This is a genomic window from Rhodobacter lacus (genome assembly GCF_042683065.1).
Lineage (GTDB): Bacteria > Pseudomonadota > Alphaproteobacteria > Rhodobacterales > Rhodobacteraceae > Rhodobacter > Rhodobacter lacus.
Genome location: NZ_JBHUIX010000014.1, coordinates 1 through 55,625, shown reverse-complemented (window position 1 = coordinate 55,625; position 55,625 = coordinate 1). Strand labels below are relative to the sequence as shown.

50 protein-coding genes and 1 tRNA gene (1 of these 51 running past the window's edge) are annotated in these 55,625 nt (G+C 66.1%); 29 read left to right on the top strand and 22 right to left on the bottom strand.

The annotated features are described in order from the left end of the window. On the top strand, nucleotides 1-542 hold the 3' portion of the coding sequence (locus tag ACFSM0_RS15900) for a GNAT family N-acetyltransferase (protein WP_377392676.1). It extends 169 nt beyond the left edge of the window; only the last 542 of its 711 coding nucleotides appear in the window; its start codon lies off the left edge, out of view; the stop codon is at nucleotides 540-542. Beyond that, the gene (locus ACFSM0_RS15895; protein WP_377392674.1) at nucleotides 539-1,480 is read left to right on the top strand and encodes an OmpA family protein; all 942 of its coding nucleotides are present in this window, start codon (nucleotides 539-541) and stop codon (nucleotides 1,478-1,480) included. Before ACFSM0_RS15900 ends, ACFSM0_RS15895 begins: the two co-directional genes overlap by 4 nt. Nucleotides 1,481-1,547: 67 nt before the next feature. Here ACFSM0_RS15895 and ACFSM0_RS15890 read toward each other — a convergent pair whose 3' ends face one another. Further along, nucleotides 1,548-2,453 carry a LysR family transcriptional regulator gene (locus tag ACFSM0_RS15890; protein WP_377392672.1) on the bottom strand — a complete coding sequence of 302 codons (906 nt, stop codon included), beginning with the start codon at nucleotides 2,451-2,453 and terminating at the stop codon, nucleotides 1,548-1,550. A 210-nt stretch (nucleotides 2,454-2,663) separates the two neighbouring features. Between ACFSM0_RS15890 and ACFSM0_RS15885 the strand changes: the two genes are divergently transcribed. The 6 genes from ACFSM0_RS15885 to ACFSM0_RS15860 all read left to right on the top strand — a co-directional run bounded on the left by ACFSM0_RS15885 (nucleotide 2,664) and on the right by ACFSM0_RS15860 (nucleotide 9,408). After that, nucleotides 2,664-4,676 (top strand): oxidoreductase, encoded by a 2,013-nt coding sequence (locus tag ACFSM0_RS15885; protein ID WP_377392670.1) that lies wholly within the window; start codon nucleotides 2,664-2,666, stop codon nucleotides 4,674-4,676. A 66-nt stretch (nucleotides 4,677-4,742) separates the two neighbouring features. After that, on the top strand, nucleotides 4,743-5,165 hold the full coding sequence (gene arfB, locus ACFSM0_RS15880; protein WP_377392667.1) for an alternative ribosome rescue aminoacyl-tRNA hydrolase ArfB: 423 nt from the start codon (nucleotides 4,743-4,745) through the stop codon (nucleotides 5,163-5,165). After that, entirely contained in the window at nucleotides 5,158-6,420 is a 1,263-nt protein-coding gene (locus tag ACFSM0_RS15875; protein ID WP_377392665.1) for an aspartate aminotransferase family protein, read from the top strand. Before arfB ends, ACFSM0_RS15875 begins: the two co-directional genes overlap by 8 nt. Next, entirely contained in the window at nucleotides 6,417-7,391 is a 975-nt protein-coding gene (locus ACFSM0_RS15870) for a phosphotransferase enzyme family protein (RefSeq protein ID WP_377392662.1), read from the top strand. The genes ACFSM0_RS15875 and ACFSM0_RS15870 overlap by 4 nt, the downstream gene beginning before the upstream one ends. Continuing rightward, nucleotides 7,388-7,834, top strand: a complete 447-nt coding sequence (locus ACFSM0_RS15865; RefSeq protein WP_377392660.1) for an NUDIX hydrolase — start codon at nucleotides 7,388-7,390, stop codon at nucleotides 7,832-7,834. Before ACFSM0_RS15870 ends, ACFSM0_RS15865 begins: the two co-directional genes overlap by 4 nt. Before the next feature lie 101 nt (nucleotides 7,835-7,935). Beyond that, nucleotides 7,936-9,408, top strand: a complete 1,473-nt coding sequence (locus ACFSM0_RS15860; protein ID WP_377392657.1) for an inorganic phosphate transporter — start codon at nucleotides 7,936-7,938, stop codon at nucleotides 9,406-9,408. A gap of 35 nt (nucleotides 9,409-9,443) precedes the next feature. Here the strand turns inward: ACFSM0_RS15860 and pncB are convergent, their stop codons facing one another. The 3 genes from pncB to ACFSM0_RS15845 form a co-directional block, all read right to left on the bottom strand. Next, a complete protein-coding gene (pncB, locus tag ACFSM0_RS15855; RefSeq protein ID WP_377392654.1) occupies nucleotides 9,444-10,736 on the bottom strand; it encodes a nicotinate phosphoribosyltransferase in 1,293 nt (430 codons plus the stop codon). A 1-nt stretch (nucleotide 10,737) separates the two neighbouring features. Then, nucleotides 10,738-11,346: a bifunctional nicotinamidase/pyrazinamidase gene (gene pncA / locus ACFSM0_RS15850; protein ID WP_377392651.1), complete on the bottom strand. Its 609-nt coding sequence runs from the start codon at nucleotides 11,344-11,346 to the stop codon at nucleotides 10,738-10,740. Nucleotides 11,347-11,449: 103 nt separating this feature from the next. Then, nucleotides 11,450-11,608, bottom strand: coding sequence for a hypothetical protein (locus ACFSM0_RS15845; protein ID WP_377392648.1), 159 nt, complete (start codon nucleotides 11,606-11,608; stop codon nucleotides 11,450-11,452). Between the two features lie 155 nt (nucleotides 11,609-11,763). On the opposite strand from ACFSM0_RS15845, the gene mbfA reads away from it, so the two are divergent. From mbfA to ACFSM0_RS15830, 3 genes are read left to right on the top strand one after another with little or no spacing between them, the layout of a single operon-like run. Further along, nucleotides 11,764-12,741, top strand: coding sequence for an iron exporter MbfA (gene mbfA / locus ACFSM0_RS15840; protein ID WP_377392645.1), 978 nt, complete (start codon nucleotides 11,764-11,766; stop codon nucleotides 12,739-12,741). Nucleotides 12,742-12,780: 39 nt separating this feature from the next. Next, on the top strand, nucleotides 12,781-13,698 hold the full coding sequence (locus tag ACFSM0_RS15835) for an AEC family transporter (protein WP_377392642.1): 918 nt from the start codon (nucleotides 12,781-12,783) through the stop codon (nucleotides 13,696-13,698). Continuing rightward, nucleotides 13,695-14,312 carry an HAD family hydrolase gene (locus ACFSM0_RS15830; RefSeq protein WP_377392640.1) on the top strand — a complete coding sequence of 206 codons (618 nt, stop codon included), beginning with the start codon at nucleotides 13,695-13,697 and terminating at the stop codon, nucleotides 14,310-14,312. The genes ACFSM0_RS15835 and ACFSM0_RS15830 overlap by 4 nt, the downstream gene beginning before the upstream one ends. An 18-nt stretch (nucleotides 14,313-14,330) precedes the next feature. On the opposite strand, the gene dxs is transcribed toward ACFSM0_RS15830, so the two are convergent. The 8 genes from dxs to ACFSM0_RS15790 form a co-directional block, all read right to left on the bottom strand. Beyond that, entirely contained in the window at nucleotides 14,331-16,241 is a 1,911-nt protein-coding gene (gene dxs / locus ACFSM0_RS15825) for a 1-deoxy-D-xylulose-5-phosphate synthase (protein WP_377392638.1), read from the bottom strand. A gap of 7 nt (nucleotides 16,242-16,248) precedes the next feature. Next, on the bottom strand, nucleotides 16,249-17,115 hold the full coding sequence (locus ACFSM0_RS15820) for a polyprenyl synthetase family protein (protein ID WP_377392636.1): 867 nt from the start codon (nucleotides 17,113-17,115) through the stop codon (nucleotides 16,249-16,251). Then, nucleotides 17,115-17,357: an exodeoxyribonuclease VII small subunit gene (locus ACFSM0_RS15815; RefSeq protein ID WP_097070726.1), complete on the bottom strand. Its 243-nt coding sequence runs from the start codon at nucleotides 17,355-17,357 to the stop codon at nucleotides 17,115-17,117. The genes ACFSM0_RS15820 and ACFSM0_RS15815 overlap by 1 nt, the downstream gene beginning before the upstream one ends. Before the next feature lie 344 nt (nucleotides 17,358-17,701). Beyond that, nucleotides 17,702-18,322: a queuosine precursor transporter gene (locus ACFSM0_RS15810; RefSeq protein ID WP_377392632.1), complete on the bottom strand. Its 621-nt coding sequence runs from the start codon at nucleotides 18,320-18,322 to the stop codon at nucleotides 17,702-17,704. A 93-nt stretch (nucleotides 18,323-18,415) separates the two neighbouring features. Next, complete coding sequence (locus tag ACFSM0_RS15805) at nucleotides 18,416-19,318, bottom strand: esterase-like activity of phytase family protein (protein WP_377392629.1); 903 nt, start codon at nucleotides 19,316-19,318, stop codon at nucleotides 18,416-18,418. Continuing rightward, nucleotides 19,291-20,193, bottom strand: coding sequence for a penicillin-insensitive murein endopeptidase (mepA, locus tag ACFSM0_RS15800; protein ID WP_377392626.1), 903 nt, complete (start codon nucleotides 20,191-20,193; stop codon nucleotides 19,291-19,293). Before mepA ends, ACFSM0_RS15805 begins: the two co-directional genes overlap by 28 nt. A 25-nt stretch (nucleotides 20,194-20,218) precedes the next feature. Then, on the bottom strand, nucleotides 20,219-21,553 hold the full coding sequence (locus tag ACFSM0_RS15795; protein WP_377392623.1) for an MFS transporter: 1,335 nt from the start codon (nucleotides 21,551-21,553) through the stop codon (nucleotides 20,219-20,221). Between the two features lie 102 nt (nucleotides 21,554-21,655). Further along, nucleotides 21,656-22,192: an acyl-CoA thioesterase gene (locus ACFSM0_RS15790; RefSeq protein WP_377392620.1), complete on the bottom strand. Its 537-nt coding sequence runs from the start codon at nucleotides 22,190-22,192 to the stop codon at nucleotides 21,656-21,658. A gap of 140 nt (nucleotides 22,193-22,332) precedes the next feature. Between ACFSM0_RS15790 and ACFSM0_RS15785 the strand changes: the two genes are divergently transcribed. Together ACFSM0_RS15785 and recQ are read left to right on the top strand one after the other, a co-directional pair. Then, on the top strand, nucleotides 22,333-22,620 hold the full coding sequence (locus ACFSM0_RS15785) for a YggT family protein (protein WP_377392617.1): 288 nt from the start codon (nucleotides 22,333-22,335) through the stop codon (nucleotides 22,618-22,620). Further along, entirely contained in the window at nucleotides 22,621-24,687 is a 2,067-nt protein-coding gene (recQ, locus tag ACFSM0_RS15780; RefSeq protein ID WP_377392614.1) for a DNA helicase RecQ, read from the top strand. Here recQ and ACFSM0_RS15775 read toward each other — a convergent pair whose 3' ends face one another. Further along, complete coding sequence (locus ACFSM0_RS15775; protein ID WP_377392611.1) at nucleotides 24,688-26,742, bottom strand: response regulator; 2,055 nt, start codon at nucleotides 26,740-26,742, stop codon at nucleotides 24,688-24,690. A 9-nt stretch (nucleotides 26,743-26,751) separates the two neighbouring features. On the opposite strand from ACFSM0_RS15775, the gene ACFSM0_RS15770 reads away from it, so the two are divergent. From ACFSM0_RS15770 to pbpC, 3 genes are read left to right on the top strand one after another with little or no spacing between them, the layout of a single operon-like run. Then, complete coding sequence (locus ACFSM0_RS15770; RefSeq protein ID WP_377392608.1) at nucleotides 26,752-27,018, top strand: hypothetical protein; 267 nt, start codon at nucleotides 26,752-26,754, stop codon at nucleotides 27,016-27,018. 31 nt (nucleotides 27,019-27,049) lie between these two features. Next, nucleotides 27,050-32,494, top strand: a complete 5,445-nt coding sequence (locus tag ACFSM0_RS15765; protein ID WP_377392605.1) for an alpha-2-macroglobulin family protein — start codon at nucleotides 27,050-27,052, stop codon at nucleotides 32,492-32,494. After that, entirely contained in the window at nucleotides 32,491-34,533 is a 2,043-nt protein-coding gene (gene pbpC, locus ACFSM0_RS15760) for a penicillin-binding protein 1C (protein WP_377392602.1), read from the top strand. The genes ACFSM0_RS15765 and pbpC overlap by 4 nt, the downstream gene beginning before the upstream one ends. Here pbpC and bktB read toward each other — a convergent pair whose 3' ends face one another. From bktB to ACFSM0_RS15740, 4 genes are all read right to left on the bottom strand, one after another. Beyond that, nucleotides 34,534-35,709 carry a beta-ketothiolase BktB gene (bktB, locus tag ACFSM0_RS15755; RefSeq protein ID WP_377392599.1) on the bottom strand — a complete coding sequence of 392 codons (1,176 nt, stop codon included), beginning with the start codon at nucleotides 35,707-35,709 and terminating at the stop codon, nucleotides 34,534-34,536. It abuts the gene before it with no gap. A 238-nt stretch (nucleotides 35,710-35,947) separates the two neighbouring features. Then, nucleotides 35,948-36,706, bottom strand: a complete 759-nt coding sequence (locus ACFSM0_RS15750; RefSeq protein WP_377392596.1) for a metallophosphoesterase family protein — start codon at nucleotides 36,704-36,706, stop codon at nucleotides 35,948-35,950. Nucleotides 36,707-36,771: 65 nt separating this feature from the next. After that, nucleotides 36,772-38,367 carry a phosphoglycerate dehydrogenase gene (gene serA, locus ACFSM0_RS15745; protein ID WP_377392593.1) on the bottom strand — a complete coding sequence of 532 codons (1,596 nt, stop codon included), beginning with the start codon at nucleotides 38,365-38,367 and terminating at the stop codon, nucleotides 36,772-36,774. A 70-nt stretch (nucleotides 38,368-38,437) separates the two neighbouring features. Further along, a complete protein-coding gene (locus ACFSM0_RS15740) occupies nucleotides 38,438-39,583 on the bottom strand; it encodes a phosphoserine transaminase (protein WP_377392590.1) in 1,146 nt (381 codons plus the stop codon). 166 nt (nucleotides 39,584-39,749) lie between these two features. Here ACFSM0_RS15740 and serB point away from each other — a divergent pair, with 166 nt between their 5' ends. After that, nucleotides 39,750-40,622 (top strand): phosphoserine phosphatase SerB, encoded by an 873-nt coding sequence (gene serB, locus ACFSM0_RS15735; protein WP_377392586.1) that lies wholly within the window; start codon nucleotides 39,750-39,752, stop codon nucleotides 40,620-40,622. Here serB and nagA read toward each other — a convergent pair. Both nagA and ACFSM0_RS15725 read right to left on the bottom strand, forming a co-directional pair. Beyond that, nucleotides 40,598-41,746, bottom strand: a complete 1,149-nt coding sequence (gene nagA, locus ACFSM0_RS15730; protein WP_377392583.1) for an N-acetylglucosamine-6-phosphate deacetylase — start codon at nucleotides 41,744-41,746, stop codon at nucleotides 40,598-40,600. The two genes, serB and nagA, sit on opposite strands and share 25 nt — an antisense overlap. After that, a complete protein-coding gene (locus tag ACFSM0_RS15725; RefSeq protein ID WP_377392579.1) occupies nucleotides 41,734-42,558 on the bottom strand; it encodes a glucosamine kinase nucleotide-binding domain-containing protein in 825 nt (274 codons plus the stop codon). Before ACFSM0_RS15725 ends, nagA begins: the two co-directional genes overlap by 13 nt. 164 nt (nucleotides 42,559-42,722) lie before the next feature. Here ACFSM0_RS15725 and ACFSM0_RS15720 point away from each other — a divergent pair, with 164 nt between their 5' ends. The 3 genes from ACFSM0_RS15720 (at nucleotide 42,723) to ACFSM0_RS15710 (ending at nucleotide 44,614) form a co-directional block, all read left to right on the top strand. Next, complete coding sequence (locus ACFSM0_RS15720) at nucleotides 42,723-43,343, top strand: hypothetical protein (protein WP_377392576.1); 621 nt, start codon at nucleotides 42,723-42,725, stop codon at nucleotides 43,341-43,343. Between the two features lie 140 nt (nucleotides 43,344-43,483). Beyond that, a complete protein-coding gene (locus tag ACFSM0_RS15715) occupies nucleotides 43,484-44,257 on the top strand; it encodes a DUF6478 family protein (protein WP_377392572.1) in 774 nt (257 codons plus the stop codon). Nucleotides 44,258-44,266: 9 nt separating this feature from the next. Continuing rightward, nucleotides 44,267-44,614, top strand: a complete 348-nt coding sequence (locus tag ACFSM0_RS15710; RefSeq protein ID WP_377392569.1) for a hypothetical protein — start codon at nucleotides 44,267-44,269, stop codon at nucleotides 44,612-44,614. Here the strand turns inward: ACFSM0_RS15710 and mtaB are convergent. Both mtaB and dapF read right to left on the bottom strand, forming a co-directional pair. Next, the gene (gene mtaB / locus ACFSM0_RS15705; RefSeq protein ID WP_377392566.1) at nucleotides 44,611-45,870 is read right to left on the bottom strand and encodes a tRNA (N(6)-L-threonylcarbamoyladenosine(37)-C(2))-methylthiotransferase MtaB; all 1,260 of its coding nucleotides are present in this window, start codon (nucleotides 45,868-45,870) and stop codon (nucleotides 44,611-44,613) included. The two genes, ACFSM0_RS15710 and mtaB, sit on opposite strands and share 4 nt — an antisense overlap. Continuing rightward, complete coding sequence (dapF, locus tag ACFSM0_RS15700) at nucleotides 45,867-46,700, bottom strand: diaminopimelate epimerase (protein WP_377392563.1); 834 nt, start codon at nucleotides 46,698-46,700, stop codon at nucleotides 45,867-45,869. The genes mtaB and dapF overlap by 4 nt, the downstream gene beginning before the upstream one ends. 105 nt (nucleotides 46,701-46,805) lie before the next feature. On the opposite strand from dapF, the gene ACFSM0_RS15695 reads away from it, so the two are divergent. The 5 genes from ACFSM0_RS15695 to ACFSM0_RS15675 all read left to right on the top strand — a co-directional run bounded on the left by ACFSM0_RS15695 (nucleotide 46,806) and on the right by ACFSM0_RS15675 (nucleotide 51,480). After that, nucleotides 46,806-46,881: transfer RNA gene (locus ACFSM0_RS15695), tRNA-Lys, on the top strand. A 177-nt stretch (nucleotides 46,882-47,058) separates the two neighbouring features. Further along, entirely contained in the window at nucleotides 47,059-48,021 is a 963-nt protein-coding gene (locus ACFSM0_RS15690) for a hypothetical protein (RefSeq protein ID WP_377392560.1), read from the top strand. 53 nt (nucleotides 48,022-48,074) lie between these two features. Then, nucleotides 48,075-49,415: a glycosyltransferase family 2 protein gene (locus tag ACFSM0_RS15685; RefSeq protein WP_377392557.1), complete on the top strand. Its 1,341-nt coding sequence runs from the start codon at nucleotides 48,075-48,077 to the stop codon at nucleotides 49,413-49,415. Next, a complete protein-coding gene (locus ACFSM0_RS15680) occupies nucleotides 49,412-49,582 on the top strand; it encodes a hypothetical protein (RefSeq protein ID WP_377392554.1) in 171 nt (56 codons plus the stop codon). The genes ACFSM0_RS15685 and ACFSM0_RS15680 overlap by 4 nt, the downstream gene beginning before the upstream one ends. Further along, a complete protein-coding gene (locus ACFSM0_RS15675; RefSeq protein WP_377392551.1) occupies nucleotides 49,579-51,480 on the top strand; it encodes a glycosyltransferase family 2 protein in 1,902 nt (633 codons plus the stop codon). Before ACFSM0_RS15680 ends, ACFSM0_RS15675 begins: the two co-directional genes overlap by 4 nt. Here the strand turns inward: ACFSM0_RS15675 and ACFSM0_RS15670 are convergent. After that, a complete protein-coding gene (locus ACFSM0_RS15670; protein ID WP_377392548.1) occupies nucleotides 51,477-51,743 on the bottom strand; it encodes a hypothetical protein in 267 nt (88 codons plus the stop codon). The genes ACFSM0_RS15675 and ACFSM0_RS15670 overlap by 4 nt on opposite strands. Before the next feature lie 124 nt (nucleotides 51,744-51,867). Here ACFSM0_RS15670 and ACFSM0_RS15665 point away from each other — a divergent pair, with 124 nt between their 5' ends. The 4 genes from ACFSM0_RS15665 to ACFSM0_RS15650 form a co-directional block, all read left to right on the top strand. After that, entirely contained in the window at nucleotides 51,868-52,893 is a 1,026-nt protein-coding gene (locus tag ACFSM0_RS15665) for a hypothetical protein (RefSeq protein ID WP_377392546.1), read from the top strand. Between the two features lie 102 nt (nucleotides 52,894-52,995). Continuing rightward, on the top strand, nucleotides 52,996-54,447 hold the full coding sequence (locus ACFSM0_RS15660) for an FkbM family methyltransferase (RefSeq protein WP_377392543.1): 1,452 nt from the start codon (nucleotides 52,996-52,998) through the stop codon (nucleotides 54,445-54,447). After that, nucleotides 54,444-55,397, top strand: coding sequence for a hypothetical protein (locus ACFSM0_RS15655; protein ID WP_377392540.1), 954 nt, complete (start codon nucleotides 54,444-54,446; stop codon nucleotides 55,395-55,397). The genes ACFSM0_RS15660 and ACFSM0_RS15655 overlap by 4 nt, the downstream gene beginning before the upstream one ends. 152 nt (nucleotides 55,398-55,549) lie before the next feature. Next, a partial coding sequence (locus ACFSM0_RS15650) for a GDP-mannose 4,6-dehydratase (protein ID WP_377392835.1) occupies nucleotides 55,550-55,625 on the top strand: 76 nt, incomplete at its 3' end.

Here is a 55,625-nt window from a genome sequence, read left to right as displayed (position 1 = left end):
ACGCCCTTGGGCAAATGCCAAAATTCATGGTCCGACCGGAAGACCGGATGCTCGACGCCGCGCTCGACGCCCGCGGTTACGAGATGTTCGACCCGGTGGTGATCTATGCCGCGCCGCTGCAGCGGCTCTCCACCAATGTGCCCCCCGTCACCGCTTTCGCGCATTGGCCGCCGCTGGCCATCGTGCGCGAGGTCTGGGCCGAAACCGGCATCGGGGCAGAGCGTCAGGCCATACTGGAGCGGGTGACGGGGCCGAAGATCGCGATCCTCGGCCGCACGAGCGACCGCGCCGCCGGGGCCGCCTTCCTTGCGCTCCATGAAGGCACGGCGATGCTGCATGCGCTCACGGTTCTGCCGGCCTATCGCCGCACCGGGCTTGGCCGCGCGATCATGGCCGAGGCCGCGCGTTGGGCGATCGAGGCCGGGGCGGAAGAGCTTGCGCTCGTCGTCACCCGCGCCAATGCGCCCGCCAATGCGCTTTATCGCAGCCTCGGGCTCGACGCGGTGAGCGCCTACCATTACCGCCGAAAGGCTTGCGCATGAGGGCGGCGCGCGCGCTTCTGGCTGCGGGGCTCATCGGCCTTGCCCTGCCCGCTCTGGCCGCCCCTTTCAGCTTTGAGCCGCCACCGGGTGCCACCGTCTCGGCCGAGCGCGGCGCCCCGGCCAGTTCTTACGAGATCCGCATCGGGCCATGGAAGAATGGCGCCGCGCCAAGCCAGCATCTGGAGGGCAACCGCTCTGACACCGCGTGGCGGCTGCGCGCCAATCAAGATACCAGCCTGCAGATCTTTGCGGCCTTGCGCGCGCAGATCGAGGAGGCAGGCTTCGCCGTGGTTTTTGAATGCGAGACCGATGCCTGCGGCGGCTTTGACTTTCGCTATGCGCTCGACCTGCTGCCCGAGCCGGAAATGCATGTCGATCTGGGCGATTTCCGCTATCTCACCGCCCGGCGCGGGGACATATGGCTCGCCCTCACCGTGTCGCGCTCTTCCGAGTCGGGCTTCGTGCATCTGACACGGGTGGCGGTGCAACAGGTCACGCCGCCGCCGGCGGAACCGGGCCTAGCCGCCCCGCAACCCGCCCCGGCGCCCGGCGCCACCGGCATCGGCGCGCGGCTTGAAGCCAGCGGGGCCGTGGCGCTCGACGATCTGGTGTTCGAGAGTGGCGCCTCGGCGCTCGGCGAAGGGAGCTACGCCTCGCTGGCGGGGCTTGCCGATTACCTCGCCACCCATCCCGAGGCGCAGGTGGCGCTTGTCGGCCATACCGACAACGACGGGGCGCTGGCGGCCAATATCGCGCTCTCGAAAGCGCGCGCCGCGGCGGTGCGCGAGCGCCTGATCAGCCGCCACGGCGTTGCCCCCGCGCAAATCAGCGCCGAGGGCGCCGGCTGGATGGCCCCGCGGGCGAGCAACCTTACACCCGAGGGGCGCGAGAAAAACAGAAGGGTCGAAGCCGTGTTACTGGCTCCGACCCCAAGGTGACGGCGCAGACGGAGGGCGCCGCCAGAGGGAAACTTCGGGCCCGACAGGCCCTGTTCAATCGCCGGGCTCACCAGTTGTCTGGGCCCTTGTCGGCAAAGGTCTGCGCCAGAAAGTCGATGAAGGCGCGCACTTTGGGCTGCGTGAAGCGGCCCGGCGGATAAACGGCATAGATGCCGAGCGTTTCCATCGGCAACTCCGGCATCGCTTCCTCGACCAGCCCTTTCTCCATCGCCTCGGCATAGAGGAACGAGGGCAGATAGGCGATGCCGAGCCCGGCAATCGCGGCATGCAGAAGCGACTGGCCATCATTCACCGTGAGCCAGCCCGCCGAGCGCACCTGCCGCCGCTCGCCCGAAGGCGCGGTGATCTTCCAGACATTGCCGTTTGACTGATTCGAGTAATGCAGAAGCTTGTGCTCATTGAGGTCATCAATCTTCGCGGGCCGCCCGTAGCGCTCAAAATATTTGGGCGAGGCGATCATCCGTTTCGCCGTATCGGTCAGCTTGCGCGCGCGCAGGGTGCTGTCTTCCAGCTCGCCCACCCGGATCGCCATGTCAAAGCCTTCGGAAATCAGCTCCACATAACGGTTGTTGAGCACCATGTTCACGGTGATATCGGGGTAGGCCTGCAAAAAGTCGCCCAGAACCGGCGAAAGCAGGTTCACCCCGAAATCGGTCGCAACCGAAATGCGCAAGAGCCCCGAGGGCGCGACCTGCATTGAGGTGACAAGCGCATCCGCCTCGCCCGCGTCATTGAGCACGCGGCGCGCACGGTCATAGTAAGCCAGCCCGATCTCGGTGGGCGAGACGCGGCGCGTGGTGCGGTTGAGCAGCCGCGCCCCAAGTCGGGCCTCCAGCGCGGAGACATGCTTGGAGACAGCCGATTTGGAAATGCCCATCTTTTTCGCGGCATCGGTAAAGCCGCCCTGATCCACCACGGTGGCAAAAGCTTCCATCTCGGTCAGGCGGTCCATCTTTTACCCTTCGGCAGTGTTTCGCGTTCCCACAAGGTTTGGCCGCGAATTCGGGCGCAAATTGGACGCTGCAGGGACAATACCGGGGAAATCCCACCGAGGCGTTAAGAGCCGGAAACGATTGTTGCGCGGCGTTCCGATATGACGCGGCGTTGAGCGTGACAGCGCCGGACGCGCAAGGCAGGTTGGGGCCAGCCGAGGGAGGAATTCATGAGCCAGTATCCGCATCTGCTGTCGCCGCTCGATCTGGGGCATGTGACGCTGCCCAACCGTGTTCTGATGGGCTCGATGCATACCAACCTTGAGGAAACGGGCGACTGGAACCGGGTGGCGGAATTTTACGCCGAGCGGGCGCGCGGCGGCGTGGGCCTGATGGTGACGGGGGGCATGGCCCCCAACCGGGAGGGCGGCGTGTTTCCCGGCGCCGCCGGTCTCTTCACGCCGAAAGACATTGAGAATCATCGCCTTGTCACCTCCCGCGTGCAGGAGGCGGGCGGGCGGATCGCGATGCAGATCCTGCATGCCGGGCGCTATGCCTACGGGCCGGAATGCGTTTCCGCCTCGGCCGTGAAATCGCCCATTTCCCCCTTTGCGCCGAAAGAACTTGATGACGCCGGGATCGAAAAGCAGATCGCCGACATTGCCACGGCAGCGGCGCGCGCGCGTGAGGCGGGCTATGATGGCGTCGAGGTGATGGGCTCGGAGGGCTATTTCCTCAACCAGTTTCTCGTGCGCCATGTGAACCGCCGGACCGACGCCTGGGGCGGCAGCTATGAGAACCGCATGCGCCTGCCCGTGGAGGTGATGAAACGCGTGCGCGCCGCGGTGGGGGATGATTTCATCGTCATCTTTCGCATTTCGCTCATCGACCTCGTCCCCGAGGGCTCGACCTGGGACGAGGTGGTGCTGCTCGCCAAGGCGATCGAGGCGGCGGGGGCCTCGATGCTCAACACCGGCATCGGCTGGCATGAGGCGCGGGTGCCCACCATTGCCACCTCGGTGCCACGCGCGGCCTTTGCCTGGCTCACCGCGCGGCTGCGCCCCGAGGTGACGATCCCGGTGATCACCTCAAACCGGATCAACACCCCCGAGGTGGCCGAGACCATCCTCGAAGCCGGTCAGGCCGATATGGTGAGCCTTGCCCGCCCCTTTCTTGCCGACCCGGATTTTGTCGCCAAGGCGGCCAGCGGGCGCGCGGCAGAAATCGCCCCCTGCATCGGCTGCAATCAAGCCTGCCTTGACCACACCTTTTCAGGCAAGATTTCGTCCTGCCTCGTCAACCCGCGCGCGGGCCATGAGACGGAGCTGGTGCTCGCACCGGTTACAGACCCCAAGCGCATCGCGGTTGTGGGCGCGGGCCCTGCGGGGCTTGCCTGTGCCATCACGGCCGCCCAGCGCGGCCATGCGGTGAAGCTTTTCGAGAAAGGGGCAGAAATTGGCGGCCAGCTCTGCCTTGCGCGCACCATCCCGGGCAAGGAAGAATTCGTCGGCCTGACCAATTGGTTCGCGACCATGCTCGAGCAATCCGGCGTCAGCCTGCGGCTCAACACCGAGGCAACGGTGAGATCGCTTGGCGAGTTTGACGAGGTGGTGATTGCCACCGGCGTCACCCCCCGCAGCCCCGGCATCCCCGGCGAAGAGCTTGCGGTGAGCTATGCCGATCTCCTCTCCGGGCGCACCACGGCGGGGCCACGGGTGGCGGTGGTGGGCGCGGGCGGCATTGGCTTTGATGTCGCCGAATTCCTCACTGTCGAGGAAAGCCCGACCCTTCACCCCGAGGACTGGAGGCGCGAATGGGGCGTGGGCGATCCGGCGCAAACGCCGGGCGGGCTGGAGAAGCCTGACCCGAGCCCGCCGGCCCGCGCGGTCACGCTTTTGCAGCGCAAACCCGAAAAACCGGGCCGCAAGCTTGGCAAGACGACGGGCTGGATTCACCGTGCCGCACTCGCCGCCAAGGGCGTAAAGATGATCGGCGGGGTGAATTACGAGCGCATCACGCCCGAGGGTCTGCACATCACCTTTGGCCCCGGGCGCGAGTCCCCCACCCTGATCGAGGCGGATACGGTCGTGCTCTGCGCCGGACAGGAGAGCCAGCGCAGCCTGGCCGAAGCACTGAAGGCGCAGGGCATCGCGGCCCATGTGATCGGCGGCGCCGATGTCGCGGGCGAGCTTGATGCCAAGCGCGCCATTGATCAGGGCACGCGCCTCGCCGCCGCGCTCTGAGGGCCGCTCAGCAGGTTTTGTGCCAGACCCCCTTTCGTTTTCCGTGCGGAAGGCTAGGCTCTGGCCATGCTGTGGATCGACGACAGAGTGGCGATTGCCGATTGGGAGCTCTCCGAGAGCTTCACCCGCGCGCAGGGGCCGGGCGGGCAGAATGTGAACAAGGTCTCGACCGCGGTGGAGCTGCGTTTTGAGGCCGAGCGCAGCCCGCATCTTACGCCAGCAGTGAAAGCGCGGCTCAAACGCATCGCGGGGCGCAAATGGACGCTCGACGGCGCGATCGTGATCCGCGCCGAAGAGACCCGGTCCCAGACCCGCAACCGCGAGCTTGCCCGCGAGCGGCTGGCCGAGATGATCCGCGCGGCGCTGGTGGCCCCAAAGCGCCGCATCGCCACAAAGCCGACGCTGGGCAGCCAGCGCCGCCGCCTCGCCGCAAAATCGGTGCGCGGTGAGGTGAAAAGCCTGCGGGGCAAGGTGGGTGAAGATGAGTGAGCTTATGGCACGGCGCGCGGCACTTCTGGGGCCGAATGTGCCCACCTTTTACGACGATCCCGTGCAGATCGTCCGCGGCGAGGGCGTCTGGCTTTATGATGCCGAGGGGCGGCGCTACCTCGATTGTTACAACAACGTCGCACATCTGGGGCATTGTCACCCGCGCGTGGTCGCGGCCATCGCGCAGCAATCCGCGCGCCTCAACACCCACAGCCGCTACCTGCATGAAGGCATTCTCGACTATGGCGAGCGGCTGGTGGCAAAATTCGCCCATGGCCTCAGCCAGATGCTGATGACCTGCACGGGCTCCGAAGCGAATGATGTGGCGCTTCGCATGGCGCAGGCGGTGACGGGGAAAACGGGCTTGATCGCCACCGACAACACCTATCACGGCAACACAACGGCGGTGGCGCAGCTTTCCACCCGCCGCCCGCCGATCGGCGGCTATCCGCCCCATGTGCGCCGCGTGCCCGCGCCCGACAGCCTCGCGCCCCTGGGCGGTGCGCAAAAGGCGCAGGCTGCCGCTTTTGCCGCCAATGTGGCGCGCGCGATCGAAGAGCTGGAAGAGGCCGGTCACGGCTTTGCCGGGCTGATGCTCTGCCCGATCTTTGCCAATGAGGGAATGCCGGGGCTCGATCCGGGCTTTCTCGATGCCACCGTCGCGGTGGTGCACCGCGCGGGCGGGCTTGTGCTTTGCGACGAGGTGCAGCCCGGCTTTGGCCGCCTTGGCAGCCATTGGTGGGGGCATGAGCGGCTCGGCTTTGCCCCCGATGTCGTCACGCTTGGCAAGCCCATGGGCAATGGCCATCCGGTCGCCGCCGTGATCGCCCGGCCCGACATCATGGCCGCCTTCCGCAATGCCTTTGGCTATTTCAACACATTCGCGGGCAACCCCGTCTCCTGCGCCGCGGCAAGCGCCGTGCTCGATGTGATCGAAGAGGAAGGGCTGGTGGAGAACGCCCGCGACGTGGGCGCCTATGCGCTCGATCTGCTGAGCGCCCTCCGCCACCCGCTGATTGCCGACATCCGCGGCCTTGGCTTTTTCTTCGCCATCGAATTTGCCCGCGAAGGTGTGCCCGACGGCGCCTTTTGCGGCCGCGTGGTCGAGGCCGCCAAGGCGCGGGGCATCCTTCTGGGCCGGGTCGGGCGCGCGCAGCACATTCTCAAGATGCGCCCGCCAATGCCGTTCTCGCGCGAAAATGCCGCGATGCTGGCGGAAACGCTCGACCAGATCCTGCGGGAGATGCCCGCATGATGGACGACGCCCGCGCCTATGAACTCGCCACGCGCGCCCAGCGCGCCTGGCTCTGCCAGGGCGCCCCCCTGCAGCTGGTCTGGCGCTCCGAAAACATCGTGTTCGCCACGCTGCACGGCTCGGGCGCAAAGCTCGCGCTGCGGCTTCACCGCCCCGGCTATCAAAGCCCCGCCGCCATCGCCTGCGAACTGGCCTTTTGCGCCCGCCTCGCCGATGCGGGCGTGTCCGTCGTCGAGCCGCTCCCCGCCGCCTCGGGCGCCTGGATCGCGCAGGTGGGCGGGCTCACCGTCTCTTGCCTGCGCTGGATCTCGGGCCGCCCGATGGGCGAGGCGGGCGCGCCGCTTGCGGGCTCTGCAGTCTTGGAGCGCGCCGAGGACCTGGGCACCTTGCTCGCGCAGTTGCATAATGCCGCCGATGCGGGCGCCTGCCCCGCCCCGTTTGCGCGCGCGCCCTGGGATGGCGAGGCGCTCTTGGGCCCCGCGCCGCGGCTCGGCCCGTTCTGGGAAAACCCGACGCTTGCGCCCGAAGAGTCCCTGCTCTTGCAGCAGGCACGCGAAAAGGCCGCCTTTCTGGTGCCGCAAGCCACCGATTACGGGCCGATCCACGCCGATGTGCTGCGCTCGAACGTGATGGTCGAAAACGACCGGCTGCGGCTTCTCGATTTCGACGATTGCGGCCCCGGGTTCCGGCTTTACGAACTCGCCTCGGTGCTCATTCAGAGCTGGGGCGACCCGAACCTGCCCGAACAGGCCCGCCGCCTCGTGCGCGGCTACCGCGCCGCCCGCGCACTGCCCGACGACCAGCTTGCCCTTTTGCCCCTGTTCCTCGCATTGCGCGGTTTTGCCTCGGCGGGCTGGGTGGTCAGCCGCGCGCCACAAGATCACGCGCGGCAACGCGGCTATGCAGAACGCGCGGTTGCGCTTGCGCGGATGGTGCTGGAGGATGCAGCCCCTTGGAAGGATCTGCAATGATGGACATGCCTCATTTTCTCGGTACGCTGATGGGCAAACGCCCCGATGCCTTGCAGGTCGCGGCGCTGTGCCGCCGAAAGATCGAAGACGAGCTGGAGGTGCTTTTGGTGACCTCGCTCGACACCGGGCGCTGGATCGTTCCGAAAGGCTGGCCGATGCGGGGCAAGACCCTGGCCGAAGCCGCCCTGCGCGAGGCTTGGGAAGAGGCGGGCATCACCGGCACCGTGCATGCGGAAGCGGTGGGCAATTACGTTTACACCAAACACCGCAAGACCGGGCTCGACCAGCGCTGCGAGGTTTTGTGTTTTCTTGTCGATGTCGAGACGATGGAAGACAAGTTCCCCGAGGCCGGGCGCCGCAAACGGGTTTGGGTCAGCCCGAAAACCGCGGCCAAACGCGTGCAGGAAAAGGATCTGAAACTTCTTTTGCGCACGCTTTCGTGAACCGCCGTTGAACTGTGGGCGCAAACAGGCTAGTCCCCCGGCCCGTATGTAACAGAATCCCACCTGTTTTATGACAGCCGGGATGGTTCAGGGGAACAGCCGTGGCCACACCGCCCGTCAACCAGTGGAAAACCCTCGACAAAGACCTCAAGCGCTTCGGCCTGATCGAAGAAGCGGCCGGGTTTGTGGCGCGCCCGCTGGTGGCGCCGGGCCTTTCGCTCGCTTTCATCGTGCTTGCCGGGCTCGGCGCGGCCGTGCTGATGGGTGCGCAACCGGGCGCGCTGATCGTTGTCGCGGCGGCCGCGATTGGCGCCTATATGGCGCTCAACATCGGCGCGAACGATGTCGCCAACAACATGGGGCCCGCGGTGGGGGCGAATGCGCTCACCCTCGGCGGGGCTCTGGCGATTGCCGCGGTATTCGAGACGGCAGGCGCGCTGCTCGCCGGCGGCGACGTGGTCAAGACCGTCTCGACCGGCATTCTGGCTCCCGATGCCGTGCCCGATGCGGCGCATTTCGTCTGGGCGATGATGTCGGCCCTGCTCGCCTCCGCGCTCTGGCTGCACCTTGCCACCTGGATGGGCGCGCCGGTCTCCACCACCCATTCCATCGTTGGCGGTGTCGTCGGCGCGGGCATCATGGCGGCGGGCTTCAGTGCGGTGAACTGGGGCGCGATTGGCGCGATTGTCACAAGCTGGGTGATCTCGCCGCTGATGGGCGGCATCATCGCCGCCGCCTTCCTCGCGCTGATCAAGGCCAAGGTGATCTATGTCGAAGACAAGATCGCCGCCGCGCAGCGCTGGGTGCCGGGCTTCATCGGCCTGATGACCGGCGCCTTTGCGACCTACCTTGCGATCAAGGGGCTGAAAAAGGTCATCGATCTTTCGATGGGGGCGTCGATCCTGCTTGGCATCCTGCTCGGCCTCGCCGCCTGGGCGCTCGCCGTGCCGCTGGTGCGCCGCCAGTCGCGCGGCATGGAAAACCGCAAGAAATCGCTCAAGAAGCTCTTCACCCTGCCGCTTGTCGTTTCTGCCGCGCTCCTCTCCTTTGCGCATGGCGCGAATGATGTCGCCAATGCGGTCGGCCCGCTCGCGGCCATCGTGCATGCCGTCGAGGCGGGGGAACTCGCCGATCAGGTCACCGTACCGCTTTGGGTGATGGTGGTCGGCGCGCTCGGCATCTCGGTCGGGCTGATGCTGTTCGGGCCGCGGCTGATCCGGCTGGTGGGCTCTGAGATTACCAAGCTCAATGCCATGCGCGCCTATTGCGTGGCGCTTTCCGCCGCGATCACAGTGATCGTCGCCTCGTGGCTCGGGCTGCCGGTCTCCTCCACCCATATCGCGGTGGGCGGTGTCTTTGGCGTTGGCTTTTACCGCGAATGGCATGCAGAGCGGCGCGCACGGATGCTCGGGCTGCAAAAGGGCAAGCCCGTCGCCCCCGAAGAGCGCTCGCGCCGGCTCTTGGTGCGCCGTGCGCATATCACCACGGTCATCGCCGCCTGGGTGATCACCGTGCCGGCGTCGGCGGCGCTTTCAGCGGGGCTCTTCTGGGTGCTCAACACGCTTGAAGGCTGAGCGAAGGCTAAGATGATGCCTGAGGGCGAAAGCCCTCAGACCACCACCGGCATCGCCGCCTGCGCGCCCACTTCGAACACGCGGCGATAGCGCGCGATCTCTTCGGCCGGGCCGGTTGCCTTTTCGGGATTGTCGGAGAGCTTCACCGTTGGCCGTCCGTTCGCCGCGACGGCCTTGCACACGAGGCTGAAGGGCGCGAGCGCATCTTCGGCCACCAGATTGCGGAAATCGTTGGTGAGCAGCGTGCCCCACCCAAAGCTCACCTTCACCTGGCCGCGGAAATGGGCATGCAGATCCTCGATCTGCGCCACGTCGAGCCCGTCGGAGAAGATGATCAGCTTTTTGCGCGGATCTTCGCCGCGCGCCCGCCACCAGTCGATCGCCCTTTGCGCGCCCTCGAACGGGTTGCCGGAATCGATCCGCACCCCGGTCCAGGCGGCGAGCCAGTCGGGCGCATGGGCCAGAAAGCCGTTCGTGCCATAGGTATCGGGCAGGATGATGCGCAGGTTGCCCTCATGTTCTTCATGCCAGGCCTCAAGCACCTTGTAGGGCGCCTGCCGCAATTCGTGCTCGGTTTCGGCAAGCGCGGCAAAGACCATCGGCATCTCATGGGCATTGGTGCCCACCGCCTCAAGGTCGCGCCGCATCGCGATCAGGCAGTTCGAGGTGCCGGTGAAGGCCTCGCCGAGCCCCTCGACCATCGCCTGCACGCACCAGTCCTGCCACAGAAAACCGTGCCGCCGCCGGGTGCCGAAATCGGCGATCTTCAGCCCCTCGATCTTGCGCAGCCGTTCGATCTTTTCCCAGACGCGGGTCATTGCGCGGGCGTAAAGCACCTGCAGCTCGAACCGCTTCATCGCGCCCAGAACCGCGCGCGAGCGCAGCTCCATCAAGATCGCGAGCGCCGGGATCTCCCACATCATCACCTCGGGCCAGGCGCCCTCGAAGGTCAGTTCATATTGCCCGTCGCGCTTTTCGAGGTGATAGGGCGGAAGCTGGAAGGTCTCGAACCATTCCATGAAATCAGAGCGGAACATCTGCCGCTTGCCGTAAAAGGTGTTGCCCCTGAGCCAGGTGCTTTCGCCGCGGGTGAGCCGCAGCCCGCGCGCGTAATCAAGCTGCGCGCGCAGCTCCCCCTCGTCGATCAGATCGGCCAGCGGGATCGTTTTGGTGCGGTTGATCAGCGAAAACGTCACCTGCGTGTCGCGCGCATTGCGAAACACCGACTGGCACATCAAGAGCTTGTAAAAGTCGGTATCAAGCAGCGAGCGCACGATCGGGTCGATCCGCCAGCGGTGATTGTAGACTCGGGTGGCAATATCGACCATGTCAGGCGCTCAGCTCCACGCCCGCAGCCCGCATCGCCGCGCGCGCCGCCTCCAGCGAGCCGTCAAGGTCGATGGCGCGGCAGGCGCTTTCGATCACCCGCACCTCAAAGCCGAGCCGCGCCGCATCCAGCGCCGACCAGCCAACGCAAAAATCGAGCGCAAGGCCGACAAAGGTCAGCCGGGTGATGCCGCGCTCGCGCAGATAGCCCGCGAGCCCGGTGGCGGTGCTGCGGTCATTTTCGAAAAACGCGGAATAGCTGTCTATGCCGGGGCGGAACCCCTTGCGCAGGATCAGCTCTGCCCGTTCGACATCCAGCCCGGGATGGAAATCCGCCCCCTCAGAGCCCTGCACGCAATGGCTGGGCCAAAGCGTCTGCATCCCGTAGGGCATCGGCACCTGAGAGAAGGGCGCCGCGCCGGGATGATTGGCGGCGAAGGAGGAGTGGTTTTCCGGGTGCCAGTCCTGCGTCAGCACGCTGACCGGAAACTGCGCCATCAGCGCATTCACCTGCGGCAGGATCTCGTCTCCCCCGGCCACGGCAAGCGCACCGCCGGGGCAGAAGTCGTTCTGGATATCGATGACGATCAAGGCGTCTTGCGGCTCGGCCATGCGCTCCCCCGGAGTCTTTCATTCCGACTCAATGGGTAGGGCGCTGGCCCGGCGGGGTCAATCGCCTGTGACACCGCAGCGGCACGCCGTGGCGCGGCTGCCCTCAGAGCTTGCAGGTCTGCGTCAAATGGCTGCAGCCCTGGCTCGAGACCGTCGCCGTGGTCGGGAAGTCAAGCCGCGGAATATCGAAGCTCCAGCCCCCCGCCGCCGCAGCGGTAGCGGTCACGGTCGCCAGAACAAGACCGGAAATGAGGCGTTTCATGTCATTCTCCTTTTCTGAACCATTTGGTTCACATGACCTCATATAAACTTATCGGTTCATTTTACAAGAGCAAAATGAACTGGCTGGTTCACATATTTCGATTGTATGTTCGGGCCATGTCAATATTTTAGAACCATTCTAAACACGGACGCCCCATGCTCCCCGGAATAGCTTCTCGCCGTCGCTTCAAAGACCTCTCCGAACAGGAGATTCTCGCCCTCGCCATCTCCTCCGAAGAGGATGACGCGCGCATCTATCGGAGCTACGCAGAGCGGCTGCGCGCCGAATATCCGGGAACGGCGGCGGTCTTCGACGGGATGGCGGAAGAGGAAGACGGCCATCGTCGGCTTTTGATCGAGCGGCACCGCGCACGCTTTGGCGAGGTGATTCCGCTCATCCGCCGGGAGCATGTCTCGGGCTTTTTCAATCGCAAGCCGGTCTGGCTCGCCACCAACCTCTCGCTCGAAACGATCCGGGGCGAGGCCGAAGAGATGGAACGCGCCGCGGGGCGGTTCTACACTTTCGCCGCACAACGCACCGAAGATGCCACAACGCGCAAGCTTCTGGGCGATCTGGCCGCGGCCGAACGCGGCCACGAGACCCGCGCCGAGGAGCTGATGGCAGAGCATCTCGACGGCGAGACGCGCTCCGAGGAGGATCAGGCCGCGCATCGGCAATTCGTGCTGACATGGGTGCAGCCGGGGCTTGCCGGGCTGATGGATGGCTCGGTCTCCACGCTGGCGCCGATCTTTGCCACCGCCTTTGCAACGCAGAACACCCACACCACGCTGCTTGTCGGCCTTGCCGCCGCCACCGGTGCGGGCATCTCGATGGGCTTCACCGAGGCCGCGCATGATGATGGTGTGATCTCCGGCCGCGGCAGCCCGCTCAAGCGCGGCCTCGCCTCGGGCATCATGACAGCGGTGGGCGGGCTCGGCCACGCGCTCCCCTATCTGATCCCGGATTTCTGGACCGCAACGGTGATCGCCATGATCATCGTTTTCGTCGAGCTTTGGGCGATTGCCTGGATCCAGAACAAATATATGGAAACGCCGATTCTGCGCGCGGTGACTCAGGTGGTGATCGGCGGCGCGCTGGTCTTTGCCGCGGGCGCGTTGATCGGCGCGGGCTGAGTGCTGGCGCGGCGGCGCAGCCCGTGCTAGCGCTGAGGCATGTGGGAGATCTTTCTCAAGACGCTGCCCTTCTTCGGGCTGATCGCGCTTGGCTGGGGGGCCGGGCGGGCGCTGTTCTTTCCGCCCGAAGCCACCGCCTGGCTGACGAAGTTCGTCTTTTACTTCGCGCTCTCGGCGATGCTGTTTCGCTTCACCGCGACGCTGCCGCTTGAAGAGCTGTTCGACCCCGCCTTCTTCGCCGCCTATCTCGCCGGCTCAATCTTTGTGTGGGTCATCGGCTTTGCCGGTGCCAAGGCGCGCGCGCGCCCCTTGGCCGAGGCGGCGATGGAGGCCCATACCGCGATGACCGGCAACACCGGCTTTCTCGGCGTGCCGATGCTTGTGGTGCTTTTGGGGCCCAAAGCGGCGGGGCCGGTGCTGATGGTGCTTGCCGCCGACATGATCGTGTTTTCCACGCTGATCACGCTTCTTGTCACCTATGCCCGCCATGGCCGGGTGGCGCTGGCCCCGCTTGCGCTCGGGCTCGCAAAAAACCCGATGATCGTTTCGATGCTGGCCGGTCTCGCCTGGGCGCTGCTCCATCTCCCGATGCCCGGCCCGCTCGACGAATTCATGAAGATCCTTGGCGGGGCCGCCACGCCGGGCGCTCTGTTTGCCATTGGCGCCTCGCTTGCGGGCCGCAGTGCGGAAAAGGTTGGCCCCGCGCTCTGGCTTTCGGGCGCCAAGCTCTTTTTGCATCCCGCCGCGGTGGCGGTGGCCGCGCTCTTTATCTTCCCGGTCGAGCCCTTCGCGGCAGGCGTGATGATCGCAGCCGCGGCACTCCCCGTCGCGGGCAATGTCTATATTCTCGCCGCGCATTTTGGCGTGGCCCCACAACGGGTGTCGTCGGCGATCCTGTTCTCGACCGCCGCGAGCATCCTCACCATTCCCGCCGTCATCGCATGGGTGCATACATGACCAAGGCAGTCGTCTTCGACATCGGCAAGGTGCTGATCGAATGGAACCCGGACACGTTTTATGAGGCCCGGCTCGGGGCAGAACGCGCCCGCGCCTTTTTTGCCGAAAGCGGGATCGAGGCCGCGAATGAAGAGGTTGACCTTGGTGCGCCGTTTCATGCGCGGATCGCGGCACAGGCCGCGGCCTGCCCGCACTGGGCGGCAGAGATCATGCTCTGGCATGATGAATGGCTCACCATGGCCTCGCCCGGCATCCCCCATTCCGCGCGGCTCCTTGGCGCGCTGAAAGCCCGTGGCGTGCCGGTTTTTGCGCTCTCGAACTTCGGTGCCGAAACCTTCGAGATCGCTTGCAAGGCCTATCCCTACCTCACCACCTTCGACCGGCTCTTTGTCTCGGCGCATCGGCGCATGATGAAACCCGACCCGCGCTTTTATGCGCTGCTTGAGGAGGAAAGCGGGCTGTCGGGCGCTGATCTGCTGTTTGCCGATGACCGGCCCGAAAACATCGCGGCGGCATCCGCACGCGGCTGGAAAACCCATCTTTTCACCCAGCCTGAGGGCTGGGCGGAGCGTCTGGTGGCCGAGGGGTTGCTCAGCGCCAAAGAGGCAGCCTGAGGCCGCCCCAAAGCAAGGTCAGGCGCGCTTCGCCACGGCAACGCCGAGCAGTTCGAGCACTTTCGCCTCGATATGTTCGGCGTTCATCTTGGCGCTGGCATACATATCTTCGGGGCTGGCATGGTCGATGAACGTATCGGGCAGCACCATCGCGCGGAACTTGTAGCCGCGGTCGAACACGCCCTGCGCGCTCAGGAACTGCGCGACATGGGAGCCAAAACCGCCCACGGCCCCCTCTTCGATGCAGATCACCGCCTCATGCTCGGCCACGAGCCGCAAGATCAGCTCGGTATCGAGCGGCTTGGCAAAGCGGGCATCCGCCACAGTGGGCGCCATGCCGCGCGCGGCCAGGGCCTCGCGCGCCTTGAGCACCTCGGCCAGACGCGTGCCATAGGAGAGGATCGCGACCCGCGCGCCCTCGGCCACGATCCGGCCCTTGCCAATCTCAAGCGGTGTGCCGTGCTCGGGCATATCGACGCCCATGCCTTCGCCGCGCGGATAGCGGAAGGCAATCGGCCCTTCGTCATGCGCCGCCGCCGTGGCAACCATATGCACAAGCTCGGCCTCGTCGGCCGCCGCCATCACCACCATGCCCGGCAGGTTCGCCAGAAAGGCGATGTCATAGCTTCCGGCATGGGTTGCCCCATCGGCACCCACAAGACCCGCACGGTCGATGGCAAAACGCACCGGCAGCCGCTGGATCGCCACGTCATGCACGATCTGGTCATAGCCGCGCTGCAGGAAGGTGGAATAGATCGCGCAGAAAGGCTTCATCCCCCCGGCGGCCAGCCCCGCCGAAAAGGTCACGCCATGCTGCTCGGCAATGCCCACGTCAAAGCAGCGCCGCGGGAACCGGTCGGCAAAAAGGTTGAGCCCGGTGCCCTCGGGCATCGCCGCGGTCACGGCAACAATCTTTTCGTCGCGGCTTGCCTGATCAATCAGCGCCTCGGCAAAAACCTTGGTGTAGCTCGGCGCGTTCGACGGCGCCTTGACCTGCGCGCCGGTGAGCACATCAAAGCGCGCCGTGGCATGGCCGCGGTCGGGGCGGTTTTCGGCGGGGGCATAGCCCTTGCCCTTCTTTGTCACCGCATGGATCAGCACCGGCCCCGTCGCACGCGCCTTGAGCGTGCGCAAGAGCGGCAGAAGGGTCTCAAGGTCATGCCCGTCAACCGGGCCGACATAAGAGAAATTCAGCTCCTCAAACAGCGTGCCGCCCAGCGCCATGCCCTTGAGCATCTCTTTTGCGCGGCGCGCGCCCTCTTGCAGCGTTTCGGGCAGCAGGCTCACCGCGCCTTTCGCCATCGCCTTGAGGTCTTGCAAGGGCGCCTCGGCATAAAGCCGGGTGAGATAGCCCGAGAGCGCGCCCACGGGCGGCGCGATCGACATCTCATTGTCGTTGAGCACCACGAACATGCGCTTGCCAAGGTGGCCCGCGTGGTTGAGCGCCTCGAAGGCCATGCCGCCGGTGAGCGCGCCATCGCCGATGATCGCGATCGCATCCCCGCATTCCGAGCCCAGTTCGCGCGCCATGGTGAAGCCCGTCGCCGCCGAGATCGAGGTGGAGCTATGCCCCGCGCCAAAGGCGTCATAGGGGCTTTCGGAGCGCTTGGTGAAGCCCGAGAGCCCGCCCTTGGTGCGCAGCGTGCGGATCCGCTCCCGCCGCCCGGTGAGGATCTTGTGCGGGTAGCACTGGTGGCCTACATCCCAGATGATCTTGTCACGCGGGCAATCAAAGACGGCATGAAGCGCAACCGTCAGCTCGATCACCCCAAGCCCGGCGCCAAGATGCCCGCCGGTCACCGACACCGCCGAGATCGTCTCGGCGCGCAGCTCTTCGGCAAGGCGCTGCAACTCGCGGTCAGACAGGGCCTTCAGGTCGGAGGGCAGGCGGACACGGTCGAGAACGGGGGTGATTGGCGGCTGGCTCATCGGTCTTTCACTTGTCACGGGCGATCACGAAACGCGCGGCATCGCGCAGGGGTTCGGCGCCAGGCCCATAGGGCTCAAGCGCCGCGACAGCTTCGGCCACAAGCTCGGCGGCGCGCGCCTTGGCGCCCGCGAGGCCGAGATGCGAGACGAAGGTGGCCTTGCCCGCATCGGCATCCTTGCCCAGCCGCTTGCCCGCCGTTTCCTCGCTGCCTTCCACGTCCAAGATGTCGTCCGCAATCTGAAAGGCAAGGCCCAGCGCCTTGGCATAGGCCGCGAGCGGGGCGCGATCGGCGCCCGCCAGAATGGCGCCGGCCTGCGCGGCAAAAGAAATCAGCGCCCCGGTCTTGCCCGCCTGCAGCTTGATGATGTCGTCAAGCGAAAGCGGCGTGGCGGCGGTTTCGGCGGCGATGTCGAGCGCCTGCCCATAGACCATGCCTGCCGCGCCGGAGCCGACGGCGAGCGCTTTTACCAGCTCGATCCGGTGCGCGGCATCGCCCAGCACCGGCTCGGCGCAAAGCTCAAACGCGAGGGTCTGGAGCGCATCGCCCACCAGCACGGCGGTGGCTTCGTCCCATTTGCGGTGCACCGTCGGCAGGCCGCGGCGGAGGTCGTCATTGTCCATGCAGGGCATGTCGTCATGAACAAGGCTGTAGGCGTGCAACGCCTCGATGGCGAGCGCGGCAGGCATCGCCTGTGCGTCGGTCAGGCCATGGATTCGCGCGGATTCAAGCACGAGAAAGGCGCGCAACCGCTTGCCGCCCTGCGCCGCATAGGCCATCGCATCGCGCAGATCGCTTTGCGGAAACGCCGCAATTGCCGCCTGCATCGCGGCCTCGACCGCGTCTTGCACCTCTTTCAGACGTTCTTCGAACATCACAGACCTTCCACCGCTTGCGTGCCCACGGGCTGCCCGCCCTCGCCGAGCATGATCTTTTCAACCCGCTCCTCGGCCTCTTTGAGGAGTTTCGCGCAGCGCTCCTTGAGCTTTGCCCCGCGTTCGGAGAGCGCGATCGACTGATCCAGCGCCACCTCGCCACGTTCGAGCTGATTGACCACCTGTTCGAGCGCGGCCATCGCCTGTTCGAACGTCATCTTGGAAATATCGTCATCCGTCATCGGCCCCTCCACGTCCCTCTGGAGTGCCACGCCGCGCCCGGCAATTCCAGCCCCGGAAACGAAAAAGGGGCGCCGAAACGGCTCCCCGGTCGATAAGTCGCAAACGAAAAGGGCCGCGGGATTTACCTCGCAGCCCCCGAGATCTACGGAGATGGTCCGGTTAGGGTCTGGATCAGATCCTCCGTCCCAGCCAGGGATGAAACCCTTGGGGTTGCCCTCAGGCCTCGGCCCCCCTGACTGTCCCGACACCTCTCTCCAATATCACTCTAGACACTGGACCACCTCCTTTCAATGCGTTGCCGATAAGGAAAGGGTGGCACAGATCTGGTATATGGCAAGTAAATTTACGCAAGTTTTGGCGAGAACCGCCAGATAATTGCCCGAAACGGCGCCAGTGCAATGACCGCAAGCGCGATTTTTACGCTCCAATCGGCTGCCCCCAGCGAAATCCAGAGCGGCACGGCCGGACCGACGCCCAGAAGCGGCAAGACCTCATTTGCCCAGGCCACGTCATTGCCGGGTTCAAGGAAGGCAAGCTGGGCGGCGAACGCCGTGGTAAAGAAGATCATCGTGTCGAGCGAGGCCCCGACAAGGGTGGAAAAGAGCGGCGCCGTCCACCAGCCGCCTTTTGCGCGCAGCCGGTTGAAGATCGTCACATCGGTCAGTTGCGCGGCGAGGAAGGCAAGCCCCGAGGCGAGCGCAACGCGGAAGCTGACGAGCGGGCCAAATTCGCCCATGATCTGCGAGCCGATGAGCGAGCAGATCACGCCCACGACAAAACCGGAAACGACGACAAGCCGCGCCGCGCGGGCGCCTTGCAGCCGGTTCGTCAGATCGGTGACGAGGAAGGCGAGCGGATAGGTGAACGCCCCGAGCGTCAGCCACTGGCCATAGAGATATTGCACGAGGATGTTGGAGGCCACGACGATGGCGGCCATGGCAAGGATGCCGGGCAGGTAGCGCATTGGATCACCGTTTTTACATGGTAGCGGAGACATGGCCCGCCTCATGCGGACGGCGCGGCTTACGCCCGGCCCGCCCGCCGGTCAAGAAAAACCTCAACGACGCAAGGCATATTCAACGATTTCGGTGCGCTGGAGCGGGAAGAAATTGTCGTCCGAGATCATCGTGAGGCGGATCGCGCCGCTTTGGTCGCGCCAGACGGCGATCCCTTCAAGATTGTCATGCCGCCCGGGCGGGGTTTCCAAAAGCACCGCGCCCGCGCTGATCCGGTCGCCCCTGATCGTGAACACCCGCACCCGTGAGGCAAAGCCGAACAGGCCGCGAAAGTCGCGTTCCAGCAGGTAAAACCGCCCATCCGGGCCAAAATCGGCGCCAACCGGCTTCCAGCGCCCCTCGCGCGAAATCATGAAAGGCTGGGTCCAGACGCCCTCCTTGAACCGCCAGATCGGGGTTTGGCCGACATGGGTCACATCGCCCTCGGGGAGCGTGTAAAGCGCCCGGTCCGGCCCGATGGCCAAAGCTTCGAGCGCATCGTTCGGCGGGAGATGACGAAACGCCTCGTAGCGGGGCAGGCGCACGGCGGGGCCGCCATCAATCGGGTAAAAGACGATCCTTGAGAGGCGTTCGAACGAGACGAACACCCGCCCCTCCGGGGTCATCGCCAGACCCTCCGAATCGCCCGCATCACCACCGAGCCGCTTGCCCTCGCTGCTGTGGAGCGCGACCGGGCCGCTTGTTTGCACGCTGGCGATGCGGCCCGCGGCGTCGCGCAGGATACGCCCGCGCCACAGCGTTGCGCGGTCTGACAGAACAACCATGTCTTGCCCACGCGCATCCAGCTCGATCCCGGAAAAGCCGCCAAAGGCTTTGTCCGGGTTCCGCCAGACATAGCTTTGCACAAAAACCGTCGGGCCGTGGGCTTCTTGGCCGGTCGCGCTGCTCAGAAAGAGCGCGATCAGAGCAATGAGGCTCAGGGCGCGGAGAGGACGGTGCGACATTCGGCGGGCAGATCTGACATCACGTAGGTCTTGGCGTTCTTCGGTGCCGGGCCCGTTTGCTTGGGCCGTTTGGGCGGGTGGCGCAACTCTTCCAGGTACGTCGTCACCCACCAGTTCAGCGTCTCGTCACAGCCATCGCCGCCCTTGGAGAGCTGCGCGACGGTGGGCGTTTGCGTCTCGCAAAGCGGCGCACCGGGCGGGCATTTGAGCCGCACGTGGAAATGGGTGTTATGGCCATAGATCGGCCGGATCTTCTGCAGCCACGCCTTGTCGGAACGGGTCGCCTGATTGCACATCGCGATCTTGGCGGCCGCGGCCACAAAGACGCGGTCCACCCGCGGGTCGGAGGCGGCGGCCTTGAGCAGCGCCATATGCGCAGGCGTCCAGTTGCCGTTGATCCGGGTCTGATCCTCGGTGCGGATCGAGATCGACGAAATGCTCTCGCGCTGCGCGCGGCTGAGCCGCAGCGACGCGGGCGGCAACATCCAGACATCGGCATCAAGCCCGATCTGATGGCTTGCGTGCCCGCCCGTCATCGGGCCCCCGCGCGGCTGGCTGAGGTCGCCGATATAAAGCCCCCTCCAGCCCGGCAAGGTCGCCGCGTATCTTGAGAGATCTTCGAGAAACTGCACCAGTTGCGGCTGGCCCCAGTTGCGGTTGCGGCTGAGCCGCATCGCCTGCCAGGTGGGGCCCGTTTCCGGCAGCGCCACAAGCCCCGCCGCGCAGCCCCGCGCATAGGTGCCAACCGGCTGTGACGGCCCGGCCGTGGGGGAGGCCTTGGCACCAAACAGGCTGCGCGCGAGCGGCTCTGCCTGCGCCCCGCTTGTGGCAAGCATCACGATGAGGGCGGCGGTCAGCAGGCGGATCGGGGTCATCGGGGCTCCTTCCGGCTCGGGGCGGTCAGGGCGCATCGCCCTCGGTCTTCACCAAGGCTAGCAGCATCAGGCCCAGAACGAAAAGCACGATGATGGGAGTGATGCCAATCGCCTGATTGCCGCTGAGCCCGGTCACGAGCCCGATCGAGAGCGGGGCGATGAACGCGGTGGCCTTGCCGGTGAGCGCATAAAGGCCAAAGGCTTCGGTCATCTTTTCCGGGTCGGACTGGCGCACCATCATCGTGCGCGACGCCGATTGCAGCGCGCCGCCACCCGCGCCGATGAGCCCGCCGAGGATGTAGAAGGCAATATCGGGCAGGTTGCTTTCCGGCCCGACAGCGAGGCCAAACACGCTCTCGCGCGCCACGAACACAACCCCGATCGTTACCAGCGTCAGCATCACAAGGGTGAAAACGATCACCGCCTTCGGGCCAAAACGGTCATCCGCCTTGCCGCCGACCCAGGCGAAGGTGGCCCCGGTGATCGTGCCCAGAATGCCGAACAGGCCGATCTGGGTGATCGACCATTCGAGCACGCCCGCCGCATAGATGCCGCCGAAGATGAAGATGCCGTTGAGCGCATCGCGGTAGAACATCGAGGCCGCCAGATAGGCGAAGAGGCTCGGCTTTTGGGGCAGATGGGAGAGCGTCTCGCGCAATTCCGGCCAGGCCTCGCGCGAGGCGCGCAAGATCGGCACGGCGCCCGCATGGCGCGGCTCTCGCACCCAGAGGAAAAACGGGATCATGAAGACCGCATACCAGACCGCGGTGAGCGGGCCGACGATGCGCGTGTCTTCGCGGCTCTTCACATCGAGCCCGAACACCGGATCAAGCCCGATCAGGGTTTTGCCGGTGTCGGGGTTGGCCTGCAAAAGCGTGAGCATGATGATCAGCGCGATCATGCCGCCGATATAGCCAAAGGCCCAGCCCGAGCCCGAAACCTTGCCAAGCGTTTCCCGATCCGTGAGATCGGGCAGCATCGCATTGGTGAAAGAGGTGGCAAATTCCATGCCGATCATGCCGATGGCGAAGGAGGTCATCACCAGGATCAGGCTGAAATTGCCCGGCTCGGCAAACCACAGGCCCCAGGCGCCCGCCACATACATGAGCGAGAAGAGCCAGACAAACGGCATCCGCCGCCCGGTCTTGTCGGCAATGGCGCCAAGGAAGGGCGAGGCCAGCGCGATGATCAGCCCCGCCGCGCCGATGCCATAGCCCCAGACCTCCTGCGCGGCGGTGCCATCGCCCAAAAGCACCTTCATGAACGGGGCAAAGATGAAGGTGATGAGAAGGGTGTTATAGGGCTGGCTCGCCCAATCGAAAAACCACCATCCCCAGATGCGCTTTTTTTGCGTGATCATGCTGCCCCCTGCCGCCCCCGGACCCGTTTGATCAAATCAAGCCCGAAACCGGAGCACCGCGCAAGATTTACCTCTGCCGTGCCATTTGCGGGGCGGGCGTGCTCAGGCGGCGGGCGTCTCGGGCGGCCAGGGGCGCTCGTGATCCGCCGCGATCCAGGCCTGAACCCAAGCAGGCAGCGCCGGGCTCTCGCCCCTGTGCCCCATTGCCTCCACCACCTGTTGCGGCGCCACGATGCCCGCTTTCGAGGTGATCGCGCCGCGGATCAGGATGTGGTTGCAGCACGCGTCTTTGCGCCACATCGATTGCTCCATATAAACAAAGCGCTGATCCCAGCCGAGGCAGCGGGTGCGCATCTCGAAGCGCTGGAACATGGTGATGCGCTTGCGGTAGCGCGTGGTGTTGCCCGCCACCACGATGCCCCAGCGGTTTTTCATCAACGTGGCGGTGAGCCCCGTCTGCGCGGCGAGCGCAATCCGGCCCAGATCGAACAGCGTCACGATGCGGCCATTGTTGAGGTCTTTCCAGGGGTCGATGTCCCAAGGCCAGGCGCGATGCCAGGTCGAAATCGGTTCCAGAATATCGCGGCGCTTGCCCCGCGATGCGACAATCGCCTTCACCATGCGGATGATCGGATACATCGGCCCCTCCCCTGCTTTTTTCGTCCTGCCGCAGCGCAGCGATCCGGTCAACATTACCGTTGCGGAAAATGCGGCCTTCACGGCGGTTGCAAGCGGGGCGCGGCTCGCTTACCTGTCTCGAAACCTTGCGGAGGTATCCGATGCTCTCTTCCTTCCTGCCTTACGGGGTTCTCGTGGCCCTGCAACTCGTGTTCCAGATCCTTTGGTTCGTGATCCTTGCCCATGTGATCATGAGCTGGCTGATCAGCTTCAACGTGCTCAACATGCGCCAGCCGCTTGTCTACAAGCTCTGGGATCTGCTCTCGCGCGCGCTGGAGCCGTTTTATGGCCCGATCCGCCGGATCCTGCCGCCGATGCAGGGGCTCGACCTGACGCCGATGATCGTGATCATCGCGATGATCTTCATCCAGCGGCTTCTGGGCATCTGAATGCCCGCAGAGCCGGCCCCCACGCCCGAGGCATTGCTTGCCTCGGTGTTCGGATTCCATGCCTTTCGACCGGGGCAGGAAGAGATCGTGCGGGCGGTTCTGGCGGGGCGCGACACGCTCGCCATCATGCCCACGGGCGGCGGCAAGTCGCTTTGCTTCCAGTTGCCCGCGCTTTGCCTTGATGGCCTGACCGTGGTGATCTCGCCGCTGATTGCGCTGATGCGCGATCAGGTGCGCTCGCTTCGAGAGGCCGGGGTGACGGCGGGGGCGCTCACCTCGGGCAACACCGAGGAAGAAACCGAGGCCGTGTTCGAGGCGATTGACGCGGGCACGCTCAAGCTGCTCTACATCGCGCCCGAACGGCTTGCCGGGGGCGGCACCACCACGCTGCTGCGCCGGGCAAAAACGCGGCTCATCGCGGTGGACGAGGCGCATTGCGTGAGCCAGTGGGGCCATGATTTCCGCCCCGATTACCTGCGCATCGGAGATCTCAAGCGCGCGCTTGGCGTGCCCTTGGCCGCGTTTACCGCCACCGCCGATGAGGAAACCCGCGCCGAGATCGTGACGCGCCTGTTCGAGGGCCGCGCCCCCGCCACCTTTCTGCGCGGCTTTGACCGGCCCAATATCGCGCTCGCCTTCGAGCCGAAGGACCAGCCGCGCAAGCAGATCCTTGATTTCGCCGCGGCACGGCGCGGGCAATCGGGCATCGTCTATTGCGCCTCGCGCGCAAAGACCGAGCAACTGGCGGCAGCGTTGCGCGATGCAGACCACCCCGCCTGCCATTATCACGGCGGCATGGAGGCGGAGGCGCGCCGCGCCGTCGAGGCACGGTTCCAGCGCGAAGACGGGCTGATTGTCACCGCCACGGTTGCCTTCGGGATGGGGATCGACAAGCCCGATATCCGCTGGGTCGCCCATGCCGATCTGCCGAAGTCGATCGAGAGCTATTATCAGGAGATCGGCCGCGCGGGCCGCGATGGAGCCCCCGCCGAAACGCTCACCCTTTACGGCGCCGATGACATTCGCTTTCGACGCCAGCAGATCGACGAGGGGCTTGCGCCCGATGAACGCAAGGCCGCCGATCATGGGCGGCTCAATGCGCTGTTGGGGCTGGCCGAAGCCACGGGTTGCCGCCGCCAGCGCCTTCTGGCCTATTTTGGCGAAAGCTCGGAGCCCTGCGGCAATTGCGATCTGTGTGAAACACCGCCCGATCTTTTTGACGGCACCGAGGCGGTGCGCAAGGCCCTCTCTGCGGCGCTGCGCACGGAAGAAAGCTATGGCGCCGGCCATCTGATCGAGATCCTGCTCGGGCAGAGCAATGACCGCATTCGCGCCCGCGGCCATGACCGGCTGCCCACCTTTGGCGTGGGGCGCGAGTTCTCGCGCTCCGAGTGGCAGGCGATCTTTCGGCAGATGCAGGGGCATGACCTTGTCCGCCCCGATACGGCCCGCCACGGCGCCTTGGTGATGACCGCACGTGCCCGCCCGATTTTGCGCGGCGAGGAGAGCATCACCCTGCGCCGCGATCTTGTGCGCAAGGGGCGCGCGACGCCGGTGGCCAAGGCGCTTGTCGCCGATGAGGACGCACCGCTCCTTTCTGCGTTGAAAGCAAAACGCCGCGCGCTTGCGGAGGCCGCGGGCCTGCCCGCCTATATGATCTTTCCCGACCGCACCCTGATCGAAATGGCCGAAACCCGCCCCGCCAGCCTCGATGCCTTCGCGCGGGTGAGTGGCGTCGGCGCGAAAAAGCTCGAAAGCTACGGCGCCGCCTTTCTGGAGGTGATCGCCGGGGCGCAGGCCGCCACGCCGCCCCATCCGGCGCGCCGCAAGCTCGCGGGCAGCACCGCCGGGCCGCTTTACGACGCGCTCGAAGAGGCACAGCGCGAGCTTTCGCGCGGCACGGACGGGCACGACCGCTACTTGTGCTGCACCGCCACCACGCTTCGGCGCATTGCCGAAACAAAGCCCCGCACCCGCGCCGAGCTGGAACGCATCGGCGGCATGGGCGAGGCCAAGATCGAGCGCTTTGGTGCCACTTTTCTGGCGATCATCGCCGAGGCGGGCTGATCAGCTTGCCGCCGCCTCGGGCAGCACCGGGCGCGCCTCCTCGGGTTGATACGCGCGGATCCGCTCGGTGATCGAGGCTTTCTTGAGCGGCTTCGTCAGATAGTGATCAAGCCCCGCCTCGAAAATGGACTCACTGTCGCCCTCCATCGCATGCGCGGTGAGCGCACAGATCGGCACATGCGCGCCGGTGCCAAATTCGGCGGTGCGGATCGCCCGCGTTGCTTCCCGCCCGTCCATCTCCGGCATCGAAATATCCATGAAGATCAGATCCGGCTTGAAGCTCTGCCATTCCTGCACCGCCTCGCGGCCATTGCCGGCAAAGCGCAACTCGATATCGAGGTCTTTCACCATCTTGCCGAACACAAGCTGATTGGTGCGGTTGTCCTCCGCGGCGAGCACGCGCATTGCCCGTTTTACCGGCGCGGGCGGCGGCACCGGGGCGGGCGGTGGCGCGGGCTCTGGCGCGGGGCGCAGCGAGATCTTTTGCAGCATGCGGAACAGATCCGAGCGCAGCACCGGCTTTTCGAGGCAGCCGAAAAGCGTGCCATCGGCCTCGGCATTTTCCATCGCGGAACTGTCGGAGGTGAGCAGCAAAACCGGCGTCTCGGTGCCGCGCGCGCGCAGGCGGCGTGACAGTTCGATCCCGTCGAGATCGGGCATGTGGTGATCGGTCAGCACCACGTCGAAACTTCCGCCATTTTCGACCGCGTTGAGCGCCTCCGCGCCGGTGCGGCACAGCGTCACCTCAAGCCCGTAGGTCTCAAGCTGGCGCTCAAGGATCACCCGGTTCACGAGCAGATCATCAACCACAAGCGCGGCGCGCAGGGTCATGGGCGGGGTCGGCCCGATTTGCGAGGCGGGTTCGGCGCGCGGCAAGGTGACGATAAAGCCGAAACACGAGCCCTCCCCCACATTGCTGTCAACCCAGACCGAGCCGCCCATCAGAAGCACCAGTTGCCGCGTGATCGCAAGGCCAAGCCCGGTGCCCTCGAAGCGGCGGTTCGAGGTGCTTTCCACCTGATTGAACTCGCCGAACACGTGCTCGATGTTCTCCGCCGAAATGCCGATCCCGGTGTCTTCCACCGTCACATGCACCTCGTAGGCATCCGGCCCGCGATCAAACCCCACCACCCGGGCGAGCACATGGCCCGAATGGGTAAACTTGACCGCATTGCCCAGAAGGTTGGTGAGAATCTGCCGCATCCGCCCCGGATCGGCCAAAAACCGCGTGGGCAGGAACAGATCGTAATCAACGAGCAGTTTCAGCCCCTTGTCTTTGGCAGAGGGCTGCAGGAGCACCATGATCTCGTGCAGGCAGCGCTCAAGGTCGAACACTTCGGGGTAAAGCTTGAGCCGCTCCGCCTCGATTTTCGAGTAGTCGAGCACGTCGTTGATGATCGTCAGCAGCGCCTCCCCCGACGAGCGGATCGTTTCGGCGTAAAGCTGCTGCTCCTCGGTCAGATCGGTCTCGGTCAGAAGCTCGGCCATTCCGACCACACCATTCATCGGCGTGCGGATCTCATGGCTCATGTTGGCGAGGAAGGCCGATTTCGCGCGGTTCGCCGCCTCGGCCTTGTTGCGCGCCTCTTCCAGTTCGCGCTCGCGTTCGATGATATGGGTGATGTCTTGCGACAGGCACACAAGGTCGCCATCCGCCCCCCAGCGGTCGATCAGCTTGATGTGGCGCCCCTCGCGCGTGCGCAACACAACAGGGTCGATATGCTCACGCCGGATCCGGGCGATCATGTCGTGATGCCAATCGAGCGGGTCCCGCCCCGCCATGTCGATCATCTGATGATTGGCAACGATCTTGAGCACCGAATCATAAGTGACCCCGGCAGTCACGGCGATCTCGCCATGGAAGAACGACAGATAGGCCTTGTTCGCCACCACGAGTCGCAGATCGCTGTCATAGACCGCGAAGCCGTCGCGGATCGTTTCAAGCGCGTCCCAGAGCCGGCGCTGCGCGATCATCGCCACCGATTCCGCGCGCTCGAGATCGCACCGCACCTTGGAGTTTTCGCCCTTGAGCGAGGCGGCCTCGGTCAGCGCCATCTGAAGCCCGTGGCGCTGCTGCACGATCTGATCGGAAAGCGCCCGTGCATGCAAAGCAAGCTTTTGATTTGCAGAAAAAAGTTCGCGCTTCTTCTGCTCCAGGAGCCGCTCCGCGGCAAGCCGGGCTCGCCGTTCCTGCGCCAATTTTTCCGCCAATGCGGCTTCCATGTCCGACACCCGTCCGAAATCTTTCCGGCACGCTCACAGATTCCGGTGAAATTGCGGTTAACACACGCCCGCGTGAGCTTCATCGTTGAACAGCAGACCGAAGGGTGAGAGCATTCGCGCAAACCTGTTGGAGGTCGTTATGCATTTGCCCAAAGCCTTCCTTGCCGTTTCATTTTCGATTCTGGCGGCGCTGCCCGTTCTGGCCGAGGGCACACCGCTGATCCCGCCAAAGCGGCTTTCGATTGCCGAGGGGATGGACCTCGCCGGGCGCGACCTTGCGCAGATCTTCGACACCACGCTTGAGGGCTGCGAGGCAGCCTGCCTGCAAGATCCGGGGTGCGAGGCCATCACCTTCAATGCGCGCAACAATTCCTGCTTCCCGAAAGCCGATATCAGCGGCATGACCCCCTATCAGGGCGCTTTTTCGGGGATGGTTGTGCGCGCCGCGAAGGGTGCGGAGGCGCGGGCTCAGGCGCGCGCGGCGGACCTTGGCTTCCTGCAAGAGGGCGCGCTTGCAGAGGCATCCGAGCTTGCCACTGCGATGGGCCGCCAGCACATGACGAATTTCGCCTCTGAGGCGGAGCTGCGCGGCGCGCTGAGTGCTGCGCGCGCGCAGGGGGATCGGGCGCGGATGCGTGGGCTGACCGGCGCGCTGATCGTGCTCACCGATGCCCCTGATCTGTGGACCGATTACGCCGCTCAGGGGCTTGGGGAGAGCAATTCCAGCACCCTTGCCCGCCATGTCTCTGCGGCGGTGAACGGGTATTTGCGCGCCGCGAACCCCGCGGAGCGGGCGCAGGCGCTTCTCGTGATGGCGCAGCTGCTCGAGAAAGCGGAGCGCAGCCGCGAAATGCTGGGCGCGCTCCGGTTTGCCGCAACCCTCTCGCCGCGCGGCGATATTGCCGATGCGCTGAAGGATGCCGAGGGCAAATACGGCTTCCGCATCTCTGAGCACACCGTCGAGGCTGATAGCGCCAGCCCGCGCATCTGCGCCAATTTCAACGAGGATCTGGCGAAAACCGGGGTCGATTACACCAGCTTCGTGCAATTGCCCGCGCCCGGGCTGACGGTGGAGGCCGAGGGCAGCCAGCTCTGCATTGGCGGGCTCACGCATGGCACCCGCTACACGCTGACCTTCCGCAAGGGCCTGCCTGACGGCGCGGGCGACACGCTTGCCAAGGATACCGCAATCACCGCCTATGTGCGCGACCGCGCCCTCTCGGTGAGCTTTCCGGGCCGCGCCTATATCCTGCCGCGCGGCGCCGATAACGGCGTGCCGGTCGAAAGCGTCAACCTTGAGACGCTGGATCTGAAGATCCTGCGCGTTTCTGACCGCAACCTGATCGAAACCATTCGCAACGGCTATTTTGCCAGCTCGCTCGACAGTTGGAGCCTTGGCAACCTTGCCGATGAGATGGCCGAGGAAGTCTGGCACGGCACCGCCGAGGTGAAGCGCGAGGTGAACCGTGATGTCACCACCCGCCTGCCGGTGCAGGATGTGACGGGCCCCTTGGGCGCGGGGGTCTATGTGCTGGTGGCCCGCGTTCCGGGCGCCGATGAATGGGAAAAGCCGCCCGCAGCGCAATGGTTTGCGATTTCCGATCTCGGTATGACCAGTTTCTCCGGCACAGACGGGCTCACCGTCGCGGTGCGCGGTCTTTCGGATGCGGCGGCCGTCGCGGGCGCGGAGGTCGAGCTGGTTTCCAAAGCCAACAGCGTGCTCGCCACGGTGACGACCAATGCCGATGGCGTGGCGCATTTCGACGCGGCGCTCACTGCCGGGGCGGGCAATGCCGCGCCCGGCCTCGTTTCGGTGCGGCGCGGTGATGATCTGGCGTTCCTGTCGCTCTCCGATGCCGAATTCGACCTTTCGGACCGCGGCGTGGCGGGGCTGCCGCCCGCGCCCGCGATCGATGTTTTCCTGACCACGGACCGCGGCGCCTACCGCGTGGGCGAGACCGTCAATGCCACGCTTCTGGCGCGCGATGCGACCGCAACCGCGCTCCCGGGCCTGCCGCTCACCGCGGTTCTGATGCGCCCTGACGGGGTGGAATATTCGCGCCTTCTCGCGACAGTTGCGGGCGATGGCGGGCAAACCGTGGCGCTGCCGATTGGCGCGCAGGCGCCCCGCGGCACCTGGCGGCTGGATGTTTTTGCCGATCCGAAAGCGCAGCCGCTCGCCTCGACCAAGATCCTTGTCGAGGATTTCCTGCCCGAGCGGATCGATTTCGACCTCAGCCTGCCCGACGGCGTTCTTGCCGGGGGGGATCTGCCGCAGGTCGGGCTTGATGCGCGCTATCTCTTTGGGGCGCCGGGCGCCGGGCTCGCGACCGAGGGCGATCTGACGATGAAGGCCGCAGAAGATCTGCCGGGGTTCGCAGGCTATCGCTTTGGCCGCCACGACGAGACCTATGAGACCACATGGGGCACGATCGAGCCTGCCGAGACCGATGAGACCGGCCATGCCGAGATCTGGGCCGAGATCCCCGACGATGGCTTTGAACAGGGCCGCCCGCTGCAAGCCACCTTCACGCTGCGCGTGCGCGAAGGCTCGGGGCGGCCGGTGGAACGGTCGATCTCGCGGCTGGTGATGCCGCCCGAGCCGGTCGTCGGCATCAAGCCGCTCTTTGCAGACGACTCGCTCGCCGAAGGGGCACAAGCGCAGTTCCAGATCGTTGCGATTGATGCCGGGCTCAAACCCGTGGCGCAGCCGCTCCATTGGGTCGTGAACCGGGTCGAAACGCGCTACCAATGGTATGCGATGGACGGGTACTGGAACTGGGAGCCGATGACCCGGCGCAGCCGCGTGGCTGAAGGGTCGGGGGCAACCGGCACGCTGGAGCCGATGCAGATTGCCGCAAAGGTGGGTTGGGGCGATTACGAGCTGGTGATCCAGAACGGCGAGGGCGTCACCGTGGCAAGCTACGGCTTTGACGCGGGCTGGTATGCCCCCGCCGATGTGCTTGAAAGCCCGGACCGGCTGCAACTCGCGCTCGACAAGCCCGATTACAAGGCAGGCGAGAGCGCGCAATTGCGCATCGTTGCGCCGACAAAAGGCGTGGCGCTCGTCTCCGTGCTCTCAAACCGGCTGATCTCGCTCAAGGCCGTGGATGTGACGGCGGGCGAAAACAAGATCGCGCTGCCCGTCACCGAGGAATGGGGTGCGGGCGCCTATGTCACCGCCTCCGTGCTGCGCCCGCTTGGCGACCCCGCGCCCGACCGCGCGCCCGACCGCGCGCTTGGCCTTGCCTATGCCAAGGTGGACCCCGGCGCGCATGCGCTTCGCGCCCGTTTTGATGTGCCCGCGGCCTCTGACCCGCGCGCGGCCCTGCCGGTGGCGCTCAAGGTTGATGGCATTTCGCCCGGCGAGACCGTGCATGCCACGATTGCCGCGGTCGATCTGGGCATCCTGAACCTTACGGCCTTCAAGGCGCCCGATCCGCAAGCGCATTATTTTGGCCAGCGCCGGCTCGGGGTGGGCCTGCGCGACATCTATGGCCGGTTGATCGACGGGCGCGCGGGCGAAGCCGGCGTGATCCGCTCGGGCGGGGACGGCGAGCCGCAAATGTCGATGCAGGCGCCGCCGCCGACAGAGGAGCTTGTGGCGTATTTCTCCGGCGCGCTGACGGCGGATGAGAATGGCGTGATCCACACCAGTTTTGACATGCCCGCCTTCAATGGCACGGTGCGGCTTTCTGCCGTGGTCTGGTCAAAAACCGGCGTCGGGCAGGCGAGCGCCGATGTGCTGGTGCGTGACCCGGTGGTGGTCACCGCCTCGCTGCCGCGCTTCTTGGCGCCCGGAGACCGCTCGCGGCTGCTCTTGGAGATCGTGCATGCCACCGGCCCCGCGGGCCGGATGGGGCTCGATGTCACCTCCGCGGGGCTGACCCTTGGCGCCACACCCTCCGGCCTCGATCTGGCCGAACGCGGCAAGGCCGCGCTTGAGGTGCCGCTCACCGCGCCGATGGCGGAAGGCGTGCAGCAGATCCGCGTGGCCCTCACCACGCCCGATGGACGGCTGCTCGAGAAAACCGTGAAAGTCACGGTGGAAAACCTCAGCCCCGAGGTCGCACGGCAATCGCGGTTCGATCTGGCGGCAGGCAGCAATTTCACCTTTGACGCCAATGTGTTTGCAGGCTTCCTGCCGGGGTCGGCTTCCGCCACGTTGGCGGCAGGCCCGCTCGCGAGCTTTGACACCCCCGCGCTGCTCGCCGCGCTCGACCGCTACCCCTATGGCTGCACCGAGCAGGTGACCTCCAAGGCGATGCCGCTTCTCTACCTCAGTTCGGTGGCCGAGACGATGGGCCTCGCCTCCCCCGCCGATCTGGGGGACCGGATCGACACCGCGATCCGCAAGGTGCTGACGAACCAGGATGCCAGCGGCGCCTTTGGCCTGTGGCAGGCCGAAGCCGGCGATGGCTGGCTGGATGCCTATGTCACCGACTTCCTCAGCCGCGCGCGCAAGGAGGGGCACCCGGTGCCCGATGCCGCCTTCCGCAACGCGCTCGACAATCTGCGCAATCAGGTGAATTACGCGCCCGACTTTGATGCCAGCTCGAATGGTGGCGGCAAGGTGCTGGCCTATCAGCTGATGGTGCTGGCGCGTGAAGGCGCCGCGGCGGTCGGTGATCTGCGCTACTATGCCGATGTGAAGGGGGATGATTTCGCCACCCCGCTTGCCGCGGCCCAGCTTGGCGCGGCGCTCGCCTCTTATGGCGATCAAACGCGGGCCGATGCGATGTTTGCCCGCGCCGGGCGGCTGATCCGCGAGGGCGTCACTGAAAAACCGCTCTGGCGCGACGATTATGGAACAGCGCTGCGCGACAGCGCCGCCGTGCTGGCGCTGGCCTCGGAAGCGGGCTCGCAGGCGGTGAACATGGAAACCGTTGGCGCCTCGGTAACGGGCCGTCTGGGGCAGGTGCCGCTCTCGACGCAGGAGGCCAGCTGGACCCTGCTGGCCGCGCATGCGCTGATCGACCGGCCCGGGATGGAAGGGCTGACGGTGGATGGCGCGCCAGTGACCGGCCCGCTTGTGAAAGTGATCGACGCCGAGACGGCCGGGCGATCGCTCGTGATCGGCAATTCCGGCGCGAAGCCCGCCACCCTGACGCTCACCACGGTCGGTGTGCCCGAGGTGGCGGAGCCCGCAGGCGGCAAGGGCTGGGCCATCAACCGGCGCTATTACACGCTTGAGGGCAAGCCGGTGGACGTGGCGCATGTGGCACAGGGCACGCGCCTTGTGACCGTGCTCGAAGTGACGCCGCAGGGGCGTCAGGAAGGGCGGCTGATGGTCTCCGACCCGCTGCCCGCAGGCTTCGAGATCGACAACCCGAACCTGATCCGCGGCGGCGATGTGGCCGCGCTTGATTGGCTTGACGTGCTCGACGAACCGCGGATGACCGAGTTCCGGCAAGAGGAATTCCGCGCCGCGGTGGATTGGCAATCCAAGGATGCGTTCCGCCTCGCCTATATCGTGCGCGCGGTGAGCCCGGGGCAGTTCCTGCACCCGGCCGCCTCGGTCGAAGACATGTATCGCCCCGAAATGCGCGCCCATGGCGCCACCGGGACGGTCCTGATCGAGTGAGACCGCGGCTTTTCCTTGCCGCTGCGCTGGCGTTGGCGCTGGCGGCAGGGGCGCGCGACAGCTTTGACGACTGGGTGGCGGCCACCGATCTGCCGCCACTCACCGTTTCGGTCGGCAGCGAGGTTCTGGCGCGCGACGGCACGCTCTTGCGCGCCTTTCCGGTGGCGGACGGGCGCTGGCGGCTCGCCCCCGGCCCGGTGGATGCGGCCTACCTCAAAGACCTCGTGGCGTTTGAGGATGGGCGCTTTTGGCACCATCACGGGGTGGACCCGGTCGCGGTGCTGCGTGCTGCGGCGCAGATGCTCTGGCATCGCCAGATCGTCTCGGGCGCGTCCACGCTCACCATGCAGGTGGCGCGGCTTTTGGAAGATGGGCCCACCGGCACGCTTGCAGGAAAGGCGCGGCAAGCGCGGCTCGCGCTCGCGCTTGAGCGGCGGCTGACAAAAGCGCAGATCCTTGATCTTTACCTGCGCCTCGCGCCCTTTGGCGGCAACCTGGAGGGGCTGCGCGCGGCCGCGCTCGCCTATTTCGGCAAGGAGCCGCGGCGCCTGACGCCTGCCGAGGCGGCGCTGCTGATCGCGCTGCCGCAATCGCCCGAGCGCCGCCGCCCCGACCGCAACCCGAAAGACGCAAAGGAGGCGCGCGACCGGGTGCTGGACCGGCTCGTGGCATCGGGCCGCCTTGCGGCAGATGCCGCCCTCGCCGCCAAGGCCGAGCCGATCCCGGCGCGGCGCCGCGATTTTCCCGCGCTGGCCCCCCATCTCACCGAGCGGCTCTTTGCTGCGGCCGCTCCGGGCGCGCGGATCGAGACAACAATCGACCCGCGGCTGCAGCGGGCGGCGCAAAAGCTCGCCGCACGCGCCATTGCCGGGCAAGGCGGGCAGGTTTCGGTGGCGATGGTGCTGGCCGATCACCAGAGCGGAGAGATCCTTGCCGAGGTTGGCGGCGCGGAATGGACCAGCACGAACCGCGCGGGCTTTCTGGACCTGACGCAGGCCCCGCGCTCCCCCGGCTCGACGCTCAAGCCCTTTGTCTATGCGCTCGCCTTTGACGATGGCCTCGCCCATCCCGAAACGCTGATCGAGGATCGCCCGGTCGCCTTCGGTCCGTGGCGGCCGCAAAATTTTGACCGCAGCTTTCGCGGCACGGTAACGGTGCGGCGCGCGCTCACGCTCTCGCTCAATATCCCGGTCGTCAGCCTGACCGAGGCTTTGGGGCCGGAGCGGGTGTTGCAAACGCTCCGGCGGGCCGGCGCAAGGCCGGTGCTGCCCTCAAGCGCGCCGCCGGGCCTTGCCGTGAGCCTTGGCGGGCTCGGCATCAGCCTTGAAGATCTTGTTCAGGCCTATGCCGGGCTGGCCCGACTTGGCCGCCCGGTCACGCTTTCGGCCGAGGCAGGCCGCGCGGGGCCGCGGGAGGGCCAGCTTTTTGGCGCCGTCGCGGCCTGGCAGGTGGGGGATATTCTCGTTCACATTCCGCCGCCCCCCGGCGCGGCGGCCAACCGCATCGCTTACAAGACCGGCACCTCTTACGGCCACCGCGACGCGCTGGCGCTGGGGTATGACGGGCGGCATGTGGCAGGCGTCTGGATGGGGCGGGCCGATGGCACGCCAGTGCCCGGCGCCTTTGGCGGCGAGCTTGCGGCGCCGATCCTGTTTGAGCTTTTTGACCGGATCGGGCCAGAGCGTGCCCCCCTGCCCGCGCCGCCCCCCGCCACGCTTTTGCTGCCCACGGCGCGCCTGCCGCAACCGCTGCAACGGTTTCGCCCGCGGGATGCTGCCTTTGCCGAAACCGTGACCGGCGCGCCCGAAGTCACTTTCCCGCCCGATGGTGCCGAAATCGAGACTGCGGGCGCGGGGCTCTTGGTGAAGCTGCGCGGCGGCGCACCGCCCTTCACCTGGCTTGCCAATGGCGCGCCGATCCTTGTCGGCACGCGGGGCCGCGAAACGGTGCTGAACCTCGCGGGCCCCGGTTTTGTCACCCTTACCGTGCTTGATGCGCAGGGGCGCGCCGCGCATCGCAACGTGGTGCTGCGGCCCTGATCAGAGCCGCTCAAGGGCGAGCGCGATCCCCTGCCCGCCGCCAATGCACATCGTCACAAGGCCGAGCCGCTCGCCGGTGCGCTGCATCCGGTGCACGATCTTCACCGTCAGGATCGCCCCCGTGGCGCCGACCGGATGACCGAGCGCAATCGCGCCGCCATCGGGGTTCACCTTCGCCGGATCGAGACCAAGATCCTGGCTGACCACAAGAGCCTGCGCGGCAAAGGCTTCGTTGCTCTCGATCACGTCGAAATCCGAGATCTTCAAGCCGGTCTTTTCGCACAGCCTGCGCACGGCCGGAATTGGCCCGAGCCCCATCACCTCTGGCCGCACCCCGGCCACCGCTGAACCGACGATCCGCGCGATCGGCTTGAGCCCGGTTGCCAGCGCCGCCTCTTCCCGCGCGAGGATAAGCGCTGCGGCGCCATCGTTGATGCCGCTCGCATTGCCCGCCGTCACGGTGCCCTCTTTCTGGAATGCCGGCTTCAGCGCGGCAAGCTTTTCCGCCGAAGTCGCCTTGGGATGCTCGTCTTGCGCAAACAGCACCGTGCCCTTGCGCGACGCGATCTCGACCGGGAGGATCTCGGCAGCGAAAACCCCCGCCGCCAAGGCCGCTGCGGCGCGGTTCTGGCTTTCAAGCGCAAAGGCATCTTGCGCGGCGCGGGGGATGCCATACTCGGCGGCAACGTTTTCCGCCGTCACCCCCATATGCCCGGTGCCGAAGGGGCAGGTGAGCGCGCCCGTCATCATGTCGAGCGCGCTCGTGTCGCCCATCTTCTGGCCAAACCGGGCGGTCTGCAAAATATAGGGCGCGCGGCTCATCACCTCTGCACCGCCCGCCAGCGCGAAATCGCCCTCGCCGAGCATGAGCGCCTGCGCGGCCGACACCACGGCCTGCACGCCCGAGCCACAGAGCCGGTTGACGTTCATCGCCGGAGTTCCCACCGGCACCCCCGCCCCAACCGCGGCCATGCGCGAAAGATAGAGATCCCGCGGCTCGGTGTTGAGGATGTGACCGAACACCACCTGATCAATCTGCTCGGGGGCAACACCGGCGCGGGTGAGCGCCGCCTTGCTGACCAGCGTCGCAAGCTCAATCGGCGCAAACCCTGCAAGGCTGCCGCCGAAACTGCCGATTGCGGTGCGGGCGCCCGCAAGGATGACGATGTTGGTCATGTGTTCCTCCCTTGAACGGAGGAAGGTTAGCCCCGCGCCACGCCACCGAGAAGACCCCGGCCCCGCGCGTGACGGCACGTAACAGGCGGGCTTACATCCGCCAGACCCAGACCATCCGCAGCGGATGAGGGTCTGTTCCCGAGCCGATCACCCAGCCCGCCGTCAGTTTTGGTTCCGCATAGATCCGCATTCCGGCCTCTCCTGAGTCGCCCGTTTGCGGAAGGATCGGCGCAAAGGATTAAGGGGTCGTCTCCGGCACCTTTTGCAGCACCATTTTCTGCCGCCCTTGCGGGGTCAGCAGCCACGCATCGCGCCCTTCGATCACCGCAGCCGTCACCGGCCCGCCATAGCCTGCCGAGCTGTCAAGGTTGAGCCGGTTGCCGTAATGGGTGGCATGATCAAGCGCGGTATGGCCGTGCACGACAAGAAAGCCGTGATCGCGCGTATCGGTGAGGAAGGTGGAGCGGATCCACAAGAGGTCATCCTCTTTCTGCGCCTCAAGCGGCACGCCCGGCGCGATCCCGGCATGAACGAACAGCGCCTCGCCGCGACGATAGGTGAGCGGCAGGCCGGCATGCCAGGCGCGGATCTCGGGCGGCACCGCCTCAAGCGCCTCGGCATGAACCTGATCAAGAGGGCGGTTGCCGGGCTCGCGCAGCCCGTAGCTTTCCAGCGTCTTCGGCCCGCCAAGGCGCGGATGCAGCCAGCTCAGCTCGGCGCGCAACCGTGGATCCCGCGCGAACGGGTCGTCGAGAAAGGTGGAAAACATCCGGTCATGGTTGCCCTTGATCACGACAATGTTTTCGCCGTTTTTCTGCGCGTCGTGGAGATGGGCGATCACCTGAGCCGATTTCGGGCCCCGATCGCACAGATCGCCCAGCACAACGACCGGGCTCTCGGCACTGCCATCACGGGCGCGGTCCGCCGAAATCAACTCGAAAGCGCCCATCATGAGGTCATATTGGCCGTGAATGTCGCCTATTGCGTAGGTCTGCATGGTCACTCCAATGGAAAAAGCCCCCCGCGGTCGCGGAGGGCCTCGATAACTGGTACTGATCTAGATCAGCGAATGCTGAATTCCAAGGGCTTCACTTGCTGGAAGAGGCCCGTGGCTTCGAGATCGGCCACCACGGCGGCGCCGAGCGGCTCGTCAAGGTAGGCGATGGCGATCGCCTCGCCCCCGGCTTGCGACCGGCCAAGGGTGAAGTTCGCCACGTTGGCCTTGTGCTTGCCCAGAAGCGTGCCGAGCGTGCCGATGATGCCGGGAACGTCCTTGTTCGTGGTGTAGAGCATATGGCGCCCGACTTCGGCGTCGATGGTGATGCCCTTGATCTGGATGAAGCGCGGCTTGCCATCCGAGAAGCAGGTGCCCGCAATCGAGCGCTCGCGCAGATCGGTCACGACGGTCACCTTGATGTAGCCGTCGAACACACCGGATTTGTCTTGCGTGGTGGTCGAGATCTGGATGCCGCGTTCCTTCGCGATCACCGGCGCCGAGACCATGTTCACATCCGGGTTGGCGCGGCTCATGATGCCCGCGACCACAGCACAATCGAGCGCCTTGAGGTTCATGCCCGAGGCGGTGCCGTCATAGGTGATGTTGATCGCCTTGATCGGCTCGTCGGTCATCTGGCCGATGAAGGCGCCGAGGTATTCCGCCAGCTTCACCCAGGGGCCCATGACTTTCGCCTCATCGGCGGTCATCGAGGGCATGTTGAGCGCGTTTTCGACCGCGCCATCCAGCAGGTAGTTCGCCATCTGTTCGGCCACCTGCAGCGCCACGTTTTCCTGCGCTTCCGAGGTGGAGGCGCCAAGGTGCGGGGTGCAGACCACATTGGGCAGGTTGAAGAGCGGGTTTTCGGTGGCGGGCTCGACCGAGAACACGTCGAAGGCAGCGCCCGCGACATGACCCGATTTCAGCATCTCGGCCAGCGCTTCCTCATCGACCAGACCGCCGCGCGCACAGTTGATGATCCGCACGCCGGGCTTGGTTTTGGCCAGCGCCTCGCGGCTCAGGATGTTGCGGGTGCTGTCGGTCAGCGGCACATGAAGGGTGATGAAATCGGCGCGTTTGAGCAGCTCTTCCAGCTCGACCTTTTCCACGCCCATCTTCTCGGCCTTCTCGTCCGAGAGGAAGGGATCATAGGCGATCACTTTCATCTTCAGGCCCTTGGCGCGGTCGCAGACGATCCCGCCAATGTTGCCCGCGCCGATCACGCCAAGGGTCTTGGCGGTCAGCTCAACACCCATGAACTTCGATTTTTCCCATTTGCCCGCATGGGTCGAGGCAGAGGCCTCGGGGATCTGGCGCGCCACGGCGAACATCATCGCAATCGCATGTTCGGCGGTGGTGATCATGTTGCCGAAGGGCGTGTTCATCACGATCACGCCTTTTTTCGAGGCCGCCTCACGGTCGACGTTGTCGACACCGATCCCGGCGCGGCCAACAACCTTGAGATTGGTCGCCTTTTCGAGCAGCGCGGCCGTCACCTTGGTGGCGGAGCGGATCGCGAGCCCGTCATAATTGCCGATGATCTCGGCGAGCTTGTCCTTGTCCTTGCCGAGTTTCGGCTGGAAGTCGACGTCGATGCCGCGATCGCGGAAGATCTGCACGGCGGCGTCAGAGAGTTCGTCGGAGATGAGAACCTTGGGGGCCATTTCTGGGGCTCCTGAAATTTCGAAAATGTGGGAATGGACGGGCGCCGGGCGCGCCCATCTCGTTCACAAATCAGGCTTGCGCCGCGATTTCCGCCTCAAAGGCGTAAGCGATCCAGGGCATCAGCGCCTCGACATCGGCGGTTTCAACCGTCGAGCCGCACCAGATCCGCAGCCCGGCCGGCGCATCGCGGTAAGCGCCGACATCCAGCGCAACGCCTTCTTTTTCCAGCCGTTTTGCAACGCCCTTGGCAAAAGCCGCACCATCCTTGATGCGCGGGTCGGTGAACTTCACGCAAACAGAGGTGGTCGAGGCCGTCGCCGGGTCATTGGCGAGGTTGGCGATCCAGTCATTGGCGGCGCAGAAATCCCAGACCACTTTGGCATTCGCCGCGGCGCGGTCGATCAGGCCCTTGAGCCCACCAATCGTTTGCGCCCATTTCAGCGCCACAAGGTAATCTTCGACGCAGAGCATCGAGGGGGTGTTGATGGTCTCGCCCACGAAGATGCCTTCGATCAGCTTGCCCTTCGAGGTCAGGCGGAAGATCTTCGGCAGCGGCCAGGCGGGGGCATAGCTTTCCAGCCGCTCCACCGCACGGGGGGAAAGGATCAGCACGCCGTGGCCGCCCTCACCGCCAAGCACTTTCTGCCAGGAGAAGGTGGTGACATCGAGCTTGTCCCACGGCAGGTCCATGGCAAACGCCGCCGAGGTGGCGTCGCAGATGGTCAGGCCTTCGCGGGTGGCCGGGATCGCATCGCCATTCGGCACGCGCACGCCCGAGGTGGTGCCGTTCCAGGTGAAGACGACATCGGTGGCAAAATCGACGGTGGTGAAATCGACGATATCGCCGTAGCCCGCCTCTTTCACGTCCGCGTCGAGTTTGAGTTGCTTGACCACATCGGTCACCCAGCCGGAGCCGAAGCTTTCCCAGGCGCACATGGTGACCTTGCGGGCGCCGAGGATCGACCAGAGCGCCATCTCCACGGCGCCGGTATCCGAGGCGGGAACGATGCCGATGCGGTACTCCGCGGGCACGCCCAGAATTTCACGGGTGAGGTCGATCGCCTCTTTCAGCTTGGCTTTGCCAATCGCGGCCCGGTGCGACCGACCGAGCGGCGCATCAGCAAGCATGTCGAGGGAGAAACCGGGGATCTTCGTGCAGGGGCCCGAAGAAAAACGCGCGTTCGCCGGCCGCGTGGCCGGAGCAGTCAGTGCCATTTGTGCTATCCTTCCAGATAAACGCCCCTCGTTGGGGAGGGGTGTCCCGCCGTCGCTGGTATCGGTTTCGCCGCACTGGCACAATACGGAAAATGCGGCTAAAGCGTCGCATCAGACACGAAAAGCGACACCCTTCTCCACTATCGGAAACACGCCGGATCTCATCATGTTCATTGCCACTCTCATTGCCGATCCCAAAGCCGCCAACCTGACAGCATCCGCGGTGCAATCCTTGCGCAATGCCTGGGGCGGTGGCGAGATCCGCTGGCTCGCGCCCGGCATCGCGGCAGAGTTCCCGCTGGGCGAGGTGCCCGCGAATCGCTGGCAGGTGTGGGAAGACCTGCAGGGCCTCGGCCTCGATCTGGTCGTGCAGGGCGCCGAGGGGCGGCAAAAGAAGATGCTGCTCGCCGATATGGACAGCACGATGATCCAGCAGGAATGCATCGACGAGCTGGCCGATGTGGCGGGCGTGGGCGCGCAGGTGAGCGCGATCACCGCGCGGGCGATGAATGGCGAGCTTGATTTCGAGGGCGCCTTGACGGAACGGCTGGGCCTTCTCACCGGGCTCTCGGCCGATGTGATCGGGCAAGTGATCGAGGAGCGCATCACCTTCATGCCGGGCGGGCATGACCTCTTGCGCACGATGAAGGCGCAGGGTGCTTATTGCGCGCTTGTCTCGGGGGGGTTCACGGCCTTTACCGGCTATGTCGCCGAAACGCTCGGCTTTGATGAAAACCGCGCCAATGTGCTCGGCATTGCCGATGGCAAGCTCACCGGCATTCCGGTGCGCCCGATTTTGGGCCGCGAGGCGAAGGTGCAGGCCTTCCATGACATCACCGCAAAGCTCGGCCTTTCGGGCGATCAGGTGATGGCGGTGGGGGATGGGGCCAATGACCTTGGCATGCTGCATCTTGCGGGCGCGGGTGTCGCGCTGCACGCCAAACCCTCGGTCGCCGCGCAATGCGACATCCGCATCAATCACGGCGATCTGACGGCGCTGCTTTACATTCAGGGCTATGCGCTGGCCGATTTTGCCTGAAGCGCCTCCCCGCCTTGCCAGACCCGGGCAAGGCCGCCCGCCGCGGTCAGATGCACAAGATCGGCGGCAAGCCCGGGCGCGAGCCGCCCGACCGGCGCGCCGATCACCTGCGCAGGCCGCGCCGTCGCCATGGCGAGCGCCTGACCGGGCGCGACGCCGAGACGCTCGATGCAAAAGCGCACAGCCTCCGGCAGCGTGAGATCCGCGCCCGCAAGCGTGCCTGCCTCGGTGCGCAGCGCGCCCGCGCGGCGCAAAATGCGGCGCCCGGCAAGCGTGAATTCAGTCAATTCCGTGCCCGCCGGGGCCATCGCATCGCTGACAAGAAAGATCCGCTCCCCCGCGAGCCTCAGCGCAAGCTGCGCGGTCTCGGGCGCGACATGAATGCCATCGGCAATCAGCCCCGCGGCAAGCGGAAGCGAGAGCGCCGCACCCACAAGGCCCGGTTCGCGCGCGCCAAGCTGGCTCATCGCGTTGAAAAGATGGGTGACGCCGCAGGCCCCCGCGCGCGCAGCCGCTGCGGCCTCGGCCAAGCTGCACTCGGCATGGCCAAGAAAGACCACGAGGCCCGCCTCGCTGAGCCGCGCGATCTGCGCGGGGCTCACTGAAGCGGGCGCAAGCGTCACCATCAGCGCGGGCAGGCCCGCGCGCGCCTCGCACAAAGTGAGCAGATCTTCCTCTTCCATCGGCCGGATATGCTCGGGCGGGTGGCAGCCCGGCCGCCGTGGGTCAAGATGCGGCCCCTCGAGATGAAGCCCAAGGAAGCCCGGCACGCGCCCCACCGCGGCCACGCCCGCCGCCAGCACCCGGCGCGTGGTGGCGGCGGAGGCGGTGATCAGCGTCGGCAGCACCGACGTGGTGCCAAGCGATGCATGGGCGGCGCAGATCGTGGCAATCTCCGCCAGCGGATCCTCCCCGCCCAGCATCACGCCACCGCCGCCATTCACCTGCAGATCGACAAAGCCGGGAGCAAGCAGGCCGCCTGCGAGCCGCAGCGTCTGCCCCTCAGGCGCCTCCGCCTCGGGCAAAAGCGCCGCGATCCGGCCCGCGCAGACAACAAGCGCATGATCCTCAAAGACCTGCGCGCCATCAAAGATCCGCGCGCCCGAGAGGATCAGCCTGTCCATGTTGCCGCGTCCTGCGCCATTGCGAGCGCGCCATCAAGCGCCGTGCCAAGAGGCGCGCGCCGCGGCCAATCCGCCAAGGCAAGCGTGTCGCCAAGCGTGCCCTGCCACGCCACCGGAAGCGGCGGGTCGGTTTGCAAAAGCCCGATCGCGCGGCGCAATTCGCGCTGCGTTTCGGCCAGAACCTCCTGCGAGAGCGGATCTTCAAGCGCGGCCGCCATCCGATACACGAGCCGGGCATGATCTCCCGGCGTTTTTGTGAGCGTAAAGGCCACCAGCCCCGGCCCGCCGCCGAGGTCTTCGAGCACTGCCTTGGCCAAAGGGCTCAGCGGGGCATAACCGTCGATCATCCGGGCGATGCGGTTGAGCAGGAGCCGCCCCATCCAGGCGCCCGAGGCTTCGTCACCCAGCCGGAACCCCCAGCCGCCGATCACGCGCACCTCCCCGCCGATCTGGCGCGCGAACACCGAGCCGGTGCCGAGGGCGGCAACGATGCCGTCCGCCCTGCCCAGCGCGCCGCGCACCGAGGGGATCACATCTTGCACGACCTTGGCGCGAAACGGCAATGCGGCAGCCAAACGATCCCCCGCGCCCGCAAGGTTTGCCCCCGCAACGCCCAGAACGGCCCGCACCTCGCTCATCGGGCGCTCTGCGATCAACTCTCGTGCAAGCGCCAAGAGCCGGGCCGCCGCCGTGTCGAAATCAGAGGCGATATTGGCGGGCCCGCCCTCGCCGCGGGCAAGGACCTGACCCATCGCGTCGGCCAGCACCGCGCGGCAGCCGCTGCCGCCGCCATCCATGCCCAGATAGATCATGGCTCCTCCCGTTTGCCCGCACCATGCCGCGCACCTCCCCTTCCGACAAGACGAAAGGCGGGCCCCGAAAGCCACGGCGCGGCGAAATTCGCAACGTGTCACAGTTCCGTGCTTGCGGTCACAGGAACTGGATTGTTAGGAGAACTCCGGGTGCGGGAGGGACAATGCGTCACAGTTGGGTTCTGGCTCTGGTGATGGGGCTTTCGGGCTGCACGATGGTGGTGCCGGTGCCCCTCATTTTTCCGCAGCAACCGCGCGTCAGCTCCAGCGCCAGCGTGTTCGACGGCAGCCTGATGCTTGCCGCGCCCGAAGGCTACTGCGTTGACCCCAGCTCACGGCGAGACGGGCCGGATGCCAGCTTTGTGCTCTGGGGCAATTGCGCCGCCATTGCGCAAGACCCCCGCGCGCGCCAGCCGCACCACCGCGCGCTGCTGAGCGCCACGGTCGGCCCGACAAGCCGCGAGCCGGTTGCACGGGCCCTGGCGCGCTACGAGCGGTTCTTCCGCTCCGATGCCGGGCGGGCGGCAATGGCGCGTTCGGGGCTGGCGGAGGATCTGGAGATCCTTGAGGCGCAGAAAAACGAACAGGCGCTTCTGCTCAAGATCGCCGATCATTCCGCACCGCAAAGCGCGCCGGTCGATGCCGTCTACTGGCGCTCGATCACCGGGCTTTCAGGTCACGTGACAGCGCTTTCGGTGATGCCGCTCGCGGGCACGCAAATCGACGACGCCACGCAGCTTGCACTGCTGCAAGCCTTTGAGGAAAGCATTCGCGCCGCCAACTGAGCCGCTTTCGCGCCCAGGTTGCAAAGCGGAGCCCCGGCCCCGTTTCAGGCAATTGCTGCTTCAATTCCATCGCCCGGCATGCCAGAAAACAATGATCTGATTGATGCTCGCCTGGATCACACCGAGGGCGCAGGAACCGAATGAGCGGCAAATCCAATTCTTTTCTCGACCGGCTGGTGCAGGGCCGGATGTTGGCGCGCTGGGCGCGCGCGGCGCGGTTGGCGCCGGGGCTTGAGCGGGCACAACTGCGCCAGTTGCGCGCCGATGCGCAGGCGATGCGCCGCGAAATCGACCGGGTGCTGTTTACCGCAGGCGAGCGGCTGAGCGCGCCTCTGGGCGGCGGCGACGGGATCGAGCGCCCGCTGGGCTGCGACTGGGCCTGGCGCCCCGAGCTTTGGCGCGGCCCGGTGTTTCCGCAAGGCATCGCGGCGGCTGAATCGCGCGCGATGATCGGGCGCGAGGTGACGCTGTTTCATGATTGCAAGGTGAGTGAGCTCACGCTGCGCCAGATCCGCAACCATGGCCCGCAAGATCTTGCGCCTTACGGGCTCAAGATGGATGTGTTCCGCTTTGACGGCTCGTTCCTCTCGCTCGTGCTGGATCTGCCCGATGCCGCAGTGCGGGGCCTGCGCCGCAATCATCTGCTGCGGCTCGGGCTCACGATCACGCTGGAGCGGCCGCTTGAGATCTTTTGCCGCCTCAACGTGAAACATGGCCCGAACACCGAGCAACTGGTGCGGGAACTGCCGCTTGCGGGCGGCGAGAGCTTTGTCGAATTCGACCTCGCTTACACGAAGATCAACGAGAAGCGGGTTGAGAAGGCCTGGGTCGACATCATTTTCGAGGGGCCCCAGATGAACCAGATCTGCGCGCAGGATCTGAGCTTCGCACGCTATCCGCGCGCCGAGATCTGAGGGGGAAAAATGCTGGAGCTATCGCGCATCCGTGCCGGGCAATGGGAAGGCATCTGGACGGGCTCCGAAGCGCCCGATTTTGAGGTGCTGCATCTGGAACAGCCGCTTGAGGGGCTCTCGGTCGATCTGCTGGAGCCGGGCAAATGGAAGCTCAGGCTGCCGATCCCGGCAGAGCTTCTCTCGGACGGGGTGCAGACATTCGTGCTGAGCGCGCGCGGCGAAACGGTGGGGCATTTCAGCATTGTCACCGGCGCCGCGCTCGAGCATGACCTGCGCGCGGAAATCGAGCTTTTGCGCGCCGAGCTTGATCTGCTCAAGCGCGCCTTTCGGCGGCATTGCGTGGAAACGGGCGCCTAGGCTTTCAGCCGCGCGCCATCATGGCCGGTGAGCCGCAGCGTCATCACCGTGCCCTCGGGCAGGTCGCGCTCAAAGCTCACCTCGGTAAAGTATTCGGTGCGGCCCAGCCGCGGCCCCTCGGTCAGCACCTGACGCTCCTGCCCGACCTCGGCCTCCAGATGGCGCAGGAGGGCCGCCTCCCCCGCCGCCCGCAGCCGCGCCGCGCGCTCCTTGATGGCGGGGCCGGCCACGCGGGGCATGCGCGCCGCAGGCGTGCCCTTGCGCGCGGAGAACGGGAAGACATGCAAAAAGGTGAGGCCGCACTCTTCCACGAGCTTGAGAGAATTTTCGAACATCTCCTCGGTCTCGGTCGGGAACCCGGCGATGATGTCGGCGCCAAAAACGATGCCCGGGCGCAACCGCCGCGCCTCTTCGCAAAACCGGATCGCGTCGTCGCGCAGGTGGCGCCGCTTCATTCGCTTGAGGATCATGTCATCGCCATGCTGCAAGCTCAGATGCAGATGCGGCATCAGCCGCGGCTCCGTGGCAATGGCGAGCATCAGGTTTTCATCCGCCTCGATGCTGTCGATCGAAGAAATCCTGAGCCGCGCGAGATCGGGCACAAGCCTGAGGATCCGCATCACAAGATCACCGAGCCGCGGCGCGCCCGGCAGGTCTGCCCCCCAGGAGGTGAGATCGACGCCGGTCAGCACCACCTCGGCAAAGCCCTTGCCGACGAGCCGCTTGATCTGCTCCACCACGACACCCGCGGGAACAGAGCGGGAATTGCCGCGCCCATAGGGGATGATGCAGAAGGTGCAGCGATGATCGCAGCCGTTTTGCACCTGCACATAGGCGCGGTGGCGGCCAAAGCCGTCAATCAGATGCCCCGCGGTTTCCTTTACCGAGAGGATGTCATCGACCATCACCCGCTCGGTCTCGCCGATGAAATCGGCGCCCTTGGGCGCGAGTGCCGCCCATGTCTCGGGCTGCATCTTCTCGTGATTGCCGATCACGCGCGTCACCTCCGCCATCGCGGCAAAGGTCTCGGGCTCGGTTTGCGCGGCGCAACCGGTGACGATGATCGGCGCCTGCGGGTTCTCGCGCGCGAGCTTGCGAATCTCCTGCTTGGCCTTGCGCACCGCCTCGGCGGTGACGGCGCAGGTGTTGACCACCACCGCGCCCTCAAGCCCGGCGGCGGCGGCCAGTTCCTTCATCGCTTCCGTCTCATAGGCGTTGAGGCGGCAGCCCAGCGTGGCAAAAACGGGCGGTTTCATAGGCTGGCCAGAAAGGCGGGCGAGAGCGTGGCCTCGAACACCGTCGCCGTCGGTCCGGTCATCCAGACGCCATCCTCGCGCCAGTCAATCTCAAGCCGACCGCCATCAACATCAACGATCACATGCCGCCCCGTGAGGCCTTTCAGATGCGCGGCCACGGCGGTCGCACAGGTGCCCGAGCCGCAAGCAAGCGTGATGCCCGCGCCCCGCTCCCAGACCCGCATCCGCAGGTGATCGGGCGCGACGAGCGCGGCAAATTCCACATTGGTGCGCGCGGGAAAGAGCGGGTCATGCTCGATCTGCGGGCCAAGCCCGGCCACATCGACCGCCTCGGCGTCTTCGACAAAATAGATGCAATGCGGATTGCCCATGCCCACCGCGACCGGCGCGCCTGCGCGCGGCAGCGCCATCGGGTCCGCCAGAACGGGAATCGCTTTCGCGTCGAGAATCGGGGCGCCCATATTGACGGAAACCAGACCATCGGCGCGGCGGCAGGCCGAAAGCTGGCCCCGCTCGGTGAAAAGCGTCACCGCCTCCCGGCCCAGATCGCGCATCATCAGGTCTGACACGCAGCGCGTGGCATTGCCGCAGGCGCCGGCCTTCGAGCCATCCGAATTCCAGAATTCCAGCGTGAAATCCGCGCCTTTCGCCGGCAAAATTACTGCCAACTGATCAAAGCCCACACCACGATGCCGGTCGCCCAGCGCCCGCGCGAGGGCAGGCGTGACGGGGTTTTCGCCGCTGCGGGCGTCGATAATCACAAAATCGTTGCCAAGACCGTGCATCTTGAGAAAGCGCAGGCTGGCCGGGGAGAGGGGCGCGTGTTCCATGCCGCCCTCTACACCCCTGCCCAGCTTTTTTCCAGTAGCGCGATTTTTTCGCGCTTTCGCCCTTGACCCCCCCGGCACACCCCTTTAGAGAGCCGCTCCAGTGATGGGCCGTTAGCTCAGTTGGTAGAGCAGCTGACTTTTAATCAGCGGGTCGCAGGTTCGAATCCTGCACGGCTCACCATCACTCCCCCTTCCGAGTTGAACGGTTGCGGGCTTCCGGTTGAGCCGGAAGCGCTGACGGGGCGTGCATGCCGCGTGCGTCAACCACGGTGCAGCGGGATAACGGGCTGGATAGCCCAAAGAAAATATGATCTGGTGCATCCGCGTCAGGATTGGCTTGATCATTGGGTGGACAGGCATGAACACGAGCATTCGGCTCCCCGCAAACGGCATGGGTGGCCTCCGGGTCCGGGTTTTCGCGATTGATGATGACGCGATCGACGCCCTGGCCTGGCTGTTCGGCTGCGCCCAAACTTCTGTTGAAATGACGCGTTACGATGCGCTGAGCGACGCGCTTCAGGGCGCCGAACAGACGCCGGTGCTGATTCCGGTCGTGCCCCCTACCGAACAATTGCGCAAAGCCCTCGACGCGGGCGAAACGCCTGTGGCCGCGCTTTCGCAGTGGTGCGACAAGGTCTCGAGCTTCCTGAAAACCTGCCGTCAGGCACGCCGTCGCGTCGTGCTTTTCGATACCGAGATGATGCGGGCCTTGCCGCATGAGATTGCCAATGAGCTTGGCGCCCGTCTTGGTGAAAAGCTGAAGTTGCGCGCTGATACGCCCAACCATGCGCCGCCCCCCACCGGCTCGGCCTTTGCGGCCGTGGCGGCCTGCCTTCTGGCGGGCGATGCAACGGCCTGCGCATTGGCCGACGAGCTTGAGGCGATGACACTTGGCCCGGTCAGCAGCCGGCTGCCCTCTGCCGCAACGCTTGAGGCGATCGCTGCCGTGTTGCGCCAGGAGGGGCAGGCGCAAATTGAGGGGCAGGAGCAAAACCTCCTGCGAGACAGTCTTGCGCAGCTTCTGGAGACTGTCACCGGGCTGGAAAAATCCCTGGCGACAACGCAGGACGAAGCCCAGACCGCCACCCGGAAGAACCGGGACTTGCTGGAGCGCGCCACAGCCGCCGAGTCCAAGCTGCATACCAAAGCCCGAGAACTCGGTCAGGTTGCTGCCGAACGCGCCCGCCTGTCGGAAGAAAAGGCGCATCTTTCCGGGCTGCTGGAAGCGGCGCATTACGAGATCACGGCCTTGCGCGAATCGACCTCGTGGAAAATCACCAGGCCCTTGCGGGCGCTGCGCGGCGACTCGAGTCAAGGCTGAGACGGCACGGGCTCCCTGCGCGCCCGCCAAGCATCGGGAGGACCGGAACCGGGATGCCGAGCGAGATCACAGCAGACCCGCTCCTTGAGGAGATCCTGACCATCCTGACCACGCCGCAGCCCGCGGCCGAGGGTGGTGTGTCGCACGACCTCGCGCCGCAGATCGAGGCGGCACTTGCGCGCGTCACACAGCCCGATGCCGGGCCAGAGGCCGCCGCGCTCGCCCCGCTCTTGCATCTCTTTGCCCGCCGCCTGCGCGAAGAGCGCGCCTTGCAACAGATCCGGCTGCAGAAATCGTCGTTTCAGGGGCAGCACCTGCGCGCAACCCTGCGGGCGGAACGCGCCGCCGGGGTAAGCGAACGGCTGAGCGGCCCCGGTCGCGCCCTCGGCCTGTTGTTCGCGCGCGCGCTGAACGAACTCCCCCGGCGCAAATATCGCCATCTGCTCGACGAGGCCTATTACCTCGCCGCAAACCCCGATGTCGCCGCTGCGGGCGTCGATGCGGCAAAGCATTACATTTCGAGCGGCGCTGCAGAGGGGCGCATGCCTGCCGATCTCAGCGCAACCTGCCCCGCTGCCTTCGGTGATCGCCCGCTCTCGCTTGAGGCGCTCTTTCATGCCGCGGCGCCGAATTTCGCCGATGCGCTGAGCGAGCGCCTGCGCGCGGAGGCGCTTGCTCTTCTGGGCCGGGCCCTGCCTCGGGTCAGCGTGATCATTCCGAGCTGGAACCGGGCGCAAACGGTGGCAACGGCGGTCGCCTCCGCACTTTTGCAATCCTATGCGCCCACAGAGGTGATTGTAGTCGATGACGGCAGCGAGGATGCCACGCTGGCCCTGCTTGCCGCCAATTTTGCCGAGCCGATCGCCGATGGCCGGCTGATCGTGATCGCAGCCCCCCATACCGGGGTTTCTGCGGCGCGCAATACCGGGCTTGCCCGCGCCACGGGCGAGATCATCGCCTATCTCGACAGCGACAACAGCTGGGACAGCGATCACCTGCTCTATGCCTGCGCAGGGCTTTTGCACAGCGGTGCAGAGAGCCTTTATACCGCCGTGTGCCGCCACAATATCGACGATGGCTGGAGTGACGTTCTGTTTGCGCCCTATGACCGGGCCCGGCTGGAGCAGGAAAACTTTATCGACCTCAATGGCTTTGTGCACCGGCGCGGGCTTTATGAGCGGCTTGGCGGCTTTGACACCGGGCTTACCCGGCTTGTCGACTGGGATCTGTTCTTGCGCTACAGCGCCGCCACGGCGCCGCGCGCGCTGCCGGTGATCACCGCGCATAATGTGCTGGTGCGCTCGGTGCTCAACAACATCACCGGCACGGAACCGCTGGAACCCAATCTGGCGCGGATCCGGGCAAAATTGCACCCGGCAGGGGGGCGAGGATGAGCGACCTGACCGACGCCGAGATCGCGGCATTGCGGGCGCAAAACCGCTTTCTCGTGGCCGAGATCGAGGCGCTGCGGCGTGAGCTTGCCGTCTGCCGTGACGAGACCGTGCGGCTGGAGCGGCTCTTGATTGCCGCGCAGGATGCCGCCGCCCGGACGCAAAGATGAGCCCCGCAAGCGCGCAGGAGATGGCGCAACTTCATGCCCGCGGCCTTTTTGATGCCGCATGGTATGGCGCGCGCCACCCCGACGTTTTGCGCAGCGGCCTTGCGCCCGAGGCGCATTTTTGCCGCATCGGCTGGGCGCTTGGCCGCGACCCGGGGCCGGGCTTTTCGACCACGTTTTACCGCGCCGCGCATGCAGATGTGACCGCGGCCGGGCTCGACCCCTTGCGCCATTATCTCACGTCAGGCTGGCGCGAGGGCCGTGCCACCACGCCCCCCGCCGGCGCAATGGTGCGTCAGGATGCCTTGGCAGAAGTTTCCCGGTTGCGTCAGCTTCTGGAAACGGGCGGGCTGACCGAGGGGCCAAGCCATGCCCTTGCCAGGCATGCCGGGCACGGCGGCGCGGCCGGGGCCGCCGCGGCAGAGGCGCTCGGGTTCTGGCACCTGCAGGCGGGCGCGCCGGATCAGGCGCTCCGGTGGTTTGATCGCGGCCTCGCGCTCGCACCGGGGGCGGCGCAGCATCTGCGGCTCGATCCGGTGCGGATGATCGCGGCGCAGCAGGCGGGCGAGGCGGCGCAGGCAAAAGCCATCGCCGCCGCAGCCCCTGAAAGCGCCGCGCTGGCCCTTGCCCAAACCCGGCTGGCGACGGATGACGCCGCCCGGCTCGCCTGCCTCAACCGCGCCTTCGCTCCCGCAGGTCTCGCCCCTCTCGCGTTGATCGAAGGGCCGCTTCCTGCCTTCGACCGCCTCACGGCGACAGCGCCGGAGGGGCAGACCGGGGGCCCTCTGGTCACGGTGTTGCTGGCGGCGCGCAACGCGCAGGCCACGCTCCCCGCGGCCTTGCGCTCGCTGTCCCGGCAAAGCTGGCAGGCGCTCGAGATCCTCGTGATCGACGATGCCAGCACCGATGAGACCGCCGCCATCGTGACCCGTGCGGCCACGCAAGATCCGCGCATCCGGCTGATGTCGCTGCCGCAAAACCTTGGGGCTTATGGCGCGCGCAACGCGGGCCTTGCGATGGCGCAAGGCGCCTATGTCACGCTGCATGATGCCGATGACTGGGCCCACCCGGAGCGGATCGCGCGGCAAATGAAGGTTCTGCGCACCCATGCGGGGCTTGCCGGCACGATGAGCCTGCAGGCGCGGCTGCGCCCCGATCTGAGCCTGAGCCGCTGGACCGGCACCGGCGAGATGCTGTTTGAGAACATGCCCTCGCTTCTTGTGCCAACAGAGCTGATGCGCAAGGTTCTGGGCGGCTGGGACAGGGTGCGGGTCTCGGCCGACAGCGAGCTTTTGCGCCGCCTGCGCCATCTCTTCGGGCCGGGGGCTGTGGCCACGCTCCCCGAGGGGCCGCTCGCGCTGCAACGCGACGACGGTCGCAACGCCACCGCCGACAGCGCCACCGGCATGGGCTGGTTTTACTATGGCGCCCGGCGCGAATATTACGAGGCGCAGCTCTGGCATCACCGGCAGGCGCGCGCGCTGCATTATGACCCCGCGCGAAACGCGCGCCCCTTCCCCGCGCCCGCGCCGCTCCTGCCCGGGCACCGCACGGACGCGGTCTCGACGGTGCACCATGTCTATGCCGGCCTGATGTCGGTCGCGGATGAGGGGCTTGATCAGCTTCTCCATTGGCTCGACGAAGACCGGCGCGCGGGCCGCAGCGCCGCGCTCGTGCCGCTCTACGCCACCGGGGCAGGCGCGCTCACGCTTCACCCGCTGCTGCGCGCGCGCGTCGATGGCGCGGCGCTCAGGGTGCTTTGCTTTGGCGAGCGGGTGCGTTGCACGCGCTACCGGCGGCTTCCCGGGCAAGCGATCGACGAGCCACATCGCTACCTGCCGGAGCTGGACGAAGGCGCCCGCGCCGTGCTTCGCCCCGGTGCAGTGCCCGCGGCGGCCTAGCGCGCGCGGCGCAGCTTGCCCAACAGCCAGCGCACAGGCGCCGTTGCGCGCCAGATCCGGGAATGTTCCATCGCGGCAAGGGCCGCCTCGGCTGCGCCCAGCCGCGCGGCAAGTGCATCGCGCTCGTGCTCCAGGGGCGCAAGCCGGGCGGCAAGCGCCCGCCGGGCGCGGTATTCCTCTTCAAGCTGGCCCTCAAGCGCACGCAGATGCGCCATCACGATCGCCACCTCGGCGGCCGGATCTTCCATCGCCGGTTGTTGCATGTGCTGCCCTCCACGGCCCTTCGTGCCGGTGCCAGTTAGCCGGGAACATGCGCGCTGTTCCAGCCCTTTCGCCCTCGGGCCCCGGCGCCTATAACCGCGCCAGCGCAGCACGAAAGGTCCGCCGATGTTGAAGGTCCACCCGTTCGGCAAATACAGCCACCGCCAGCCGCTCGCCTATGCGCCGATCCGCGCGCTTTGTGCCGATGCGATCACGGTGACGGACAGGTTGGAAGACGCCGATCTGGTGGTGGTGGCGCATCCCAAAGATCTCGACAGTCATGGCGCAGAGCTCAAGCGCAGGCTCGGAGAAAGCCAGCCTCTCGCGCTGCTCTCCGAAGAACCCTTTTGGGACAGCGTCTGGGCAGCGGACCCGTTCACCCGCGCCCAGACCCTTGAGACGGCGGCAGGCCCGTTGCCCTTCACCGTGCTCAACCACGCAACCTCGCGCCTTTATGACTTTGCCGAGATCCCTTATTTTCTGCTGACCGATGCGCGCTTTTTCATCCGCTACGCCACATGGTTCGGGCGCAATCTGGCGCTGAGCGCGCAAGATTGGGCGGCGCGCTGGGAGGCGGCAGAGCGCGACATCGCCTTTGTCGCCGAATACCGCAACGAGGCACGATTTGATGTCAACCGCGGCGGGGGCGAGATCCTTGGCCTTGGCAGCTGGCGCACCCGGCTCGCGCTCGCCTGCACCGGCGGGCGTGTGCTGCGCATGGGTGCGGGCTGGAACGACTTGCCCCGCCGCCAAAGCCTGCCAGACTGGCATCTGGAGAAGTTTCTGGACCTCGACGGGCGCTGCCGTCTGCTTTCGGCGATCGAGAACACCCATCAGCGCGCCTATGTCTCGGAAAAGATCTTCGACAGTTTCGCCCTTGGGGCGGTGCCAATTTACGTGGCCGATGCGGCGCACCGCGTGCATGATCTGGTGCCCGGCGGGATGGTGAACCTTTGGGGGAAGACCCCGGAAGACGGCGCGGCAGCGCTCTATGCGTTCCGGCCCGATCGCGCATTTTGGGAGAGCTATCAGGCAACCCAAGCCCAGATGGCGCGCCTTTTTGGCACGCCAGCCGCGCTTTTGCGTGAGCACCGCCGCCTCGCCGCCGCGCTTGCAGAAGAGCTGACCGCCGCGCGAGAGGCCGCGCCTTGACGCCCATTCGGCAAGGCTGGCGGTGCGGGCGGTGCGCGTTGCAATTAGCGCGTGAATATGGCCTAACTCCTGAAACGACATGTTCCATCCAGAGACATTCAGATGATCCACGCTTTTCGCGACGCGCTTCCGGCAAGCCTTGTGCTGATCGGCCCGCCGTCCGGGGAGGCGCTCGCCCCCCTCATTGCCGAAGCTCCGGGCACCGTGGTTCTGGTGGAGCCCAACCCCGACCTTGCCGCGCGGCTGGAGCGCGACTTCGCGCAGCGTGAGCGGGTGCGGGTGCTCTCTTTCGGTGTCGATGCAACCCCCGGCCGCGCCGAATTGTCGAGCTTCAACTTTCCGGGTCTGCGCAGCCTGCGCCGGCCCACACCCGCGCTGCGCGCGCTGCTGCCCGGGCTGCAATTGCGCGCCAGCCAAAGCGTCGAGGTGATCACCCCCGCAAAATTGTTCGAGCGGATCGGACCGCTGTCGCGCCCGCTGCATCTGTGGATCGACGCCGCCGGCTCCGAGCTTGCCATTCTCGAGGGCCTGCATGCTGCGGGCGCGCTGGAGGAGATCGATCAGATCCGGCTGAGCTGCCCCGCCGAAGAGATGTTCGAGGGCGGCTCGTGCCTTGCTCGCGTGCGCAGTTGGGCCACCGAACAGGGGCTGCGGGTGGGCGCGGAGAACCTGCAAGACCCCGATTGGCCCGAGTTGACGCTCGATCTCGACCTGACGGCGCAGCATTTGCAGCAGACGCGGCAAGAGTTGGCCCGGCAAATTGCGCAAACCGAAACCCTGCAATCGCAGCTTTCGGAGCGGGCGGCGGAGCACGAGAGGCTCGAGGCGCAAAATGCCGCGCTGACGGCCCGGGCTGAAGCTGCGGAAGCCGCGATTGGCGCGCGGGATGCGCAATTGAATGCCGCCGCGCAGCAGCAGGCTGCCGCTACGCAAGCCCTGGCTGACGCGCAGGCGGAAACCGCTGCGCTCAAAGACGCGCTGGAGGCCGCCAAAACGCAAAATGGAGCGCTTGCGGAGGCCTGCGCGGAAACCGAGGCCCGGGCGCAGGGCGCAGAAGCCAGCGTGGCGAAACGCGAGGCACAGCTCGCTGAGCTTAGAAACGAGCTGACCAATCTGGCCGCGTCCCAAGAGGGCATGCAAGCGGCGCTGACCCGCGCCAACAGCGAGACTGCCGCGATGGAAGCCCGCGCACTGGCCGCCGAAAACGCGCTCCGCCAGAGCGCGGCACGGCTGGAAGCTGCCGAGACCGAAGCTGCGCGCGTCGCTGACCGGCTTGAGCAAAAAGACCTCGACCTTGGCGTGGCGATGCGTTCGCAAGCGGCGGCGCAATCCGATCTGCTCGATCTGCGACACCGGTTCGAGGCGCTTCAAGCCGAAAAACAGATGCTTGATGCCCTGCTGACCCAAGTGACCTCGCGGCTGAATGCGGCCTCGCAGCATCTGCATATGCTGACCGAGCTTCCGGCAGATCCGGCACTTGCCCAGATGTCGCAGAGATCCATCGACACGGTCTCGGCGCAGGGGGAAACCGGCAAGGACGGAGCCAGGTCATGACCGACACCGGCAGCGCTGCAGATCTGCAACGCTTCGTCGACGACGCCCTGGCCCTGCTGGGCAGTTATCAGCCGCTGCGCGGCCCGGTTTCGAGCGAACCGCTCGAAAGCCTCCTCGACCAGTGCCGCGCCCAAACCGCGCGCCTTGCCGCCGCCGAGGCCGAACCGGTGCGGATGATCCATCATTTCGCCTGCACCGGCGGCACGCTGATGACCCGCGCCCTTGCCTGTCAGCCCAACGTGATAGTGCTGAGCGAGGTCGACCCGTTCAGCCGCTGGTTCCGGCCTCCCGGAAGCTTCGCGCCAAGCGACCTGATCTTCCTGTCGCGACAGTCGCGCCTGCCCCCCTCGGAGGCCACGATCGAGCGCATGTTCGTTTCTGCGCTCAAATGCCTGTGGGAGGACAGCACCCGCGACGGGCGCAGGCTCGTGCTGCGCGACCACAGCCATTCCCATTTCTGTGCTGCGGCCGACCCGAGCGAACGCCCGGTGATGGGGGCGATGATCGCGCGTCATTTTACGGTGCGCCAAGTCCTCACCGTGCGCCACCCGCTTGACTCCTTCCTGTCGCTGCATCTGCTCAAGAGTGCGCCCGGCCCGGTGGCGCATCTGGAAGGATATGCCACGCGATACCTCGCCTTTCTCGATGCCTATCCCGGCGTCGAGATCCGCCATTACGAGCACTTCGTGACCGACCCCGAAACCGAGTGCCACCGCCTCGCCGATGCGCTCGCACTGCCCGTCAATCCGCGCTGGCAAGACGTTTTGCCGATCATCTCGCTCTCGGGCAACAGCGGTCGCAACGGTCGGCGCATTGCGCTGCGCCCGCGCCGCCCCCTGCCCGAGACCGTGCAGCACGATTTTTGCGCCCCCACCCCGGCCTATGAAGCGCTGTGCGCCCGGTTGGGCTATGACCCGGACCCGACGGGCGCGCAGGCGCCAACGCGCTGAGCCGCCCCGGACCCACGGGGATTTCGCGCCTTGTGACGTTTCCGGGCATATGGTAGGCCGACCGGACTTACGCCGGTGCCCGTTCGCCACGGCTCAGTCCGGGCGCTGCGCGAAACCGGGTGCCAATCGATTGCAGGGACGGATAAGCGCGTATGACAAAGAAGGCATTGATCACCGGTGTGACCGGACAGGACGGCTCCTATCTGGCGGAATTTCTGCTCGCCAAGG

Bases quoted from the DNA above. Each gene is read 5' to 3' on its own strand.
- ACFSM0_RS15895 (WP_377392674.1), top strand. From the start codon at position 539: ATGAGGGCGGCGCGCGCGCTTCTGGCTGCGGGGCTCATCGGCCTTGCC.
- ACFSM0_RS15890 (WP_377392672.1), bottom strand. From the start codon at position 2,453: ATGGACCGCCTGACCGAGATGGAAGCTTTTGCCACCGTGGTGGATCAG.
- ACFSM0_RS15885 (WP_377392670.1), top strand. From the start codon at position 2,664: ATGAGCCAGTATCCGCATCTGCTGTCGCCGCTCGATCTGGGGCATGTG.
- arfB (WP_377392667.1), top strand. From the start codon at position 4,743: ATGCTGTGGATCGACGACAGAGTGGCGATTGCCGATTGGGAGCTCTCC.
- ACFSM0_RS15875 (WP_377392665.1), top strand. From the start codon at position 5,158: ATGAGTGAGCTTATGGCACGGCGCGCGGCACTTCTGGGGCCGAATGTG.
- ACFSM0_RS15870 (WP_377392662.1), top strand. From the start codon at position 6,417: ATGATGGACGACGCCCGCGCCTATGAACTCGCCACGCGCGCCCAGCGC.
- ACFSM0_RS15865 (WP_377392660.1), top strand. From the start codon at position 7,388: ATGATGGACATGCCTCATTTTCTCGGTACGCTGATGGGCAAACGCCCC.
- pncB (WP_377392654.1), bottom strand. From the start codon at position 10,736: ATGGTCGATATTGCCACCCGAGTCTACAATCACCGCTGGCGGATCGAC.
- pncA (WP_377392651.1), bottom strand. From the start codon at position 11,346: ATGGCCGAGCCGCAAGACGCCTTGATCGTCATCGATATCCAGAACGAC.
- ACFSM0_RS15845 (WP_377392648.1), bottom strand. From the start codon at position 11,608: ATGAAACGCCTCATTTCCGGTCTTGTTCTGGCGACCGTGACCGCTACC.
- mbfA (WP_377392645.1), top strand. From the start codon at position 11,764: ATGCTCCCCGGAATAGCTTCTCGCCGTCGCTTCAAAGACCTCTCCGAA.
- ACFSM0_RS15835 (WP_377392642.1), top strand. From the start codon at position 12,781: ATGTGGGAGATCTTTCTCAAGACGCTGCCCTTCTTCGGGCTGATCGCG.
- ACFSM0_RS15830 (WP_377392640.1), top strand. From the start codon at position 13,695: ATGACCAAGGCAGTCGTCTTCGACATCGGCAAGGTGCTGATCGAATGG.
- dxs (WP_377392638.1), bottom strand. From the start codon at position 16,241: ATGAGCCAGCCGCCAATCACCCCCGTTCTCGACCGTGTCCGCCTGCCC.
- ACFSM0_RS15820 (WP_377392636.1), bottom strand. From the start codon at position 17,115: ATGTTCGAAGAACGTCTGAAAGAGGTGCAAGACGCGGTCGAGGCCGCG.
- ACFSM0_RS15815 (WP_097070726.1), bottom strand. From the start codon at position 17,357: ATGACGGATGACGATATTTCCAAGATGACGTTCGAACAGGCGATGGCC.
- ACFSM0_RS15810 (WP_377392632.1), bottom strand. From the start codon at position 18,322: ATGCGCTACCTGCCCGGCATCCTTGCCATGGCCGCCATCGTCGTGGCC.
- ACFSM0_RS15805 (WP_377392629.1), bottom strand. From the start codon at position 19,318: ATGTCGCACCGTCCTCTCCGCGCCCTGAGCCTCATTGCTCTGATCGCG.
- mepA (WP_377392626.1), bottom strand. From the start codon at position 20,193: ATGACCCCGATCCGCCTGCTGACCGCCGCCCTCATCGTGATGCTTGCC.
- ACFSM0_RS15795 (WP_377392623.1), bottom strand. From the start codon at position 21,553: ATGATCACGCAAAAAAAGCGCATCTGGGGATGGTGGTTTTTCGATTGG.
- ACFSM0_RS15790 (WP_377392620.1), bottom strand. From the start codon at position 22,192: ATGTATCCGATCATCCGCATGGTGAAGGCGATTGTCGCATCGCGGGGC.
- ACFSM0_RS15785 (WP_377392617.1), top strand. From the start codon at position 22,333: ATGCTCTCTTCCTTCCTGCCTTACGGGGTTCTCGTGGCCCTGCAACTC.
- recQ (WP_377392614.1), top strand. From the start codon at position 22,621: ATGCCCGCAGAGCCGGCCCCCACGCCCGAGGCATTGCTTGCCTCGGTG.
- ACFSM0_RS15775 (WP_377392611.1), bottom strand. From the start codon at position 26,742: ATGGCGCTGACCGAGGCCGCCTCGCTCAAGGGCGAAAACTCCAAGGTG.
- ACFSM0_RS15765 (WP_377392605.1), top strand. From the start codon at position 27,050: ATGCATTTGCCCAAAGCCTTCCTTGCCGTTTCATTTTCGATTCTGGCG.
- bktB (WP_377392599.1), bottom strand. From the start codon at position 35,709: ATGACCAACATCGTCATCCTTGCGGGCGCCCGCACCGCAATCGGCAGT.
- ACFSM0_RS15750 (WP_377392596.1), bottom strand. From the start codon at position 36,706: ATGCAGACCTACGCAATAGGCGACATTCACGGCCAATATGACCTCATG.
- serA (WP_377392593.1), bottom strand. From the start codon at position 38,367: ATGGCCCCCAAGGTTCTCATCTCCGACGAACTCTCTGACGCCGCCGTG.
- ACFSM0_RS15740 (WP_377392590.1), bottom strand. From the start codon at position 39,583: ATGGCACTGACTGCTCCGGCCACGCGGCCGGCGAACGCGCGTTTTTCT.
- serB (WP_377392586.1), top strand. From the start codon at position 39,750: ATGTTCATTGCCACTCTCATTGCCGATCCCAAAGCCGCCAACCTGACA.
- nagA (WP_377392583.1), bottom strand. From the start codon at position 41,746: ATGGACAGGCTGATCCTCTCGGGCGCGCGGATCTTTGATGGCGCGCAG.
- ACFSM0_RS15725 (WP_377392579.1), bottom strand. From the start codon at position 42,558: ATGATCTATCTGGGCATGGATGGCGGCGGCAGCGGCTGCCGCGCGGTG.
- ACFSM0_RS15720 (WP_377392576.1), top strand. From the start codon at position 42,723: ATGCGTCACAGTTGGGTTCTGGCTCTGGTGATGGGGCTTTCGGGCTGC.
- ACFSM0_RS15715 (WP_377392572.1), top strand. From the start codon at position 43,484: ATGAGCGGCAAATCCAATTCTTTTCTCGACCGGCTGGTGCAGGGCCGG.
- ACFSM0_RS15710 (WP_377392569.1), top strand. From the start codon at position 44,267: ATGCTGGAGCTATCGCGCATCCGTGCCGGGCAATGGGAAGGCATCTGG.
- mtaB (WP_377392566.1), bottom strand. From the start codon at position 45,870: ATGAAACCGCCCGTTTTTGCCACGCTGGGCTGCCGCCTCAACGCCTAT.
- dapF (WP_377392563.1), bottom strand. From the start codon at position 46,700: ATGGAACACGCGCCCCTCTCCCCGGCCAGCCTGCGCTTTCTCAAGATG.
- ACFSM0_RS15690 (WP_377392560.1), top strand. From the start codon at position 47,059: ATGAACACGAGCATTCGGCTCCCCGCAAACGGCATGGGTGGCCTCCGG.
- ACFSM0_RS15685 (WP_377392557.1), top strand. From the start codon at position 48,075: ATGCCGAGCGAGATCACAGCAGACCCGCTCCTTGAGGAGATCCTGACC.
- ACFSM0_RS15680 (WP_377392554.1), top strand. From the start codon at position 49,412: ATGAGCGACCTGACCGACGCCGAGATCGCGGCATTGCGGGCGCAAAAC.
- ACFSM0_RS15675 (WP_377392551.1), top strand. From the start codon at position 49,579: ATGAGCCCCGCAAGCGCGCAGGAGATGGCGCAACTTCATGCCCGCGGC.
- ACFSM0_RS15670 (WP_377392548.1), bottom strand. From the start codon at position 51,743: ATGCAACAACCGGCGATGGAAGATCCGGCCGCCGAGGTGGCGATCGTG.
- ACFSM0_RS15665 (WP_377392546.1), top strand. From the start codon at position 51,868: ATGTTGAAGGTCCACCCGTTCGGCAAATACAGCCACCGCCAGCCGCTC.
- ACFSM0_RS15660 (WP_377392543.1), top strand. From the start codon at position 52,996: ATGATCCACGCTTTTCGCGACGCGCTTCCGGCAAGCCTTGTGCTGATC.
- ACFSM0_RS15655 (WP_377392540.1), top strand. From the start codon at position 54,444: ATGACCGACACCGGCAGCGCTGCAGATCTGCAACGCTTCGTCGACGAC.